This is a genomic window from Cytophaga sp. FL35, from assembly GCF_014349235.1.
GTDB lineage: Bacteria > Bacteroidota > Bacteroidia > Flavobacteriales > Flavobacteriaceae > Euzebyella.
In genome coordinates, this window is record NZ_JACSOH010000022.1 from 1 (window position 1) to 57,671 (window position 57,671).

General features: G+C 39.7%; 58 protein-coding genes and 1 pseudogene (1 of these 59 running past the window's edge). 33 read left to right on the plus strand and 26 right to left on the minus strand.

Translation table 11 applies throughout. The features are described from left to right. Positions 1-270: 270 nt before the first annotated feature. The 5 genes and pseudogenes from guaA to BIZ36_RS21405 all read left to right on the plus strand — a co-directional run. A complete protein-coding gene (gene guaA / locus BIZ36_RS15675; protein ID WP_187458841.1) occupies positions 271-1,803 on the plus strand; it encodes a glutamine-hydrolyzing GMP synthase in 1,533 nt (510 codons plus the stop codon). A 1-nt stretch (position 1,804) separates the two neighbouring features. After that, the gene (locus tag BIZ36_RS15680; protein ID WP_187458842.1) at positions 1,805-3,964 is read left to right on the plus strand and encodes a PBP1 and LysM peptidoglycan-binding domain-containing protein; all 2,160 of its coding nucleotides are present in this window, start codon (positions 1,805-1,807) and stop codon (positions 3,962-3,964) included. Positions 3,965-4,007: 43 nt separating this feature from the next. Further along, positions 4,008-4,412, plus strand: a complete 405-nt coding sequence (locus BIZ36_RS15685) for an OsmC family protein (RefSeq protein WP_187458843.1) — start codon at positions 4,008-4,010, stop codon at positions 4,410-4,412. A 55-nt stretch (positions 4,413-4,467) separates the two neighbouring features. Further along, entirely contained in the window at positions 4,468-4,761 is a 294-nt protein-coding gene (locus BIZ36_RS20935; protein WP_222937427.1) for a hypothetical protein, read from the plus strand. Between the two features lie 12 nt (positions 4,762-4,773). Then, positions 4,774-5,004, plus strand: a pseudogene (locus tag BIZ36_RS21405) (hypothetical protein); the annotation flags it as partial. Between the two features lie 42 nt (positions 5,005-5,046). Here the strand turns inward: BIZ36_RS21405 and BIZ36_RS15695 are convergent. The 3 genes from BIZ36_RS15695 to BIZ36_RS15705 form a co-directional block, all read right to left on the minus strand. Then, on the minus strand, positions 5,047-5,571 hold the full coding sequence (locus BIZ36_RS15695; protein WP_187458844.1) for a hypothetical protein: 525 nt from the start codon (positions 5,569-5,571) through the stop codon (positions 5,047-5,049). An 88-nt stretch (positions 5,572-5,659) separates the two neighbouring features. Continuing rightward, complete coding sequence (locus BIZ36_RS15700; protein ID WP_187458845.1) at positions 5,660-6,352, minus strand: hypothetical protein; 693 nt, start codon at positions 6,350-6,352, stop codon at positions 5,660-5,662. Positions 6,353-6,386: 34 nt separating this feature from the next. After that, complete coding sequence (locus BIZ36_RS15705) at positions 6,387-6,656, minus strand: hypothetical protein (protein ID WP_187458846.1); 270 nt, start codon at positions 6,654-6,656, stop codon at positions 6,387-6,389. A gap of 349 nt (positions 6,657-7,005) precedes the next feature. Here BIZ36_RS15705 and BIZ36_RS15710 point away from each other — a divergent pair, with 349 nt between their 5' ends. Continuing rightward, a complete protein-coding gene (locus BIZ36_RS15710) occupies positions 7,006-9,087 on the plus strand; it encodes a tetratricopeptide repeat protein (protein WP_187458847.1) in 2,082 nt (693 codons plus the stop codon). Positions 9,088-9,089: 2 nt separating this feature from the next. Beyond that, complete coding sequence (locus BIZ36_RS15715; protein WP_187458848.1) at positions 9,090-9,836, plus strand: LytR/AlgR family response regulator transcription factor; 747 nt, start codon at positions 9,090-9,092, stop codon at positions 9,834-9,836. Between the two features lie 19 nt (positions 9,837-9,855). Here the strand turns inward: BIZ36_RS15715 and BIZ36_RS15720 are convergent, their stop codons facing one another. Continuing rightward, complete coding sequence (locus BIZ36_RS15720; RefSeq protein WP_187458849.1) at positions 9,856-10,728, minus strand: TIM barrel protein; 873 nt, start codon at positions 10,726-10,728, stop codon at positions 9,856-9,858. Positions 10,729-10,819: 91 nt separating this feature from the next. On the opposite strand from BIZ36_RS15720, the gene BIZ36_RS15725 reads away from it, so the two are divergent. The 7 genes from BIZ36_RS15725 to BIZ36_RS15755 all read left to right on the plus strand — a co-directional run bounded on the left by BIZ36_RS15725 (position 10,820) and on the right by BIZ36_RS15755 (position 17,894). Beyond that, positions 10,820-11,818 carry a hypothetical protein gene (locus BIZ36_RS15725; RefSeq protein WP_187458850.1) on the plus strand — a complete coding sequence of 333 codons (999 nt, stop codon included), beginning with the start codon at positions 10,820-10,822 and terminating at the stop codon, positions 11,816-11,818. Between the two features lie 101 nt (positions 11,819-11,919). Then, complete coding sequence (locus BIZ36_RS15730; protein WP_187458851.1) at positions 11,920-12,162, plus strand: DUF3820 family protein; 243 nt, start codon at positions 11,920-11,922, stop codon at positions 12,160-12,162. Positions 12,163-12,247: 85 nt separating this feature from the next. Continuing rightward, complete coding sequence (locus BIZ36_RS15735; protein ID WP_187458852.1) at positions 12,248-13,459, plus strand: hypothetical protein; 1,212 nt, start codon at positions 12,248-12,250, stop codon at positions 13,457-13,459. Between the two features lie 56 nt (positions 13,460-13,515). Continuing rightward, the gene (locus BIZ36_RS15740; protein WP_187458853.1) at positions 13,516-13,671 is read left to right on the plus strand and encodes a putative quorum-sensing-regulated virulence factor; all 156 of its coding nucleotides are present in this window, start codon (positions 13,516-13,518) and stop codon (positions 13,669-13,671) included. Between the two features lie 49 nt (positions 13,672-13,720). Next, on the plus strand, positions 13,721-15,364 hold the full coding sequence (gene pyrG, locus BIZ36_RS15745) for a CTP synthase (protein ID WP_187458854.1): 1,644 nt from the start codon (positions 13,721-13,723) through the stop codon (positions 15,362-15,364). An 88-nt stretch (positions 15,365-15,452) separates the two neighbouring features. Further along, on the plus strand, positions 15,453-17,297 hold the full coding sequence (yidC, locus tag BIZ36_RS15750) for a membrane protein insertase YidC (protein WP_187458855.1): 1,845 nt from the start codon (positions 15,453-15,455) through the stop codon (positions 17,295-17,297). A gap of 51 nt (positions 17,298-17,348) precedes the next feature. Continuing rightward, positions 17,349-17,894, plus strand: coding sequence for a hypothetical protein (locus BIZ36_RS15755; protein ID WP_187458856.1), 546 nt, complete (start codon positions 17,349-17,351; stop codon positions 17,892-17,894). Between the two features lie 480 nt (positions 17,895-18,374). Here BIZ36_RS15755 and BIZ36_RS15760 read toward each other — a convergent pair whose 3' ends face one another. Continuing rightward, positions 18,375-19,784, minus strand: coding sequence for a fasciclin domain-containing protein (locus tag BIZ36_RS15760; protein WP_187458857.1), 1,410 nt, complete (start codon positions 19,782-19,784; stop codon positions 18,375-18,377). Positions 19,785-20,192: 408 nt separating this feature from the next. Here BIZ36_RS15760 and BIZ36_RS15765 point away from each other — a divergent pair, with 408 nt between their 5' ends. The 10 genes from BIZ36_RS15765 to BIZ36_RS15810 all read left to right on the plus strand — a co-directional run bounded on the left by BIZ36_RS15765 (position 20,193) and on the right by BIZ36_RS15810 (position 30,366). Then, positions 20,193-21,146, plus strand: a complete 954-nt coding sequence (locus BIZ36_RS15765; RefSeq protein WP_187458858.1) for an MBL fold metallo-hydrolase — start codon at positions 20,193-20,195, stop codon at positions 21,144-21,146. Positions 21,147-21,250: 104 nt separating this feature from the next. After that, positions 21,251-22,087, plus strand: a complete 837-nt coding sequence (locus tag BIZ36_RS15770) for a CPBP family glutamic-type intramembrane protease (RefSeq protein ID WP_187458859.1) — start codon at positions 21,251-21,253, stop codon at positions 22,085-22,087. A 126-nt stretch (positions 22,088-22,213) separates the two neighbouring features. Further along, positions 22,214-22,753: an NUDIX hydrolase gene (locus tag BIZ36_RS15775; protein ID WP_187458860.1), complete on the plus strand. Its 540-nt coding sequence runs from the start codon at positions 22,214-22,216 to the stop codon at positions 22,751-22,753. Positions 22,754-23,000: 247 nt separating this feature from the next. Then, positions 23,001-23,492, plus strand: a complete 492-nt coding sequence (locus tag BIZ36_RS15780; RefSeq protein ID WP_187458861.1) for a Cif family virulence factor — start codon at positions 23,001-23,003, stop codon at positions 23,490-23,492. A gap of 540 nt (positions 23,493-24,032) precedes the next feature. Continuing rightward, the gene (locus BIZ36_RS15785; protein WP_187458862.1) at positions 24,033-24,599 is read left to right on the plus strand and encodes a nuclear transport factor 2 family protein; all 567 of its coding nucleotides are present in this window, start codon (positions 24,033-24,035) and stop codon (positions 24,597-24,599) included. A gap of 393 nt (positions 24,600-24,992) precedes the next feature. Beyond that, positions 24,993-25,763 carry a hypothetical protein gene (locus tag BIZ36_RS15790; protein WP_187458863.1) on the plus strand — a complete coding sequence of 257 codons (771 nt, stop codon included), beginning with the start codon at positions 24,993-24,995 and terminating at the stop codon, positions 25,761-25,763. Between the two features lie 353 nt (positions 25,764-26,116). Continuing rightward, positions 26,117-26,923 (plus strand): TIR domain-containing protein, encoded by an 807-nt coding sequence (locus BIZ36_RS15795; RefSeq protein ID WP_187458864.1) that lies wholly within the window; start codon positions 26,117-26,119, stop codon positions 26,921-26,923. Positions 26,924-27,093: 170 nt separating this feature from the next. After that, positions 27,094-27,837, plus strand: coding sequence for an HNH endonuclease (locus tag BIZ36_RS15800; protein WP_222937428.1), 744 nt, complete (start codon positions 27,094-27,096; stop codon positions 27,835-27,837). Between the two features lie 101 nt (positions 27,838-27,938). Next, entirely contained in the window at positions 27,939-29,129 is a 1,191-nt protein-coding gene (gene mnmA / locus BIZ36_RS15805; protein ID WP_187458865.1) for a tRNA 2-thiouridine(34) synthase MnmA, read from the plus strand. A gap of 295 nt (positions 29,130-29,424) precedes the next feature. Continuing rightward, on the plus strand, positions 29,425-30,366 hold the full coding sequence (locus BIZ36_RS15810; protein ID WP_187458866.1) for an NAD(P)H-dependent flavin oxidoreductase: 942 nt from the start codon (positions 29,425-29,427) through the stop codon (positions 30,364-30,366). Here BIZ36_RS15810 and BIZ36_RS15815 read toward each other — a convergent pair. The 13 genes from BIZ36_RS15815 to BIZ36_RS15875 all read right to left on the minus strand — a co-directional run bounded on the left by BIZ36_RS15815 (position 30,361) and on the right by BIZ36_RS15875 (position 45,117). Then, positions 30,361-33,780: a DUF7133 domain-containing protein gene (locus BIZ36_RS15815; protein WP_187458867.1), complete on the minus strand. Its 3,420-nt coding sequence runs from the start codon at positions 33,778-33,780 to the stop codon at positions 30,361-30,363. The two genes, BIZ36_RS15810 and BIZ36_RS15815, sit on opposite strands and share 6 nt — an antisense overlap. A gap of 83 nt (positions 33,781-33,863) precedes the next feature. Next, a complete protein-coding gene (locus BIZ36_RS15820; protein WP_222937429.1) occupies positions 33,864-34,097 on the minus strand; it encodes a putative signal transducing protein in 234 nt (77 codons plus the stop codon). Positions 34,098-34,174: 77 nt separating this feature from the next. Then, a complete protein-coding gene (locus BIZ36_RS15825) occupies positions 34,175-34,888 on the minus strand; it encodes a helix-turn-helix transcriptional regulator (protein ID WP_187458868.1) in 714 nt (237 codons plus the stop codon). A 77-nt stretch (positions 34,889-34,965) separates the two neighbouring features. Beyond that, complete coding sequence (locus tag BIZ36_RS15830; protein WP_187458869.1) at positions 34,966-35,337, minus strand: VOC family protein; 372 nt, start codon at positions 35,335-35,337, stop codon at positions 34,966-34,968. Positions 35,338-35,439: 102 nt separating this feature from the next. After that, the gene (locus BIZ36_RS15835; RefSeq protein WP_187458870.1) at positions 35,440-36,864 is read right to left on the minus strand and encodes a carboxylesterase family protein; all 1,425 of its coding nucleotides are present in this window, start codon (positions 36,862-36,864) and stop codon (positions 35,440-35,442) included. Between the two features lie 84 nt (positions 36,865-36,948). Next, a complete protein-coding gene (locus BIZ36_RS15840; protein ID WP_187458871.1) occupies positions 36,949-37,965 on the minus strand; it encodes a DUF3500 domain-containing protein in 1,017 nt (338 codons plus the stop codon). Positions 37,966-38,082: 117 nt separating this feature from the next. Further along, a complete protein-coding gene (locus tag BIZ36_RS15845; protein ID WP_187458872.1) occupies positions 38,083-38,631 on the minus strand; it encodes a hypothetical protein in 549 nt (182 codons plus the stop codon). A 313-nt stretch (positions 38,632-38,944) separates the two neighbouring features. Beyond that, positions 38,945-40,276 carry a DUF58 domain-containing protein gene (locus BIZ36_RS15850; protein ID WP_187458873.1) on the minus strand — a complete coding sequence of 444 codons (1,332 nt, stop codon included), beginning with the start codon at positions 40,274-40,276 and terminating at the stop codon, positions 38,945-38,947. A 3-nt stretch (positions 40,277-40,279) separates the two neighbouring features. After that, positions 40,280-41,278: an AAA family ATPase gene (locus BIZ36_RS15855; protein WP_187458874.1), complete on the minus strand. Its 999-nt coding sequence runs from the start codon at positions 41,276-41,278 to the stop codon at positions 40,280-40,282. Next, the gene (locus BIZ36_RS15860; protein WP_187458875.1) at positions 41,265-42,491 is read right to left on the minus strand and encodes a DUF4350 domain-containing protein; all 1,227 of its coding nucleotides are present in this window, start codon (positions 42,489-42,491) and stop codon (positions 41,265-41,267) included. The genes BIZ36_RS15855 and BIZ36_RS15860 overlap by 14 nt, the downstream gene beginning before the upstream one ends. Next, the gene (locus tag BIZ36_RS15865) at positions 42,484-43,212 is read right to left on the minus strand and encodes a DUF4129 domain-containing protein (RefSeq protein WP_187458876.1); all 729 of its coding nucleotides are present in this window, start codon (positions 43,210-43,212) and stop codon (positions 42,484-42,486) included. Before BIZ36_RS15865 ends, BIZ36_RS15860 begins: the two co-directional genes overlap by 8 nt. Positions 43,213-43,216: 4 nt before the next feature. After that, positions 43,217-44,083: a hypothetical protein gene (locus tag BIZ36_RS15870; protein ID WP_187458877.1), complete on the minus strand. Its 867-nt coding sequence runs from the start codon at positions 44,081-44,083 to the stop codon at positions 43,217-43,219. A gap of 35 nt (positions 44,084-44,118) precedes the next feature. Next, complete coding sequence (locus BIZ36_RS15875) at positions 44,119-45,117, minus strand: stage II sporulation protein M (RefSeq protein WP_187458878.1); 999 nt, start codon at positions 45,115-45,117, stop codon at positions 44,119-44,121. Between the two features lie 34 nt (positions 45,118-45,151). Here BIZ36_RS15875 and BIZ36_RS15880 point away from each other — a divergent pair, with 34 nt between their 5' ends. Beyond that, positions 45,152-45,868, plus strand: a complete 717-nt coding sequence (locus BIZ36_RS15880; RefSeq protein ID WP_187458879.1) for an RDD family protein — start codon at positions 45,152-45,154, stop codon at positions 45,866-45,868. 93 nt (positions 45,869-45,961) lie between these two features. Then, on the plus strand, positions 45,962-46,585 hold the full coding sequence (locus BIZ36_RS15885) for a trimeric intracellular cation channel family protein (protein ID WP_187458880.1): 624 nt from the start codon (positions 45,962-45,964) through the stop codon (positions 46,583-46,585). A gap of 9 nt (positions 46,586-46,594) precedes the next feature. Here the strand turns inward: BIZ36_RS15885 and BIZ36_RS15890 are convergent, their stop codons facing one another. Then, the gene (locus BIZ36_RS15890) at positions 46,595-47,311 is read right to left on the minus strand and encodes a peptidylprolyl isomerase (RefSeq protein WP_187458881.1); all 717 of its coding nucleotides are present in this window, start codon (positions 47,309-47,311) and stop codon (positions 46,595-46,597) included. Here BIZ36_RS15890 and BIZ36_RS15895 point away from each other — a divergent pair. After that, positions 47,310-47,954 (plus strand): NUDIX hydrolase, encoded by a 645-nt coding sequence (locus BIZ36_RS15895; RefSeq protein WP_187458882.1) that lies wholly within the window; start codon positions 47,310-47,312, stop codon positions 47,952-47,954. The two genes, BIZ36_RS15890 and BIZ36_RS15895, sit on opposite strands and share 2 nt — an antisense overlap. Before the next feature lie 26 nt (positions 47,955-47,980). Continuing rightward, on the plus strand, positions 47,981-48,796 hold the full coding sequence (locus BIZ36_RS15900; RefSeq protein ID WP_187458883.1) for a lysophospholipid acyltransferase family protein: 816 nt from the start codon (positions 47,981-47,983) through the stop codon (positions 48,794-48,796). Here BIZ36_RS15900 and BIZ36_RS15905 read toward each other — a convergent pair. Beyond that, the gene (locus BIZ36_RS15905; RefSeq protein ID WP_187458884.1) at positions 48,793-49,434 is read right to left on the minus strand and encodes a DUF8845 family protein; all 642 of its coding nucleotides are present in this window, start codon (positions 49,432-49,434) and stop codon (positions 48,793-48,795) included. The genes BIZ36_RS15900 and BIZ36_RS15905 overlap by 4 nt on opposite strands. Positions 49,435-49,441: 7 nt before the next feature. Next, positions 49,442-49,936 carry an RNA polymerase sigma factor gene (locus tag BIZ36_RS15910; protein ID WP_187458885.1) on the minus strand — a complete coding sequence of 165 codons (495 nt, stop codon included), beginning with the start codon at positions 49,934-49,936 and terminating at the stop codon, positions 49,442-49,444. 165 nt (positions 49,937-50,101) lie between these two features. On the opposite strand from BIZ36_RS15910, the gene BIZ36_RS15915 reads away from it, so the two are divergent. Beyond that, entirely contained in the window at positions 50,102-51,412 is a 1,311-nt protein-coding gene (locus BIZ36_RS15915; protein WP_222937430.1) for an NAD(P)/FAD-dependent oxidoreductase, read from the plus strand. A gap of 93 nt (positions 51,413-51,505) precedes the next feature. Further along, positions 51,506-52,042 carry a hypothetical protein gene (locus tag BIZ36_RS15920; protein WP_187458886.1) on the plus strand — a complete coding sequence of 179 codons (537 nt, stop codon included), beginning with the start codon at positions 51,506-51,508 and terminating at the stop codon, positions 52,040-52,042. Here BIZ36_RS15920 and xerD read toward each other — a convergent pair. Beyond that, positions 52,039-52,935, minus strand: coding sequence for a site-specific tyrosine recombinase XerD (xerD, locus tag BIZ36_RS15925; RefSeq protein ID WP_187458887.1), 897 nt, complete (start codon positions 52,933-52,935; stop codon positions 52,039-52,041). The genes BIZ36_RS15920 and xerD overlap by 4 nt on opposite strands. Positions 52,936-53,065: 130 nt before the next feature. Here xerD and BIZ36_RS15930 point away from each other — a divergent pair, with 130 nt between their 5' ends. The 3 genes from BIZ36_RS15930 (at position 53,066) to BIZ36_RS15940 (ending at position 54,798) form a co-directional block, all read left to right on the plus strand. Then, positions 53,066-53,653 (plus strand): porin family protein, encoded by a 588-nt coding sequence (locus BIZ36_RS15930; RefSeq protein WP_187458888.1) that lies wholly within the window; start codon positions 53,066-53,068, stop codon positions 53,651-53,653. Positions 53,654-53,727: 74 nt separating this feature from the next. Next, a complete protein-coding gene (aroQ, locus tag BIZ36_RS15935) occupies positions 53,728-54,150 on the plus strand; it encodes a type II 3-dehydroquinate dehydratase (protein WP_187458889.1) in 423 nt (140 codons plus the stop codon). Positions 54,151-54,279: 129 nt separating this feature from the next. Continuing rightward, the gene (locus BIZ36_RS15940; protein ID WP_222937431.1) at positions 54,280-54,798 is read left to right on the plus strand and encodes an outer membrane beta-barrel protein; all 519 of its coding nucleotides are present in this window, start codon (positions 54,280-54,282) and stop codon (positions 54,796-54,798) included. 3 nt (positions 54,799-54,801) lie between these two features. Here BIZ36_RS15940 and BIZ36_RS15945 read toward each other — a convergent pair whose 3' ends face one another. The 4 genes from BIZ36_RS15945 to msrB form a co-directional block, all read right to left on the minus strand. Then, positions 54,802-55,086: a DUF3817 domain-containing protein gene (locus tag BIZ36_RS15945; RefSeq protein WP_187458890.1), complete on the minus strand. Its 285-nt coding sequence runs from the start codon at positions 55,084-55,086 to the stop codon at positions 54,802-54,804. A gap of 51 nt (positions 55,087-55,137) precedes the next feature. Continuing rightward, a complete protein-coding gene (lpdA, locus tag BIZ36_RS15950; protein ID WP_187458891.1) occupies positions 55,138-56,529 on the minus strand; it encodes a dihydrolipoyl dehydrogenase in 1,392 nt (463 codons plus the stop codon). Positions 56,530-56,724: 195 nt separating this feature from the next. Continuing rightward, on the minus strand, positions 56,725-57,252 hold the full coding sequence (locus BIZ36_RS15955; RefSeq protein ID WP_187458892.1) for a DUF1572 family protein: 528 nt from the start codon (positions 57,250-57,252) through the stop codon (positions 56,725-56,727). A 9-nt stretch (positions 57,253-57,261) separates the two neighbouring features. Beyond that, positions 57,262-57,671, minus strand: partial view of a peptide-methionine (R)-S-oxide reductase MsrB gene (gene msrB / locus BIZ36_RS15960; RefSeq protein ID WP_222937432.1) — the 3' portion only. 91 nt of this gene lie beyond the right edge of the window; the window shows 410 of its 501 coding nt (coding positions 92-501); its start codon lies beyond the right edge, outside the window — the gene reads right to left on this strand; it ends in the stop codon at positions 57,262-57,264.

Genomic DNA, 57,671 nt, shown 5'->3' on the forward strand with positions numbered 1-57,671 from the left:
ATATTACCTGTATTTTTAATTTACATTTGTACTGAAATTGTCCTAGTTGTCAAATTTTCAAATATCATTCTTTGAAATCGATTTTTTAATGTTCTGGGCCATTGCCAAATCAAGATTTGTTTCAGACTTTATTTTAGAAAATCCCTAGTGCTTTTTGATAATATTGCGATTCTTTTTATTAAGTATTGCTATAACCTTGTAGTTGAAAAAACCTGAGATAAATATGTCCTTAGAGGCTTTTTGAGAAATGGGAATTTCCTATTTTTGGCCATGCAAAACAACGTACTTATCCTAGACTTTGGTTCCCAGTACACACAACTCATAGCAAGAAGGGTTAGGGAACTCAATATTTTCTGTGAAATTAAACCTTATAACAATCTGCCTGAGGACTTGGAAAAGTACAAGGCTGTAATACTTTCGGGCTCTCCCTTTTCTGTTAGGGCAGAGGATGCTCCCCATCCAGATTTGTCTCAGATAAAGGGCAAGAAACCATTATTGGCCGTTTGTTACGGGGCGCAATATTTGGCGCACTTTGGTGGAGGGGCAGTGGCACCATCCAATACCAGGGAGTACGGTAGGGCCAATCTTTCGTACATTAAAGATGGTGAGACCTTTTTTGAATCCATTTCAGAGGGAAGTCAGGTTTGGATGAGCCATAGTGATACCATCAAGGATTTGCCAAAAGGTGCTACTGTTTTGGCAAGCACCCATGATGTGGAAAATGCAGCTTATAAATTGGAAAATGAAGAAACCTATGCTATCCAGTTCCATCCGGAAGTTTACCATTCTACGGACGGAAAGCAGCTCTTGGAAAACTTTTTGGTGAAAATAGCCGGATTGGAGCAAACATGGACCCCTGATGCCTTTGTGGATATCACGGTTGCGGAACTTAAAAAGAAAATTGGGCAAGAAAAGGTAATCCTTGGTTTGTCCGGTGGGGTAGACTCAACCGTTGCTGCCGTTTTGCTTCACAAGGCCATTGGTAAAAATTTACATTGCATTTTTGTAAATAACGGCTTGCTTCGTAAAAATGAGTTTGAAGAAGTATTGGAGCAGTACCAGGGAATGGGCCTAAATGTTAAGGGAGTGGATGCTTCGGCACGTTTTTTGGATGCCCTCAAGGGCGAAAGTGACCCTGAAAAGAAAAGAAAGACCATTGGAAGGGTATTTATTGAAGTCTTTGATGATGAGGCCCATTTGGTAGAAGATGCCAAGTGGTTGGCCCAAGGAACCATATATCCAGATGTAATCGAATCCGTTTCGGCAACAGGTGGCCCATCAGCAACCATAAAAAGTCATCATAATGTAGGCGGTTTGCCGGACTTTATGAAGTTAAAGGTGGTAGAGCCCCTAAAAATGCTGTTTAAGGATGAGGTGAGAAGGGTTGGAAAAAGTATGGCCATTGGTGACGAGCGTTTAGGGAGACATCCCTTTCCGGGCCCGGGCCTAGCTATTAGAATTTTAGGAGATATTACGGCAGAGAAAGTATCTATATTACAGGAAGTTGACCATATTTTTATCAAAGGATTGAGAGATTGGGGACTTTATGATAAGGTTTGGCAGGCCGGAGCCATGCTTTTGCCCGTAAATAGTGTAGGGGTAATGGGAGATGAGCGCACGTATGAAAAATGTGTAGCTTTGAGAGCGGTAGAAAGTACGGATGGTATGACCGCGGATTGGGTGAATCTACCCTACGAGTTTTTGCAAAAAACATCAAACGATATTATAAATAAAGTGCCAGGTGTAAATAGAGTTGTCTATGATATTAGCTCCAAGCCACCGGCAACTATAGAATGGGAATAAAATGAATCACTTCATAAAAAGATTATTACTGCTCATATTTTTTGCCGTATCGGTTTCTGGTTGTAAGGCCCAGAAGTTTACGACGCATTCCGTGGAGAAAGGGGAAACGTTGGAGAGTGTAGCCAAGAAATACAATGTTACGCAGTACTCTATTCTTCAGCTAAACAAGGAAATAAAGCAGGGAGATGATTTAAGGCCCAATACCATCTTGGTAATTCCAAAAAGTACAGGTGTCGCCTCAAATGGTGGTGGGGAAATCAAGAAATCAACTCAGGAGGAACCTATCAGTTTTACTTCCCATAAGGTCCGTAAAAAAGAGACCCTTTATGGCATCTCAAGGCGCTTTAATATCACGGAGGAAGATATTAAAAAGTACAACCCTGAACTTTATTCGAGTCAGCTAGATAAAAGAATGACCTTGAAAATACCCCAGTTCAGAAGAACCAATGAAACTTCGGGGGGCAATGAGGGGGATTTTGAGATGTATACGGTGGCACCCAAGGAAACCCGGTGGAGCATTGCGCATAAATTCGGGATAACCATTGATAGCATGTTGGTGCTTAATCCAGAACTTAGCAAGGCCAATAATTATTTAGCTGCGGGACAGGAACTTAAAATGCCAAAATTGCCGGGCAGTACGGTTGAAAATCAAGAGACCCAATTGTACCTGTCCTATACCGTTCCTCCAAAGATGAACTTTTTTCAGTTGAAACAAAAGTACGGTGTGGAACCGGATGAGATTGTACGCCTAAATCCTGAGATAACCGAAAAAGGAGGTTTGAAAGAGGGAATGGTCATCAGAATTCCACAAAAAAAATTGGATGCTGGCGAGGTGAATACGGACAATTTCAATTTTTATGAGGTTAAGCCGAAGCAAACAGAATTTTCCCTAACCCGCAAATTTGGGATTTCCTATGAGGAATTGTTGCAACTTAATCCGGATTTAAAAGAAGGATTAAAAGCAGGAATGGTCCTTAAGCTGCCGAAAGAACAAGAAGGTGATTTTGAGGTAAGAAATTCATTGGTGTTGGATAAAATCAATCTTATAGACAGCATTGATGTCGCCAACAGACCGGAAATAATGTTCCTTTTACCATTTAGGTTAGACCGTTTAGACCTTTCCGATAAATCTGAAGTGGCCAATACCATAGATAAAAGAAATAGCTTAAAATACAGTCTTGGACTTTATTCCGGTGCTCTAGTGGCATTGGATTCCATTGCGGACCTAGGAGTGTCCGTAAATGTCAAGACATTTGACAATCAACTTCAGCTGGCCAAAACCAAGGAAATACTTCAAAAAGAAAATTTATCCAAAACTACGGCCATTGTTGGGCCCTTGGATTTAGCTTCCTTAAAAGAGACGGCGGTTAGGGCCAGTGCCAAGCAGGTACCGGTATTAGCCCCAATTCCGGCGGAAAGTGATCTAAGTTTGTCCAATGTATTCTATTCGTATACTTCTCCAGAAGTTCTTAGAGATCATATGTTGGATTATATGACGGAAAAGCATGAGGATCAAAATATCATTATCATTGCGGATTCCGCCAGCTCCAAGATTAAGAATTTCATTCTTCAAAAATTTCCGGATGCAAAGACGGCAAAGGTTATTGAGGAAGAAAAAAATATTGGTGTGAATATCGAGCGACTGAGACAGCTGCTAAGTGATGAAAAAGAGAATTGGGTATTCTTGGAAACTGAAAACTTTAAGCTGGTTTCCAGTGTAACTTCAATATTGAACTCCTTTCAGAGCGCATTGAAGAACCCGGAGAACACCAAGCGCGAAAGAATTCAATTGAGGTTGTTTACTACCAACAAAAATTCGGCTTTTGAAAACGAGGTGATTTCAAACACTCATTTGTCCAATATTAAATTTACTTATCCTTCGGTTTACAAATTACCAGAGAACAATTCCTTCTCCAAAAGATACGAGCGTAAGTTTGGTAGCGTACCGGATAGATATGCCGTTCGCGGATTTGATTTGACATTTGACCTATTATTAAAACTTGCTTTTAAAAACAATCTGATCGAGGCAAGTAAGTTTGTGGGAGAAACAGCATATTCCGGTAATAAATTCGATTACGAAAGAAAGGGCGCTTCGGGCTATTTTAATCAATCCTCTTACATCATGACCATTGAAGACCTTAGAATAAAGGAATTGAAATAAGAAGAAGGGAAAGTAAAGAAAGACCATTTTAATTTAATCCACTATGACATCAAAAATCACCTATACGGGAGAATTAAGAACCACCTGTGAGCATATTAGGTCTGGAAATACATTCATAACCGATGCTCCCGTGGATAATAATGGTCTTGGCCAAGCTTTTTCACCTACCGATACCGTTGCAACTGGATTTGGAAGTTGTATGATTACAGTAATGGGAATCAAGGCAAGGGGGTTGGAAGTAGACTTGAGGAATTCTGTGGTGGAGATTACCAAGCACATGGAAAGTAATCCGCGTAGGATTTCAAAGATTGAAGCGAGGCTTATGCTTCCCAAAGATGTGTCTGAAAAGAACAGGAAGATTTTGGAGCATACGGCCAATACCTGTCCAGTGCATTTTAGCTTGCACCCAGATATTGAAAGGGTCGTGACCTATCACTGGGAGCTTTAACCTAAACGGTGCGTTTTCTGTTGGGGTTTATAGTTTTTAATCCAATTCTTTACCTATGGCAAGAATCTTGTTATTTTATCTGCTTTTGATATGCTCGGTAACTGGTTATGGGCAGGAGGAAGTAATTCCATGGAGCGCGGATAGAAAATTGGAATGGAGCGATTTTAAAGGTAAATTTCTAAAGACCGAATGGGCTGCGGCAACTACCGCTAGCAGTATTAGCTATCGGTTTTCTACACATGAGAAAAACGGCCAATGGTTTGTTGATTTTGAAGTTGGTTGTGAGTTTTATCCACAAAAGTCTTGGTACCGGCCCGATATGGTCGATTCCCTTATTTTAAGCCATTAACAGTTACATTTTGATATCTCCGAACTGTATGCCAGAAAACTTAGGAAAAGGCTGGCAGAAGGGCAATTTACCGCAAACATTAAGGAAGAAGTTAAGGATATATATCAAAAGTTGCTTAAGGAACTCTATTTATATCAAAATAAGTATGACAGGGAGACCAACTTTAGCCGAAACAGGGAAGAACAAATTTACTGGAACAAGATGATTGCCAATGCCCTAAAAGAAGAAAAGCCTTCCCGATAGTTTATCGAAAAGGCTTTTTATATTGTTTTGTATCTATAATTGTTAGAACCTAAAAGTGGCTCCCAAAGTTAGATAAGCAGAGCCATAACCAATTTCTGCAAAGGCGGCAATGTGCTCGTTAAAGTACCATCTACCCCCCGCATAAGCCGATGCTCCAGGTCTACTTCTGTAATCTTCATAATCATCTCCACCATAGACGCGATAGGAAAGCATTGCGCCTCCATATACGTCCAAATTGTCTATATTAAAACCTGTATAGTGGTAGGCACCTCTAAAGCCAACAGTGGTATAGGACCAATTATAGTCATCAAAATTTTCATTACGGCTAAACCTTTTGTGGCCTAAATAGCCGCCAAGGCTTACCACACCAGGACCGGGAACATCCCAAACACCACGCTCATAGCTTACGCTAAAAACCGGACTTTGGTCAGATACATTATATCCATAATAATAACCGCCAACACCTACACCCACATTAATGGCGTTGGTACCAACCTGAAATTCTTGTGCTTTTACCAACGAGGTAAAGCAAAACATGACGGAAAGAAACAACAGTGTCTTTTTCATTTTCAAAAGTTCTTATTTTTTAGTTAGGAAATTAGGTGTAAAAATAAAGAGATTTAATTTTTTCGGGGCAAATAGTTTAACCTAAGATTTAATCGGTCCATTCAACGGTACCTGACAAAGTTATCATATTGTTATTGTCCGTATTAACGACTGTCGTCTCTTTAAAAACGATTACCTTTTGCTCAAAATCAATTTCAAAATCATCACCGCAGTCTATAAAAGTACCTACCGAGGGTGAAGCGCAGGCGTATTTATAATCGGTTCCATCCACGGAAATATTTATGGAAAGGGCCCTGTCCGCTTGTTCCGTTGCTTGGTCGCCAAGGTCTAGACAAACAATTATGAAATTATTTTCCACATCCTCTGGTTCAGGTCCGTCTTCTCCAATAGGTGTAAGTATGTCACTCAAAATTACAGTTCTTTCATTACCGGTAACTTGGGTCAGTCCTACGGCTATATGCCCTACGATTAATTCGTTTCCTACTTTTGATGTTTCATCACCGCTTAATTCTATCCTATTTTCGGGGGCTTCGGCATTTCCATCCTCATCATTATCCGGATTTTCATTTGGTTCAGAGGTATCCTCCTCCTCGGTATCATTCTGAGAATCATCCTCGGTCTCATTTTGATTGTTTTCTTCTTCAGAATCCTCGTTATCTATCTCTTCTTCTTGACTTGGAGTAGGTAGGCTATCATCGCTCGGGGAACTTTCGGAGCAGGCAAGCAAAAAGCAAAACAACAGCAAACAAAGAAGGGGTCGAATGTAATTGACTTTGTACATAGGGAGTGATTGGATATTGGAATCAATACGCACCTTAATCATCACTGCAATTATCTTGATAAAACTTTAGTTGTGCCTTGTCTTCCTCGCTTAAAAATTCACTACAGGATTTTAGTATTTTGTCAATATCCGACTTTATCTCTGAGCAATCCGGATCATCATTGTCCCACTCTTCATCTATTCTAATAAGCAGGTTGGCGCATTCCAAGGTGTCAAAGGATTCTTTGATTTCTTCGGCTTGGTCGCAAGCGGAAAATAGGAGTACGGAGGCTAAAATGGTTAAGTAACGCAGTGGTTTTCTCATAAGTTGGTGGTTTATTGTTGATATTACGTTGTACTTTCTATACTAGGAAAAGTATAACTCTTATGGAGCTAAGGTTCAATAAGGATTTGGGCCAAACTCAAAGCAAGGAGCTCCATACCCGCAATGAAAATAAGAGTTATACCAGTGTTACACCATTTGTAATTATTGAGTGTAGAATATTATAAATGAACGTTGCTATTTTATAAGTAAACGTTTTACCTTACACAAACCACTAAACTTTGTGATTGGAGCAAATAATTGTCATTTTGCTTTGAAAAAAACTAGTTTACTCCTCTGTGTTTGGTTAAATTTACCTTCCCCCAATAAAACTTTATAGTTGGTATCATTAATGAGATATTATTGGGTTCCCCTCTTTTTAGTTTTTTCACAGCTTTTGCATTCCCAGCAAAGACAGATAGACTCCATACAATTGGAACTAGCTAAACATACCGATCAAGATACCCTCCGCTTAAATTTACTTACAGAACTTGCCTATCTCTATTATTCCATTGATCCCCAAAAGGGTATTGCATCTTCGGAAGAAGCCATTTCCCTTGCTCAAAAATTATCTGATTCCAACAAAATAGCAACGGCCTACGCCTATAAAGGACATAACTATAGTGCCTTGGGCAAAGATTCCCTTGCCTTAAAAATGTATGATGTTGCTTCTGAAATTAGAAAGAGAAAAAAGGATGAAAGTGGTATGGCACGGCTCATTTATAATAAGGGCCTGATATATTTTAACCGTTCGGATTATTTAAGGGCGAACGACTGTAACCTACAAGCGTACGAGGTTTTCAAAAAAGAGAAAGACAGCTTTTTAATGGCCAAGATGCTTAATAGCATCGGTATAAATTACATGTATCTTTCCCAATTTCCCCAATCGTTGGATGCCTATTTGGAAGCCAAGAGCATATATGAGGATTTAAAGCTTCAGGATAATTTGGAGTATGCCAATATCAATTCCAACATAGGATTGCTCTATGCCCGGTTGGAAAAATTGGAGTTGGCAGAAAAGTTTCAAAATATAGCTTTAGAACGTTTCCAAAAAATCGGTTTTGAGGAAGGTGAAGCTAATTCCCTGACCAATTTAGGAAGATTGAGTACTGAAAATGGCAATACCAAGAAAGCTGTGGTTTTGTATCAAGAGGCATTTTCTATTATGGAAAAAAACCAAAACCAAAGGGGAATGGCCAGTGCGCTTACCAATATTGGAATCGCACATGTAGAAAACAAAGCCTATGAAAAAGCGATTCCCTACTTTCTAAAGACCCAAAAAATCTATGAAGACCTTGATAATGAAAACAATCTATCCATAGTACAAAAGAATTTAGGGGACTGTTATTACCATCTTTTTAAGGCTAAGGGTACTGAATGGGATTTACAAACAGCTGAAGACTATTACCGGAAGTCCTTGAAAAATGCAGAAGAGGTAAATGTCATAAATCTCCAATTTGAGTCCAACAATGCTTTATCCAAAGTTTTTAAAGAACAGGGAAAGTATCGCAAAGCCCTAGAAAGTAAGGAAAACGCTATAGTTTTAAGGGATAGTTTTATGTCTACGGACAAGACGGAAGAGATTGCCCGCTTAGAGTCCAAATACGAATACGAAAAGGACAAGGCCCAATTGACCGCCAATTTTGAAAAGGAGCAAGCCGTTGCCAAAGCGGAGCTGAAAAAGCAACAAACCATCAACAGAATAGTGCTGGTTTCCGGTACGCTACTTTGTCTCATGGCAGCTGTGGGTTTTGTGCTCTATAAGAAAAGAAGGGATGCGATTTCGCAGAAAAAAATGGCGGTTTTTAATGCCCAGGTTGCCGAAACGGAACTCAAGGCTCTCCGATCACAAATGAACCCCCATTTTATATTCAATTCTTTTAACTCCATTAGGGATTATATGTCTAAAAACGACTTTGCCAATGCAGAACTGTACCTAATGAAGTTTGCAAAACTGACTAGGGCCATCCTGGAAAATTCTAACAAGAAATGGATTTCGTTAGAAGAAGACTTGGACCTTATGCGTATGTATATTGAAATTGAATCATTGCGATTAAAACATCCTGTGGAATATGTTTTGCAAGTGGAGGAGGATATTGATTTGGAAAACACCCTCGTTCCACCTATGATACTACAACCTTTTATTGAAAATAGTATTTGGCACGGTCTGTCCGCTAAAAATCATGGGGGTAAATTAAAAATCCATATACGGAGTGATGGTGAATTTCTTATCTGTCTGGTAGATGATAATGGTGTGGGAAGAAAGAAATCTATTGGTATGATTACCTCGGAAAAGTCCATGGGGTTGAAAATAACCAAAAGCCGAATTGAAATTATGAACCAATTAAAAAATAAAAACGGTAGTTTCACTATGAAGGATAAGGAGGAAGGTGTAAGTGTTGAAGTAAGATTGCCCTTAGAATTACAATTTTAGCGATGATGAAAGCAGTAATTGTAGATGACGAAAAACACTGTCAAGATGCGCTCATACAGCTCGTTTCGCAATATGGTTCAGGTATACAGTTGGTGGGAGTGGTAGCTAGTGTTACCGAGGCAAAAGCCGCCATTTATACCCATGAACCTGATGTAATTTTTTTAGATGTGCATCTGAATGGGGAAACGGGATTTGATCTTCTTAAAGAGTTGGCGCATATAGACTTCTATGTTGTTTTTACTACTGCCTTTGAGGAGTACGCGGTTAAGGCCTTTAAATTTTCAGCCTTTGATTACCTTTTAAAACCTATTGATCCTGATGAGTTTAAGGAAACGGTAGAGCGTTTAATGAACAAACAGAATAAGGATAGTCATGCCAAACGTTTGGAAGTTTTGGTACATAATTTTGAAAACAAGGTAGTGGGGGTGAAAAAAATAGCCATTCCTACCTTGAAGGATTATATTTTTTTGAACGTCCCCGAAATTATAAGATGTGAGTCAGATGGTAATTATACCAACATATTTTCGGTGCATGGAAAGCGATTGACCTCTAGTAAAACTTTAAAATACTTTGAAGGTTTTTTAAACGGAAACCATTTTTTCCGCATACATAAGTCCCATTTTGTGAACCTATCCCACGTAGAAAAATACATCAAGGGAAAGGGTGGGTATGTGGTTATGTCAGATGGGGCCAAAATTGAAGTGGCGGTAAGAAGAAAAGAGGAGTTTTTAAAGCATTTTAGCAGCTAAAAACCCCTCTAATATAGTTTTAGACATCGCAAATGGTAACACCTTCTTTAAGGGCGGCGATCTTGTCATCCCAGGTAGGGATAAATTCTTGTGCTACGTATCCTTTATAACCAGTTTCTAAAATGGCTTTCATTATGGCAGGATAAAACAATTCTTGCGTATCGTTAATTTCATTTCTTCCGGGGTTTCCACCCGTGTGGTAATGTCCAAAGTACTGATGGTAATCCTGAATGTTTCTAATAATATCCCCTTCCATAATCTGCATATGGTAGATATCATAGAGCAGTTTAAAGTTATCGGAACCAATGGCTTTACATAATTCTACACCCCAGGCACTGGTATCGCACATATAGTCCGCGTGATCTACCTTGGAATTTAAAAGTTCCATTTGCAGTACCACCCCATGTTTTTCGGCAAAGGACATGATTTGTTTAAGTCCGTCCGCACAATTTTTTAAGCCTTCGTCATCCGGCATTCCGTTTCTATTACCGCTAAAGCAGATAAGGTTGGTATAACCGGCTTCGGCTACCAACGGAATCACTCTTTTATAATCAGCGATCAATTCTTCGTGTAGTTTGGGGTCGTTCCAGCCTTCAAGAATCCCTTTTCCGGCACCCCAGCACATGGAGGCGTGAATACCATATTTTTTCATGATGGGCCAGTCTTCCGGACCGGTAAGGTCCATGGCCTTGATGCCCAATTCATTGAGACTTTTTAGAAAGTCCTCCATCGGAATTTTGCTGTAGCACCATCTACAAACACTGTGGTTGATATTATTTTTTAATTTATTTTCCGCTTCCATAGTTTCGTTTGGCATTGCGTTGGTACTTTTACAGGCCATAATACCCACTGATGCAGCGGCAGAAGTACTAATAAAATTTCTACGTTTCATGTTGTCGAGTGTTAAAGAGCTTTTAAAGATATATTTTTTAGGTTTATTTCCCCTTGTGTAATTTGCCTAAAAATAATAATACGCTGATAAGATGGTGAAAAGGGCACTTTATTTTACGATAATTTCTTCTTTGTTTATAATGCTCGGTTGTTCGCATTCTATGGATACCGATGAGGCACTGGACAGTGAAATCAAGCCCACAGCTATAGATTCATCTCGATCTGGCCAAGTACCTGCTTTAGAAACGGATACTATAAAAACAGATTTTTCTACTGGAATTACCTATGGTACATTTAATTTTTCGGGACAGATTCCTAACAGCACGTCGAAAATTCCAAATTGTACGAATGGGGTTCCAAAATTAGTGCAGTTTGATATGGTAGATTCTCTTGGAACAAGATGGTTGAGCGAAAAGCCGGTTGTAGAACAAAAGGGAGTTTTTATGTCCGAAGTCGATAGTATGCCTATAGGAAACTACACCATCAAGTACATACATTTATTGTCTGCTGAAAGAGATACCCTCTACGGTGTGCCTACGGAGGCGGATACGGATATTATTGATTATTTGGAAGGAGAAGTACCTGCATATGCCCAAACGCCTATGGCAGATTACATAAATACCGTTTTACCCTTAAGTATCACAATTTCAGAAGAAAATACAGTTGTAGAAGCTACTGCATTTTGCAATACCCTACTTGACTTGCCGGTACCGGATTCGTTGGGCAGTGGAATTAACACGGGTGAACTTATGACCATTCCCATATACATTACAGGCATGGAGGATAAGGGTGGTTTTACCAACGAAGAAGGAGTTTATGAACCTTATATGGACCTTTGTGCCGATTATTTCACGGTAACGATCGATGGTTACAGGGTTCCGGAAAGATACACATGGTCTCAGTTCAATCAATATCATATCACCGTTCCTACGGATTACGACTATATGAGTATACGTACGTATGATTTGGACGGTAGCCCAAATGGCATACAGGCAATTCAGTTTACTAGGGAAAATCCTTATAACCCTGAAGTACATGGGGCATTGGTTTTTGATCAATGCGATCCGCAGTCACAAGATCCCGTTAATTAAATTCAATTCTAAAAAGGATTGTATTAAGCGTTTTAAGTTCCATTTATCCAAATGTTGTACTTCCTTTGTAATTGGAAAGGTGATTTTAGAAGTATTGGTATATGGAAGTATTTCCAGATAAAAGAAAACTCATAGAATTGGCACATTACCGCATGCCATTTGGTAAGTTCAAAGACCGTTATTTGGTAGACTTGCCAGAGGCTTATCTGGTGTGGTTCAAGCAAAAAGGCTTTCCGGAGGGAAAATTGGGTCAGATGCTCCGGTCTACCCTGGAAATCAAAGAGAATGGTTTGGAGCCCTTGATTCGCAAAATTCAGAAAGAATTTCCTCCCCTTAAACTGTGATATCCTAATTGGTTAAATGGAGTTTTTGATATTGAAATATTCCAGATATTATCACGTTTGTAGTATTGAACATAAACCTTTAGTTATGATACTTCGAGTTCTTTTAGTAATTGTATTTTTACAATTGATTAGTTGTAGTAAAAAAGAAGAGGTAATTGTTCAAGTAACCGAACCAAAGGAAATTTCCAAACCTCCATTAGGGGTTTCACGTTTTGGTCGCTCTAAAATTAATGAACAAGGGATAGAAATCTTTAAAACATCAGAAGGTTATTTATCATTTGAATATTTCAATTTTTATAATGCACAATCTTACCCAACTGGTGATTTGGTTGTCAGAAGGGTTGATGAACAATTCGAGACCATTGATTCTATATTATATCAGGATAAGCCTTTTATTCTTATTGAAAATATTATAAGAATGGGAACCGAGTCTTATGTAGTTCTGGGTAATAGGAAAACATATCCCGATGAACCATATAACTTGCCTATAATTACGGTTTTCGATGATAAAGGTCATGAGATTAAATCTCTTGTAGTTTCGGATCTGCTCATGGAAGGAGGAACTAGTGCAGCCAGTATTAAAGAAGCAACTTTCATTGATAATAGACTTTATGTTGTTTTAAGTGAAAATAAAGGCTTAACTATAGTTGTATTAGATACTGATTTGAACCTAATATGGGAAAAATTTGAAGAACTAAAACACACAAATTATACAATTACTGTGGATGATAAATATCTCTATTTTTCTCGCTCAATAGATGAATCTGGTGTTTTTTTTAATACAAACTATATTCACAAATTAGATATTAAGACCGGGGAGGAAGTTGATAGGTGGTCTTTTATACATTCAGATTCGAATTATTCTGTTAAAACTTATCCCTTTAAGTTGCTAAATGATCATGAAAACATCTATCTAGTATATAAATTGCACTTTCCGAATGAAAGTAACATTGATCCCTATTACAAGCTTAAGAGGATAAACAAAAAAAATGGTGAAATAATAGATTTAGGAATTCCAGAATTTAATTTTCTAGATGAATTTGAATTGACTAAGGAAGGATTTATTTATTCCGGTTCACATAGAACTGATGGTAAGAATATAATAAATGCTGATAAATTTTTGAAAGATTTATGGGTATTTGAAGTTGTTGGTGGATCAAGAATAAAAGATATAAAACCTTTGGAAAATGGTGAGTTTGTATTTTCTGGTTTCTATGTAAAGGGTATTGAAGGGAATAATGATTTGTATGATGATGCCCTTATAGGGGGGTTAAAGGCGAATGGTACAATTAAATAATACGGATTTATATTTGGTGGCTGTATAGTTAGCTATTTAAATAATATATTCTACTTATGTGTATAGGGGCTTACCTGGTGTGGTTCAAGCAAAAAGGCTTTCCGGAGGGAAAATTGGGTCACATGCTCCGGTCTACCCTGGAAATCAAAGAGAATGGTTTGGAGCCCTTGATCCGCAAAATTCAGAAAGAATTTCCTCCCCTTAAACTGTGATATCTTAGGGCAATTTGTATCTTTGTGCCCCGTAACAAAGAAACCCAATATGTCTCAGACAAAGTATATTTTCGTTACGGGAGGTGTTACTTCTTCTCTAGGAAAAGGTATTATAGCCGCATCACTCGCCAAACTGCTACAAGCACGTGGTTATAAGACCACCATTCAAAAATTAGATCCTTATATCAACGTTGATCCGGGAACATTGAACCCTTACGAACATGGGGAATGCTATGTTACGGATGACGGTGCGGAAACCGATTTGGATCTGGGCCACTATGAACGTTTCTTGAACGTTAATACCTCACAGGCCAACAACGTGACTACAGGACGTATCTACCAAAGTGTAATTGATAAGGAGCGTAGGGGGGAATTTTTAGGTAAAACGGTGCAAGTAGTACCCCATATCACCAATGAAATTAAGGAGCGAATTCAAATATTGGGCAACGGTGGCGATTATGATATCGTCATTACCGAAATTGGGGGAACCGTAGGTGATATAGAGTCGCTACCCTACATTGAAGCGGTTAGGCAATTGCTTTGGGAGCTGGGCGAAAACAACGCTATTGTCATTCACTTGACCTTAGTGCCCTTTTTGGCAGCGGCAGGTGAATTAAAGACCAAGCCTACACAGCACTCTGTGAAGGCCTTGATGGAAAGTGGAATTAAAGCTGATGTTCTTGTCTGTAGGACCGAGCATCAGATATCAGATGAAATAAAGGATAAATTGGCGCTCTTCTGCAACGTAAAACGAGAGGCCGTTATCCAATCCATTGATGCCTCTACCATTTATGATGTACCCGTTTTAATGCAGGAAGAAGGCTTGGACAAGGTAGTTTTACAAAAATTGGCCCTTGCCAATATTATGGAGCCCAACCTCACACAATGGAGCCAGTTTTTGGAAAGACACAAGAATCCAAAGCACGAGGTTTCCATAGGTTTGATCGGTAAATATGTGGAACTTCAAGATTCCTATAAATCCATTTTAGAGTCGTTTATTCATGCAGGTGCTGCAAACGAGGTAAAGGTTAATATCCGTTCCATTCATTCAGAACACCTACCGGATGGCAATCTGGAAAAGAAATTAAAGGGCTTGGACGGTATTCTGGTAGCCCCGGGATTTGGCGAAAGAGGTATCGAAGGAAAAATAAATGCGGTAAAGTATGCTAGGGAAAACGGAATTCCCTTTTTAGGAATCTGTTTGGGTATGCAAATGGCGGTCATTGAATACGCCCGCAACGTGGTTGGACTGGCCGATGCCAATTCTACCGAGATGAACGGTAACTCTGAAAATCCTGTTATCAACCTCATGGAAGAGCAGAAGAATATTACCGATAAGGGAGGTACCATGAGACTTGGAGCCTGGGGATGTGAACTTTCTGAAGGCAGTTTGGTTCAGGAAGTTTATGAAGGAGCTTCTGAAATTTCTGAAAGGCACCGCCACAGATACGAGTTCAATAGTGAGTACAAGACCCAATTGGAAGAAGCTGGCTTAAGGGCCAGTGGCATCAACAAGGAAACCAACTTGGTTGAAATAGTGGAATTGGAGCCCAAGGTGCACCCATGGTTTATTGGGGTACAATACCACCCTGAATATAAGAGTACGGTGGCCAACCCCCATCCGTTGTTCGTTGGCTTTGTAAAGGCCGCTTTGGCATATAAAAAGAAACAATCGAGTGCCAGTATGGCATAGTATACGTATTTGGGCATATATTTGCAGATTGCAATTCTGACCAATACAGATATTGAACCACATCAAGGTTCCAAGTAATTATATTTCAATGGAAGAAAAGAAACTGGACGTTAACTCAATTATAGGGTTTGTACTCATTTTTGGGATTCTAATTTTTATGTTCTATCAAAACAGGCCTACACCTGAGGAACTGGAAGCTCAAAAAGCGGAACAGGAGCAAATGGCCGAAGAGGCCCAAAAAGTGGAGGAAGAGTCCAATACGGTTGCCCCAGCAATCAATTTTCAAGATTCATCGGCGGTAGCCAACTACAAAAGCAAGTTAGGTGCTTTTGGGTTCACAAATCCTAGCGACAAAATCACTAAACTGGAGAATAAGCTCGTTTCTCTTGAAATTAGCAATAAGGGTGGCCAAATTGTGGAAGCTCGAATGAAGCAATTCCATACCTATGATTCGGTACCCGTATACCTCGTAAAAGACGGAAACGCTTCATACGGACTTAATTTTACCACATCGGATAATCGGGTATTAAATACCAAAGATCTTTATTTTGAGCCTTCATTGAGCAAAAGTAATGGTAACCAAGTGCTTTCCATGAAAGCGAAAGCAGGACCAACCGCTTTTCTGGAGTACCGTTATGAAATGAAGGAAGATGATTATTTGGTAGACTTTACCGTACGTTCCCAAGGTTTAAACGGAATTATCGATGGTAGCAAGCCTATTGAACTTCAATGGGATTTAAAAAGCTTTAGGCTGGACCAAAGTGTGGAGTATGAAAATAGGTATGTAGAGCTTACCTATAATTACGAGGATGATAAGATCGACTACTTATCCGTTGGTGGTGATGATGAGGAAACGGAAGAGGATGTTAAATGGTTGTCCTATAAACAACACTTTTTCAGTTCCATTTTGGCTACTAATCAGAGCAATTTTAAAACAGTGGAACTTTCTTCTAAGAATCTGGTAGAGGAAGAAAGTAAGGATACCAAGTTTACCAAAGCCTTTAGTTCCGTGATTCCCTTGGAATTGGCCGGAGGTGAATTGGCGCAAAACATGCACTGGTATTACGGTCCTACGGATATTAAGGTGTTGGAACAGTATGAGGAATTGGGACTGGATGACTCCATATCTTTTGGATGGGGAATTTTTGGATGGTTGAACCGCTATGTGTTTACGCCTTTCTACACCTTCCTTAGTTCTTTTTTACCTTACGGATTGGCCATTGTGGTCATGACCATATTGGTGCGTTTGGCCATGTCTCCAGCTACCTACAAGTCGTACTTGTCCCAAGCGAAGATGAAGGTTTTAAGACCGGAAATCAATGAGCTGAATGAAAAGTACAAGGACAACGCCATGAAAAAGCAGCAAGAAACCATGAAGTTGTACGGCAAGGCCGGTGTAAGCCCCATGAGTGGTTGTGTACCCGCTTTACTACAAATGCCTATTTTCTATGCATTGTTCATGTTTTTCCCAACATCGTTCGCTTTAAGACAGAAGTCTTTTTTATGGGCAGATGACCTTTCTTCTTACGATACCATTGCAGAGCTTCCATTTAACATTCCTTTCTATGGGGATCACATAAGTTTGTTTCCCATTTTGGCATCGGTAGCTATCTTCTTTTATATGACGATGACAACCGGGCAGAATATGCCACAACAACCGGGTATGCCAAACATGAAATTTATCATGTATTTGATGCCGGTGATGATGTTGTTCTTCTTTAACAACTATGCGAGCGGACTTAGTTTGTACTATTTTGTATCCAACCTAATTACCATCGGTATTATGTTGGTGATTAAGAACTTTATTTTGGACAATGATAAAATTCATGCCAGGATACAAGAGAACAAGAAAAAGCCTAAAAAGGAAAATAAGTTCCAGAAAAAAATGAGGGAAATGATGGAGGAGGCAGAACGTCAGCAAAAAAACAAGTAAGCCCCTTGTTGGCAATAAATTAAATAACACTAATTGAAAGGATAAAAACAATTGAATTACTTCACAGCATTATGGATTTTCATAATTCTCTTGCTTAATTCTTGTGTAGAAGAACAATACGATAAAACAAAGGCACTTGAACAAGCTCGTACCTCGCTAAATATTGGATATGAAACTTATTTGGCCTCCGAAAATATTAATTCACTATTGTATAAAGTCCGCGACAACAATTTTGAAATGGAGGACATTAAGGGTATTCATAGCTTATCGCAACAGTTGGTGAAGAAAACTGAAAAAAATATCGATTTACTATCGGTTGAAAAAAAAGACCATAGTGTGACATCATTATTTGAATCAACTATTACTTATCTAGAATCCGTTAAATTATTGGAAGAAAATATTCCTGTTTTCGTTGAAAGTATTTTTGACTCAACGCTAGTTTATAAACCGGAATTGAATCAAAGGATTGGAGAGTTAGCTATGGATGTTCAGAAAAAAGGACAGGATTGGCAAAATTCTAAAACTGAATTTTACACCACTCAAAATATTGGTCAAAAAGCAATTGACTCGATTGAAAAATTGATAACCAAAAAGTAAAAACTATTGTCAACAATACCTATAGCAAATAAGGTGTAAAGTGCTATGTTTAATGGCTTGGGTTTGTTTATTAAGTCCGCCAAATCTTTTGGAATTGACAATTTGAAAAGAAAAGATAATTACAAAACAAAAAGCTCTGGTTAGCGGACCAGACGGAAACGAAAAGTTTCCTAGCCTGCCCTACTTGCCATAGTCGAACCGATATCTTAAACAAAAAATGCAAAAACCCTGACGGAAACCGTCAGGGTTTTTTAGCATTAGTTAGGCTGGTTTGGTAAGATTTGGGATTGTGAAGATGCAACATAATCACTGTTGAAAAAAAATAGAGTTGTAAAGCGGTCAAAACTGTATGCTAACTAGTTAGAAGTAGTGGTCTTGTCCACAAATTGATTTAGCTATTGCCGAAAAGAGAAATGTTTGTAAATTAAAAGAACCGCTATTTCTAGCGGCTCTTTTTTGAATTCGGGGGAAAAATTTATTTTAGTCTTCGGTATTGGGAATCAATACCATATCAATCGCATGAATAACACCGTTCATTGCCTGAACGTCAGCCTTCACAATTCCAACTCCCATGTTTCCGGCGCCGTCGGTAATGGTGAAAGAACCATCCGCCTCTGTGAAGGTTACGGAATCACCTTCAAGAGTAGCAGGGGACACAAGACCGTCACTTAAATCTTCAGACCTAACATTAGCCTTTGCAATAACATGATGATTTAGAACAGCCGTTAGCGTTTCACCGGAAGGCACTTCTTCCAAGGCTTCAAATGCACTGTTGATAGGGGCAAATACCGTAAAAGGAGTGTTTTCTGTGGTAGAACTTAATACCGAAACAAAATCGGGCTGGTCATCGGCGGTCAATGCGCCAACCAAGCTTGAAAAGTTTTCGCTATCGGCAACTGCAAAAGTAACTACGGTAGGTAGGTCAATAACGGTATCAACCGCATGGATAATTCCATTGGTGGTTACAACATCGCTCACAACTACCATACTTTGTCCGTTTAGCATCACACCGTCATCCACGTTTACGTAGATGCTCAAATTATCACCATCCTCATTAGTGGCGGCGGTACTGGCATACATATTGGATAAGTCGGCAGCGGCCAAAGAAGCACCCGCAATCACGTGATTGGACAGAATAGCATTTAAGTCATTTCCATTAGGGTTTTCAAAAGCCGTAAAAGCTTCGTTTACGGGTGCAAAAACGGTAAACATCTGTTCTCCATCACTCAATAAATCGGTAAAAGTAGTATTACCATCCATGGTCAAAGCGCCAACCAATTCAGAGAAACTGGCATTGTACAGCGCGTGATCAACTACATTTGGCAAACCAATTACTTGGTCAACGATGTGAACCACTCCATTGGAAGCCTCAACATCTGCAGTAGCCACAGTGGATCCGTTGATTTTTACACCGTCTGCTGTATCTACGTACAGGCTAATATTCTTTTCACCAACTCCGGCAGTAGATAGAGAACTTACATAGGTAGTTGATAAATCACCGGACATCAAATCACCGGAGACTACATGGTTCAAAAGCACTTGCTCCAAAACATCTTCAGGAATATCATCTAGCGAAGCAAAGTTGTTATCTGCCAAGAATGCTTCAAAAGCAGCGTTGGTAGGGGCAAAAACGGTAAAAGGACCATCTCCTTGTAATGTTTCTACCAATTCAGCTTCGGTAAGTGCTTCCACCAAAATACTTAGGTCGGCCGTGGCCACTGCTAAATCAACAATTGTTGTGGTCTCTTCTTCTTGCTCTTCCTCTTCTTCCATTTCCTCTTCCATTTCAGGGTCTGGAGGGGTTACCCCATTGTCATCGTCGCTACAGGATACTGCAAAAAACAGCATTAGGACCATGGGTACGAGTAATTTAATGTTGTTAAGTCTCATAATTCATAAATTAAATAGTTAATAATTTTCTTGGAAGCACTTCTTTGGATAATGCTTTACACTTAATAATGGCAGCAAGGTATTTTTATAAACCACATTTGTTTAACTTATTTGAAAAAAAGTTGAACGTTTTTAGTTTTGGTAAGGCTCAATTGGATTTATAGGGAAGTACTACATCAACTAGGGGTGGTTTAGCTAGGCTATTTTTTAGGATTATTGGTACCGTAGGTTTTGAACCTACATTTTAGGTAATGGCAGGATGAGAATTTATATATAACCCTCATGTTAAATCTTCAAGTAATAACCTAGTAAAACTTTTTTGAAATCTGTAAAGGTGTAAATTTCTGATATTCTTATATTTACACTCCTCCCGGTCGTTAAATCATTCAACCTTAACATTTCTTGGCCATGAAAAGAAGACATTTCATTGCACGTAACTGTGGTCTTTTAGCTTCAATTCCACTCATTGACCTACAACCCTTACTACTTGATTTTATGAATACTGAGATCCATAAATGTAACATTGGCGAGTTTCAATGCACCATCTTTAAAGACCTAATGTTCACTTATAAGGCGAAGGATTATTTTATCAATGCCCCAGAACAGGAATTGAAGCAAGCCTTGGACTCCTCTAAAATTGATCCCGAAAATATTGCTTCTCCTTACATAGCCATGCTACTTCAAAAGGGAAACCAGAAAATCCTTATTGATTCGGGTATAGGATTTTCCCAAGAACCCATAGAATTTAAAGGAAATAGTTTTGTGCTAAAAGGAAGATTGCAACAGTTGTTGGATAAGGAGCACATAGCTACAAATGATATTACAGATGTAATCATTACCCACTTTCATCCGGACCATATTGGGGGGGTGTTTTCTTCTGATGGAAACTTACTTTTTAAAAATGCCACCTTTCATATGCATCAAAAAGAATGGGATTTTTGGCATTCCTCAAAATCGGATTCCCAGCCGCCATTGTTCAAATTCTTTGTTGAGAAAAATATCACACCCTTAAAAAAAGAGAATGTACAATTGATCGCCCAAGACTATCATGAAATCTGTGAGGGGGTAGTGGCGGTAAATGCTGAAGGACATACGGCAGGTCAGATAGCACTTATTATTGGGGATAAAGATGAAAGGCTCCTCTATATATCAGATGCCTTCTTACACCCATTACATATGGAGAAGTTGAATTGGCAGACCAGTTTTGATTTTAATCATGAAAAGGCAAAAAAAACGCGAAATAAATTGTTGCATTTGGCACATACGGAGCGCATGAAGATCAACGCTTTTCATTTTAACTTTCCTGGTCTTGGTTTTGCGGAGAAAAACGGTGCAAACTGGAAATGGGTTTACCATGCGTAAATTATTAGGATGGATATGGGAGAATTATAAAACAGGGAGAAGAGCTCTATTGGATAAAAGGTATCGTGATCAATTCTATAAACGTAGTAGCCAACCATAATAGGATGAAATCATTTTTCAAAGCTATTTTATTCTTACTGCTGCTCACCGCTCTCGATTTTTTGCTTCGTAAGGGCTTGCTTGCTTTTTACCTGCCCTTTCGACTGCCGCAGAATACCAACATATTGCTTCTTTTTACGCTGTTTGCCCTATCTGCTTGGCAGTTGACCCGCTGGTTTGGGAAATCGGATAAGATGACGCTCCGAGATTTGGGAATTACCTTAAGCACTCAAAACCGTCGTGAGTTTTATTATGGTTTTGTAATCGGAGTCGTTTTATGGGCGGTCGTTTCATTGTTGCAATCCTTCAACGCAGGTTTTTCTTGGGAACTAAGACCCGATGTTTCGTTGTACCACGTAGTCTATGGTCTCCTTTTCATTTTTATAGCCGATTTGGGTACCGAACTCTTTACAAGAGGCTACCCATTACGATCATTTGAGAAAAGTGTCGGGTCCAACTCAGCAATCTTGTTGATGATGGTTTTCGTGGGGTTCAAAAGTTATTCCTCTCAAGTGGCAGGCAAACTCCTTTTCTATACCATACTAATTCCGGTGCTGCACACCCTATTTTTTAGTATCATCTATTTTAAGACCCGTAGGTTGGGCGCTGCCCTGGGCATTCATACCGGTGCTAATTTTGTCACGATCAGTATATTTGACCTGAGGCCTGCAAATGAAAGTCAATCCATACCATCGGGGGTTTTTCAGTCAAATGTCGATTTGGAGACCTTATCCCTAACCGCCTTACAACTCCCATGGATTTTTATGGCCATTGTTTTTAGCGGAATTGTTTTTTGGTGGTGGAAAAAAGGAACAAATGGGCATAACCAAAAATTCATTTAAAAAGATAGGTGGGGCGAGAGCAATATTTTATTTATATTCGTCTTAAATCCAGTGGATTAAACATCTTCCCCTAAAAAAGAACCGTTACAACTTCCCCCATGGTTTGGGATAATAGGAGCTGAAATCATGAAGAAAGTAATTAAAATACTTTTTATCATTGTATGTCATTCGGTGAATGCACAAGTGGATAATAATATACCTATATTTCATAGGTTACTCTTGCTAAACGCTCAAAATGAATTGATGGTCGTTAAAATTGAGAATACAGATTTTTGGGTAACTCCCGGGCTATACCAATCGAAAGAGCAAACCATTAAAAATGGATTGGATAGTATCGCTTCAACATATGGTCTCAAATTAAAAGAAATTCATTTAAAAGGAACCTTTATGCTTAAAAGGGAACTAAACGGAGCAAGTTCTACCTCTTTACGAAACGTTTATACGGCCAAAGTTCAGAAAGGTATGGCCAAAAAGCATGAGGGTATATCGGAAATTAAATGGCTTTCTGTTGATGAAGTGATGAAAACAATAACCTTTCCGCATATCAATCTTATGGTCAAGCAAATCATGAGTAAACCTAATGACATTTGGGGTGGTACCTTACTCCAGTTCAAAGAAAACGATTTGTGGCGTGCAAAAGTGTTGGAAGAATTTTATAGACTTTAAATCATAGTTTGGGTGGTAAATTCAGTTAACCTAAAACCATCGTTACCAATAGCCTCCATCCATAAGATTTGTTCATGTCAGTCCCTACCAGCCCGACAAAGCCATTCTGGCGGGTATGCAATCTGCTGTACTCCCTTGTATTTTTCTTTTTTACGTACCTTTCGGTTGGACAGTCAAAAATCCAAACGCGAGACTACACATAGCCCTGCGTTGCAATAATTTGGAATAATCATAAATCCGATATCAAATGAAATATACATTATTTATTCTGCTGGCTTTGTTTTTGATTTCCTGTCACGAAACAAACAAAGAAAATGATTTAAAAACGTCAAATTCAAAGGGAATAGACCTAGAAGCAGAATTAAACTCAATCGAAGAATTAAGAAGTGGTTTCGAACTTGCAATTAAAGAAAAAAGATATGGAGATCTTAAAATGTACGGAACGAAAGATATTATTTCGTTAACACCTGTTTGTGGGGAATGGGAGCAATATAAAACCCAAAGGGCGAACCCCAATGAATTATTTAGTTACGACAGTTTGGTTATGAGACCTAAAGAGACAATTATAGTAAGCGATAGCGTCGCTTATGATTTTGGAACGAGCTCTGTTTACTATACTAATACAGAGGGTCAAGCAGTAGAAATTACTGACACCTTTTTAGCTATTTTAAAAAAAGACAAAAATAATGGTAGATGGAAATTACACAGAGAAGTTGCTACAACTAATATGATGGAATAAACTATTGCAATTTTATATAACCCCAATTTTGGGGTACCCATGCCTATCGGTACAATCACGCCTAAATCCGCTTGAAATTGCTAAAGCAAGTACAAAACCGAAAATTAATGCATATTGAGACGTAACTATGGTTAAACGGGCCTATGTTGAAGAATGATTCATAACACTTTTATTGTTTTCAAAGGCATTCATTGGTCGCTTCGCTTCGTCACCTAAAGATGAACCCAAAGCACCCTTTTTTAACCCCACCCCCAGTTACCCCAAAACCTAAGTTGTTGGTAAAGTGTTGTTTTTTAAGTAAATACGGATAATCAAACATACTTGGTAGTAAGATTTTAGCTATATTTAGACTGTAATCATTTTTGATTAAATCCTCCCCCAAAACATATCAAATAAACAAGTGTGGTATTGCATGATGTTATTTGATATACAATAAATCAGCTTTATACCTGTAAAGGGTTAGTCTATAGATGTATATAGTTGCGAAGTTTGAAATATCTATATGTAAGCGGAAATAACAACCAACCAAAGTAAATAATTATGAATCACTCCAAACATTTCTTTTCGACTAGTCATAGAACAATAGGACTTCTATTTATTGTAGTTACGTGCTTTCTAATTCAAGCTTGTAAAAACGATAAAAATGAAACCAATCCAGAAACTAAAATTGAGAATGAATCGAACGAAATTGCACTCAAGAGTGAAGCTATTGAAGAGATTTTAGCACAAGAAAATGCTTGGGCCGCTGCTCTAGTCGCTAATGATATGAGCACGGTAGCCTCTTTAATGCATAGAGATTTTCGGCTAATTAGAGCATATGGCGATGCACCACCTATTAGTAAAGATATGTATCTTGGAATGGAAGGAATGAGCGCCTTATCGGCAGATGTTACATCATTAAATATTTCTGAAGAATTGGATTCAATAGTTGTAGCAAGAATTACGATGACGTTGGATTGGGAACAGGAAGGTGTAGGCAAATTACCACCTCATTTTGATATGATTGACATATGGAAAAAAAGTGATGGTGGTATGTGGCAAATTCTTTCAAGAATAAGTCAAATTGCCAAAGAACCATATGCTGACAAAAAGAGTACTGATGAATAAAATACTGCCGCTAAAGACGCATATAGCTTATAGTGGGTGAACGGCAACTGCAAGTTTTTTGCGTTGTAGCCAAGTTTGATTCGGACAAAAGGAAAGTGCTTCGAAATGCCCTACGTTTCAAAACCATAATCGATGATGCTCAATGAGTCATAAAACACTTTGTTTTTTTAAAGGCATTCAGTGGTTGTTTCGCTTGGTCACCTAAAGGGACCATCGATCATAACCGTACATATCAACCGCTACCAAACCGACCAAGCCAGTTCTGGCGGGTAAGCCATCTGCTGTGCTCCCTTTTATTTTTCTTTTTTCTGTACCTTGTCGGTACAACAAACAAAAAATCCAAATGCACGACTACATATAGCCCTGCGTTGTGTGTAATTAAACCAAAAATTTGTGAAGAAAAAACTATCATTATTGTTCGTAGTTATATGCTTTTCAAATCTTCACTCCCAGGATTTCGAACTAAGAATAACCCCATTCATTAAAAGTAAAATTGTATTCAAGGACGGGAGTTCAAAAGACGGATTTTTAAGATTGGCTAGTTCCGTCTTCAAACTTAGGTTTAAAGAAAAGGAAGGCGACAAAGAAAGTAAAATTGACTATGAGTTAGTCGAAAAAATTATTACCAATCCGAATACAGAAAACGAACGGACTTTTCAATACCTAAATCACAACTACAGTAAGTTTAAAATTTTCACCGAATTAATCTACCAGGACTTTTTAAGCATCTACATCTCCTTATCTGATGCCGATGAACTTTTTTACTCGGATTTTGACAGACAAAGCATACCTGAAATGATGGCTCAAGCAAGATTTGACAATCGCACTGGACATTTTAATAGACTCAAAAGTTCTGATACTTTAGAATTGCCAAATGGTAAGAAAATAGCATTGCCAATAAGGTACTCATACTATTACAATCTGAGTTACCGAAGTGCCTCTGGAATTAGCCCAACATTAAGCTACTATCTTTTAAAACAAGGAGATTCGATACTTTATAAAAGCGAAAAGAACAAACGTTTTTTAAAGAAAGCTAGGCCTATAATTGAAAACTGTCCTGATATTCAACTGGACTTGGAGGAAGACAAATTAACTCTGCGGAATTTACCTAGGTTTATAGAATATTACAAAATGACCTGTGGAGTTGAGAAAAAAGATGAATAATTTACTAAGCACAACAAAAGCATCCCTTACACAACTCCTTGATGACCCCCCTTCAAACCCCACCCGCAGTTACCCCCAAACGTAAGGTGCTGTAAAACCTCATTTTTAATAAAAAGGGGATAAGTGAACTTACTTATAAGAAAGGTTTTACCTATATTTAGACTTTAATCGTTAAGATTAAATCTCTCCCCCAAAACATATCAAATAAGCAAGTGTATAATGCTATGCTGCTTATTTTGATATACAAAACACCAAATTTTAGACTTATAAATTATTAATATACAGATATATAGGTGTTTTTAAGTTTAAAATATCTATGTGTTGGTTGTAAAGTTAAAAACGAAATAAAATTTATGAAAATATTTTTAAGTTGGTCAGGAAACAAAAGTAAGTTGATTGCTGAATCGCTTCGAGAATGGCTAGAACAAGTAATACAATCAACTGAACCTTGGATTTCTACTTCAATTGAAAAAGGAAAAAAATGGTCAAAAGAAATTTCCGATAAACTTGAGGAATCAAAAGTTGGAATTATATGCTTAACAAGAGAAAACTTAAACGCACCTTGGATATTATTTGAAGCTGGAGCGATTTCAAAATCATCAGATTCCTACGTCTGTACTTTTTTAACCGATATTTCCTCACCAACAGAAATTACTGGACCATTATCTTCTTTTCAACATACTAAATTTCAAAAAGAGGAATTACTTAAACTACTCAGAACCATCAATTCTAGAATTAAAGAAAGCAAAGGTGGTAAATCTTTAAACGAGAAATCTCTTGAAGATGTATTTGAAATTTTTTATCCAAAATTAGAAACAAGAATCACAGAAATTTTAGAGGTCACACCTGAACAAGTTGCAGAAAACAACATACGGTCTGACCGAGAGTTGTTAGAGGAAATTGTAGAAAGTCAAAGAAGTCTAAAAGAAAGAATAAATGACTTGTGGACAAATAAGGACATTGACAGTATTGTTGACCATTACGTTAGTAATTATGTAAATAGCAAAGGACTTGGGAGTGAATATGATATTGTTGATGAACCACATTTAAGTGATTTCTCTGAAAAACTAGGTAAAAATCCTTTAATCCGAAAGTTATTTGCAAACAGTAATGACTTTAAAGATTTTGTAAAAGAGAAATATCTTGATTTGCCATTTTGATAACTAAAAAAACTACAACCAACATTGGCTATAAGTAATTGCTTGTTCTCGCCTACTTCTGAATATACTCTCGGATTTTCAGTTTAGTGTGTACTTGCAAAGTTAAGTGCTAAACCACGCAACAAATCACATCAATAACCCTTCTTCACATTTTTAACGAAATACTTATCATGAGAAATCCAAGATGGCATAGAGATGAATTGATTTTGACATTAAATGTATACTTCGAGAATGACTCTAGCACCTTCATAAGTTCGAACAAAAATATTATTGAATTGTCGGGCATCTTAAATAAACTTCCGATTCATTCTTTACAATTGAGAAAGAGTGACTTCAGAAATGTAAACGGAGTTGCAATGAAATTAGGGAATTTCACAGCAATCGACCCATCTAACGACAGTAAGGGCTTAACAAGTTTTTCAAAAAATGATGAAAAAATTTTCTTTGAATTTGTTGATAATAAAACTGAATTAAAGAGAATATCAGATTTAATTATTGAGTCTATAAAGCAAAAAGAGACTATCGAAAAACTATATGAGATTGAAGAAGAAACAGACAATTTGGTAAAAGAAGGTTTTGAAGGCGAAGTTCTTTACAAGTTGCATAAAGTAAGAGAGAGGAATATTAAACTTAACGAATCGAAGAAAAATCAAACTTTGAAGGAAACTGGAAAACTTGAGTGCGAAGTTTGTGGATTTGACTTTTTCCATACCTATGGTGAGTTGGGAAAAGGGTTTATTGAATGTCACCACACAAGGCCGTTATCCACGTATCAATCTGAACAAATTACCAAAATCAAGGACTTGTCATTAGTTTGCTCCAATTGTCATAGAATGCTACATAGGAGTCGACCTAATATGTCAATTGAAACATTAAAGAGTAAATTAAGAGCCAATAGGCAGCTAAATACCTAATGAAGGTTTAATTAATATTCTCGCATTCGTAATTATTCACATTTCCCTCCCCACCCAAAATTCCCCAAGAATCACTAATTTTGTACGCTAAATAAAACGCAATGAAAAAGGTAGTGGTAGGGCTTTCCGGCGGGGTAGATTCCAGCGTAACGGCCTATCTATTAAAAGAGCAGGGCTATGAGGTCATTGGCCTGTTTATGAAGAACTGGCACGATGATTCCGTCACCATTTCTGAAGAATGCCCGTGGTTAGAAGATAGCAACGACGCATTGATCGTGGCCGAGAAGTTGGGCATTCCTTTTCAAACCGTAGATCTAAGCGAGCAGTACAAAGAGCGTATTGTCGATTATATGTTCGCCGAGTATGAAAAGGGCAGAACCCCCAACCCCGATGTGCTCTGTAACCGCGAAATAAAATTTGATGTCTTTTTAAAGATAGCCTTGCAATTGGGTGCCGATTATGTGGCTACGGGTCACTACTGCCGCAAGGCCACTTCCGTTGATGCCAACGGAAAGGAAATATACAGCCTATTGGCGGGCGTAGACGGCAACAAAGACCAGTCCTACTTTCTTTGTCAACTGTCGCAAGAGCAACTGTCGAAAACCTTGTTCCCGATTGGGGAGCTGACCAAACCGGAGGTACGTAAAATTGCCGCCGAAAACAATCTGATCACGGCAGATAAAAAAGATTCCCAAGGTTTGTGCTTTATCGGAAAAGTACGCCTTCCGGAGTTTTTGCAACAAAAACTAAAACCCAAAAAAGGGGTGATTGTTGAGGTACCTTCCGATGTGTCGCAATACAGTAGGGAGATTCCCCCATTTGCGTCCAAAGAGGCCGAATTGGCCTTCAACGCCACCAAACCGGTCTATCATGTAGAAGACGGCCAGGTGGTGGGCGAGCATCAAGGCGCGCACTATTTTACCAAAGGCCAGCGCAAAGGTTTGGATGTAGGCGGTACTAAAGAACCACTTTTTGTGATCGAGACCGATGTGGAAGAAAACGTCATCTATACGGGGCAGGGCAAGGCCCACCCAGGTCTGTACCGAAAAACGCTGTTCGTTTCCGACGACGAGCTGCATTGGGTGCGTACCGATTTGGCCTTACAACCCGATGAGCAAATGGAAGTAATGGCCCGCATTCGGTACCGTCAGCCTTTGCAAAAAGCGACCTTGTACAAAATTGAGGGCGGACTCTACGTTGATTTTGAGGAAAAGCAATCCGCCATCACCGAAGGGCAGTTTGTGGCCTGGTACCAAGGCGATGAGCTTTTGGGTTCGGGTGTGATAGCGTAAGGTTCAGTGGTGTCTCCTCGAGCGCAGTCGAGAGGTGTTTTTTGTTTTATAAATAGAGAGAGGTCTCGACTCCGCTCGACCTGACAATTCACGGCACCGCCTGACCTGACCATTTTTGGACATTAGGACTATTTAGTTATTTTGTAATTTCCCTGAACAGATTGATGTCGCCTCGAGCGCAGTCGAGAGGTGTTTTGAAGTTGTGAGTTTGAATGAGGTCTCGACTCCGCTCGACCTGACAATTCACGACTCTCCTCGATCTGACAAGTATTTTCACGTAAATAAAATTTTACCCATGCCGAATAAAATCACCCAACTATTTAATATCCAATACCCCATCATACAGGCCGGAATGGTTTGGGCCAGCGGTTGGCGATTGGCCTCAGCCGTTTCCAATGCCGGTGGCTTGGGCGTTCTGGGTGCCGGAAGCATGTATCCTGAGGTGCTAAGGGAGCATATTCAAAAATGTAAAAAAGCGACTGATAAGCCTTTTGGGGTGAACGTGCCCATGCTCTATCCGGATATCGACCAATTGATGGATATCATCATTGACAACGGAATCAAAATAGTGTTTACCTCTGCCGGAAATCCCAAAACATGGACGGCCCAGCTGCGGGAAAAGGGCATTACCGTAGTGCATGTGGTGAGCAGTGTAAAATTTGCCCTTAAGGCCCAAGAAGCCGGGGTAGATGCCATCGTAGCCGAAGGTTTTGAGGCCGGAGGCCATAACGGAAGGGACGAGACCACCACGCTGGCCTTGATTCCCGCCGTAAAGGAAAAAATAGACATTCCCCTAATTGCTGCCGGAGGCATCGCTACAGGTCGCGCCATGTTGGCCACCATGATTTTAGGGGCCGATGGGGTACAGGTAGGTACCCGCTTTGTGGCCAGTGAGGAAGCTTCTTCCCATGCTTCTTTTAAACAAAAAGTAGTGGAGGCCGGGGAAGGGGCCACCCATTTAACTTTGAAGGAGCTGGCGCCCGTACGTTTGATCAAGAACAAGTTTTATGAGGAAGTACAGGCCGCTTATGCCAAAGGGGCTTCGGTAGAAGAGTTAAAAAACTTGTTAGGTCGCGGGCGTGCCAAATTGGGCATGTTTGAAGGCAATATGGACGATGGGGAATTGGAAATAGGTCAGGTATCGGCCTTGATTCATGACATCAAACCGGCTGCAACCATTGTAACCGATCTGATGTCTGAATTCAATTTGGCCAAGCAAGAAGCAAGCACTTTATGAAGTAGGCTCTTGTTTTAATCCTGCTAGGAATTCTATAAGATCTCGTAACTCTCGTTTGGTAATCAGTTTGCCCATGGCCGGCATGGCAGAAGGCATATTTTGTCGTTTCGCAATTCTGGAAACAGGAACTTCAAGTGGTTCCGCCTGATTGGTTCTCAAAATCAGCTCGTGCTCATTTTCCGCTTCCAAGATTCCGTTGACTTCCTGTCCGTCCTTTAATGTCAACGATACGCTTCCATAGCCAGGCGCCAAACGGGCGGAAGGTTCGATAAGCGATTCCAAAATTTGTTCCCTCGTAAGGATGTTTCCTATATTTTCCAACGGTGGGCCTACCGTACCACCGGCACCGCCAATAGCATGGCAACGGGTACATTGGGCGGTAGGGTTGTTGTTGAAAACCCGGTAACCGTCCCTGCGGTTTCCTCCCACCAAGGTTTCCTTGTAAGCCTCTACGGAATTGCCATCGCCCTTAATCTCTTCCAACTGGGCGATCAAAGGTTCAGATTCGGTAGCTTCCACAGCTTCCACCAAGTCCAAAATAACACTTTCGTTCAGTTTTTTGTTTTTTGCATCGGCAATCAATCCTGCTAGCACATCCCCGCTTTTTTCCGTTGGAAGTTCCCCAAGAACCCCTAGCATTCGCTGTTGTTCACGTACGGAACCACTTCTAAAAATGGGGTTGACAACATTGGGCAACTGCTCTTTGGAAATTTCCAATTGCGGAATTAGACCCAAAGCGGTGGTACGTACGGATGCTTCCTTGTCTTTCATGCCCAATTGCATGGCACCGGCAATATCCGTGTACTTAAGATCACCCAAGGCCTTTAAAATGGTAGCACGTACCTCGGCGGAGTTGTGCCTTTTCATGATTTGATACAGTCGGTCATTCTGACTGTCGATACCCAAATTGGCCAAGGTCTTGCTGATACCGTTCAAGATTTCAGGATCTCTATCCTCTATAAACGCGGGAATTTCTTTTTCCACCTTGGTTTTTACACCCTCTAGGTCGCGCTTCACTTCGCCACGATAACGGCCATCTACACGGTCCAACACCGATGGTTCCGCCCAAGTACCGATAGCTGCCAAAGCCTCGCCCCGCAACACATTGGGAACATCCTGTCTTTTGGCAAAGGCCAGCAGGTTTTCCAATTCTTGGTCACCACCCACACGCAAAGCAGCGTTGATGGCCCTTCGCTGTAAGGGTTCCGATACAAATTTTTCAGAGGTCAACATATTGGCCAAGGCCGGCAATGCCGCTTCAATGGACCAGTCGTCATTGATGGCGCGGGCAGCTTCCGTTACTACAAATTCGTCCTCATCGTTCAAAAATTCCTGTACCTGCGCATCCTGTAATCTTCGCAAGACCAACACGGCCGCAATGCGTAAGCTACGGTCTTCATGTCCTGCCAAAGCAACCATGGGGGCCGCTTTGCCAATTCGGGTCAATGCCAATACCCCGGCATGCCTAATGTAAACGTCCTCGTCGTCATTTTCCGCAATCATATCCAATAATGGCTGAATAGCGGCTTCATGCTGTATTCTTCCCAAAGCCTGGGCGGCAAAAAATTGTACCCGAGGATTATCGTACTTTAAAAGGGAAATGTACGTGCTGGCTGCTTCGGTATCTTTTAAATCACCCAATACCTTCAGGGATTGTGCAATGATTTCCGGATCGCTATCCCCCAAAAGTTCGCGAAGAACTGCGGCCTTTCCAGTATCCTCTGCTGCCAATTGGCCAATTCCCCAAATCGCATGGATCCTGGCAAATTGATTTGTACCGTTCTGCGCTGTTTCCTCTAAGGTTTTGAAGCCCTTATTCCCATTTTTTACCAATTGAAATTGGGCGCGTCTACGAATGCGCATATCCTCATAGGAAAGTAATTTTTGTAGTTCCGCTTCGGATTGTTCGGCATAGTCCAAGGTCATCAAGCGTTCCGTTTCCTTGCGTTGCGCCTCCAAATCGTCTTTTTCATCGGTGACGTCCAATTTCCAAACACGGCCGTAGTTTTTGGTACCCCAGCCCGTAATCCAATCGGCCAAGTATAGGGCTCCGTCAGGCCCAAACTGTATTCCGGTAGGTAATACACCGCTCAGGATGCTTTCATCGCTTTTTAGCTCAAAAGACGCTCCTTTTGGTTGCAGGTCAAACGCCCAGATATGGGAACGGTCCGGATTGCCCACAAATTCTACCAAGAAAAATTTGTCCTGCCAGTTTTTGCCCAAGGCCGTACCCGGGTTGTACAACATTCCCGTAGGTCCGTTGTGGAAATTTTGGATAGGAGGAATGATATGCGCCGCTTGGTCCTCCCATCGAGGGACATACAGTTTTTCATCCATCCAAACATTGTACCCATTGTTTTTGTCATCGGTATACTTGCCGTACTGCCAATTGGCCCTCCAACCGGCATCGGAACCTTCTACAATGTGTACCAAACGCTCGCTTTCACCGGCATGGTCCCCATCGTTGTCCGCAGAAATGATATTTCCGTAGGCATCAAAAACAAATTCATGGGTGTTTCTTAGTCCCCTTGCAAACACTTCAAAATTACTTCCGTCAGGGTTGGACCGTACAATGACCCCTTGGTTGGGATATTTGTGCTTTTCACCATCTACCGTAGTAATATTGGCGCCAATATCGCCAATACCCCAGTAAATTTTCCCGTCCGGACCTTCCACCGCTCCGGACATACCGTGGCCACCAAAACCAATATGCACGGCAAAACCGTTGGCAATGGAGGTCTTTTCATCCAGCACCAAATCGTCATTGGTATCGGTCAATCGCCACATATCAGGCCCGATTCCGACAAAAACATCTTCGTCACGTACCAAAAGGGCTCCGGCAACATCGGTAATCTCATCGTGAAAGTCTTCCAGAATTCGGGTCGCTTTATCGGCCACCCCATTCTTGTTACTATCTTCCAGCATCCAGACTTCGTCCTTTTCCACGGCCAAATCTTTCCAGTCATGGCTGCCATCCCCGTTCAAATCCTTCAACCATTCATTTTCCTCGCTTTTTTCGGGAGCAAAGGTTTCATGCAAGAATGCTCTACGGTCTTCCGGAGTTTCCCAAGAAATGGAGGGCGTCATCCAATCGCGGTAGCCTCTAATGTCAAATTCCGAATTTTTTTGACGGTTGGTACGTGTAAGGTACACCCTTCCGTATTTGTCCATTTGCATGGCGATGGGATCTGGCGCCAAAGAATCGGATGCCCAAAGGCTCAGTTCCAATCCGTCCGCAATCGTTGGAGTAATTCCTTCCCTAATTTCCTTGGCCCGAGAAACCTCGGTAAGTGAATCCTCCCTAATGACCAAAGGGGTTTCCTTGGGTTTTTGTGGTTCGTTGTCGCACGAGACAACGCTGATTAAAAGCAGGGAAAGGGGTAAAAAATAGTTGAGTCGAGAATTGAATTTCATTATAAAAGTTTGGTTTTAATACTGCTAGCCGATAAAAATAGGGATTTCTATATTGACAATTCAATATTTTAACCAAGATAATGTCATTCTTCTTGCTGGGCTTTAATGGCCCTTACCACCATCATGGCCTGTTCAAATTGGTCTTCGTGAACATGTACTTCCAGTTCTCCACCTACATTGGCGGCGAAACCGGCAAGTCTGGCAGATTCGGATTCATCCTTTAAAATGGCCTTAATCCCTATTTCTTCCAGTTTCTCTTCGATACGCTGAACGGTAAAACGGTTTCCGGAGTAAATTTTTCTATAATTCGATTCCATAATATTAAGGTTTTAAACATCAGAAAGTTAACCATTAAAAAGAGATGGATTGGCTTTATTTTTGACCTGAAAAGAAATTAGGAATCACCATGATTGTGTTTTTTGTATTCATAGGCCTGGGCGGCAAAATAGTCTTGGATGTTGAATTTACGGTCTACGAATTTTTCGGGAAGTATCTTGAAGTGTTGAATACGATCTACCCTAAAGGCCCTGTATTCATTTCTTAAATGGCACCAGGCGAGCAATATCCATTTGTTCTCGGTAGAGAAAAAGACATAAGGTTCTATTTTTCTAAAGGAAATATGCGTGTCATTGGCCTTGCGATAATTGATTTCTACGTAGTTGAGGTTGGTAATGGCCAGTTGCAGTTCTGAAAGGGAATTGGAGGCCAGATTTTCTTGTTGTGGGCCAAAAACATGGATTTTGGAATGGAGTATTTCACTTTTCTCCAATACCGAAGAACGAAAAACCGATTTGATTTTGATAAGGGCCTCTTCAAAATCCTTGACAAAGGAAGCATCCTTACTTTTGTTGACCAAGTGGTGGGCCGTTATCAAGGCGTTGGCCTGTTTTTCCGTAAACTGAACCGGAGCCACGGTATAACCGTCCATAAGCGTATAGCCTTTGCCCTCCAACGTAACCACGGGAACACCCGACGCGATCAGTTTTTGAATATCCCTATAAATGGTTCTAATGCTAACATCATACCGTTGGGACAATTCTGTGGCGGTGAGCACCCTACGCGATTTTAAAAGGGTGAGAATATTGATGAGGCGACTTAACTGAGACATGCTTGGTAAAGGTAACAAACTGGCGTAAAGAGAAGGTCATTTGAACGGGGGGGGATTCAAATGACCTATTCCTAAGGTTAATTCCAAGAGTGCAGGGCTACTTTATTGCCTTCTGTATCCATAAAATGGGCGATGTAGCCGTTTTCGCCTATGTCCGTTTTAGGAATCATAATTTTACCACCCGCTTTCTCTACCTTGGAAAGAGGAAGGGCCAGATCATGGCCGCCATCTAAGTAAACGGTAACCCCGTTGATAGAGGGTTCTGCGCCCTCCATTTGCATTAGGGCACCACCCGTTTTGTTATTGTCCGAGTCATAGGGAAAAACCCCATATTTCATCTGCGGCATGGGTACTTCCTTGATCTCAATATCCAAAATGGAGCAGTAAAAATCTTTGGCCCTTTCGAATTTTTTTACTGGAATTTCAAACCAGTTGATTGCATTGGTCATGATGTTGAATGTTTTAGGATTATCAATGCACCAAAAGTAGCGAGGGCATATGTCAAACTATGTCAGGGGTATTTTTCAAGAATGAAAATAGATGGAAAAAGATTAGTTTGCCAGTGATTGGTCAAAAATCCATTCCAATTTTCCGGGTGTATTTTCCACGTGGTTCCAGACGTTATGCCCTACATTTTTATACTCAGTGTATTTGGGTTCTCCGCCTTTTTTACGAATGGCATTGACCATATCTTGCGATAGTTGTACAGGAACATTTTGGTCTTCTGCACCGTGAAATGCCCAAATAGGAGTTTGTAGCATATTTTCAGCTTTAGCGGGGTCGCCACCTCCACAAACGGGCATGGCGGCGGCAAACTGTTGAGGATGGTTGCCTATCAACGTCCACGTACCAAAACCACCCAGGCTCATTCCCATGACATAGCGCCTATTGGTGTCTACCGAGTAGGTTGCTTCAATTTCTTCGATAGCTTCCATTACAAGGCCGCTGATATCCTCATATTCAGGAATACCCCCAAAACAGGAACCCGGTGGTGCCTGTGGTACAAACAGTATGGCAGGAAACTTTTGCTGATTTTCAGGTTCAGATAAGGTTCTGGCAAACATGGAGGCTTCTACCTGGCGAACATTATCGGTACCGTTTCCTCCCCCGTGATGTAAACATATGGCCAAGGGATAGTTGTTATTTGGTTGATAATCTGATGGCAATAGCAGCCGATAAGGCAATTTTTGTCCCTTGGTGTTGGTATAGGTAAAGGCTTTAAATGCGGAGGCAATTTCCCGTTGTTTGGTTGTGGGAGTTGGTTGTCGCAACGTATTTAAAAGAACATCTCTAAAAAGAAATATGGAAAGAACTAAGGCTAAGGAGACCAGTAGGCCCACAACTCCTTTAAAGGACCGTGAAAAGGCACTTTCTTCGGTTGTTCTTAGTGTTTTTAATTCCTTTTTAAAATTTAAGATAAACGGAATAGCCACCAAACTACTTAGCAATGACGTGATGTGGAGCGCTTTGGTCAATTCTAATTGAAGTTCAAAACTCGAGGTGAAGTTCTTCGCATAAAAAAGGGTTAGGTACGTAATCCCAATTAGTAGCAGGGACCAACCTGCTATTTTTAACCATTTCTTTTTTCTGGTTACCGATAGGATTAAAACGAGTCCGTACAATAGGATGGAAAGTAGCATCAGGTTTTGAATACTCAGGTGAAAACGTTCTAATTGTTGGGAAGTAACCATAAAATAGGTAACGATAAACAGCGCCAAACAGGAAATTTGGTAACTGGCGCAGGCTATTGCGGCCCAAGATTGTTTATTGGAAAGGTAGTAACATATTTGAATCAACTGCGATGCGGTAAAAATGAATCCATAGCCAATTAGCCAATAGGAATAGGTGTTGAAGTAGGATGTTTTGGCTTGGAAGATAAGAAAGAGTATTCCTTTAAAGGCACTTAAAAACAGTACTAGGGACCAAAGACAAATTCCAATACTATAGAATTTTCGATGCCGTACCCATTGCTCCATGTTAGCGTGTTACTAGATTCTTTTTCTAAAGCTAACGGATTTAATTGTAAATACTAAAAGTGAAATCAAGTAAAAGTACCAGTTTTAGTGGTCATGATCGTAGTGGTCCTGTAAAAGGTCATCCCCAAAATCATTTTCCAAGTCACGTACTACGGTATGCACATGGTTGTTATTGTTTTGGGTATTGTCATATTCAATCAAAAGGGTCTTCCCTTGAATACTGTAATAATGGCCTTCTCCACGTTCCAAACTACCGGCCCAAGCAAAATAAAGTTCATTCCGGCCTTCTTTTTCTATTTTTTCCTTCGCTTTTTTCGAAAATTTCTTTTCGTAGTTATCTAGGTACAACTGTAAAAGGCGATCAAAAAGCTTTTTTTGGTCGCCGGTCAAATCGGCATATTGTATACCGGTATGTGCCAATCGTTCCGCTTTGGAGTGGTTGCTGGTAAACATATCTACGGGGGCCGTTTCCGAAAATCTAGCCACTTCCAGTTGTTGTGGAGTCAATGAGTTCACCATAGCGTAGCCGTAGTCCGTTTCCAGTTTTAAAACTTCATGTCCCTTTTGTTCGCCTTCCAAGACCCTACCGGGGTTGGTGCCCAGGAAGAACGGTGTACTGGAGACCAAACTACCTTCGGATGCCACAAAATTCAGGGAAATGTGGTGACCTTCAAAACGCCAACCCCAATAATGGTCCTTTTCTGGATTACCAAAAATCCAAAAATGGTAATTTAAGGGGTCGCGTTTAGCGCTGCCATCCGGCATTTTAGGATTGTTTTCCAATACGATCAGGATTTTCTCCAAATCCATGATCTCCTTTGTCTTTTCAAAGGCATTTTCGCTTATGGAGGCTTTTAACAATGCCAGTGCAGCCGCGGTCTGTTCTTTATTATAGTCGTTGAAAGTGGTTCCTTTTCGGTATACTGGAGTGTAAAAGAAACTTTTTCGTTCTTCTGAACTAAGTTCAAAAACTGTTTTTTCCCTAAGTTCTTTGGATAGCGAAGCCAAAAAGTCTTGGGCCAAATGGTGCAAATCTTGTGCGTTTACACCTTGAAAAGTAAAAAGGAGCAGGGCAAAGGAAAAGTATACTTTTAATTTCATGGTTGGATGGTACTTTGGTAAATGGTCCCAAAAGATAGTACAATTTTCGCTATATCAAATATATAGCCTATTTGAAACGGCCAAAAGTTTCCACAATCATAAAATTGCAACAGATTGTTATAGATCTAGTGCCCGTTTGTATTGCAATAAATTAAGACGGGGTTTTTCAACCAGTTTTAAGTTGGTGTCAAAACCAAACTTTTTTAGGTTCCTTAAGATTTTAGAGTGTCTATTGCCACTTGTAATCAAGGTTAAATGATATTCCTCACATTTGATAAGAATCCTTGTTTCCGCAATTTTATATTCAGAAGGATATACTTGCAGGTGCCTAGAAACTCTGTTGGGAACACCTAATTTGGACATGATGTACATGGGGGACATATAAAAGGTGTCAATCACTTCTTTGCCTCTAATTAGGGTAAGGGATTCAATTTCATCTTTAAGGACGGGAATGATGGTTTCCTTATCCTGAAAATTACCGGTGATCATGATGCCTTGTGGCAAAATTTCCAAATTACATTTGGTATCGCTTAAAAGAAAGTCTTTTTTATCTTGCTTGTTCTTATAGTCTATGAGCCTAAACCTATATTTTGACTTTTTGGCTGTCCATTTGGACAAAAGGTTGAATTCCCCAGAAGTTGAGTTTGGCGAGTTAGTGACTCCCATGGCAATTTAGAGTTTGTACGAGTTAGTTTAAAAAATGACACCGAAGTATCTAAATGGGGGAAGGCTAATTTATGTATTTAAATGTAATTTTCGGCTTGGAAATGGTGGAGCTGATTGCAAAACGGCCTTGTTAACAGCTTGCATTTAATCGATGAAATAGTGAAATTCTCAGACCTCCCCGTTTTTAGGAATATTTAAACAAAAGTTATTAACAAAATATAGTTTTGAGAATAATTTATAAAATCCCTTGATATATTATAAAAATATCAATGATTTTGATGAATAATGTAGGACGGGATACGATGGTCTATACTTAAATTAGTCCTCTGGCCTTGATTTCCAAATATTTGTTGATGGTATTGATGGTGAGTTTTTCGGGAGGGGTGAGAATGGTCTGTATACCATACTTTTGAAGCTCCTTTTGCATCAACCGTTTTTCCAATGAATACTTTTCTGCCACGGTTTTATGGTAAATGTCCTGTAAATTTTGGGTATCATTTTCTATAAGGTCCTTGAGTTCCGTATTTTCAAAAAAGATGACCACCAGCACATGTTTTTTGGCTATGGCCAATAGATAGGGCAGTTGTCTTTTGAGGGCCGAAATATGCTCAAAATTGGTGTAAAGCATTATAAGGCTTCTATGGCTCACCTTCCTTTTTATTTGTCCGTAAAGAAGGCCAAAATCAGAATCTGTAAATTCCGTAGAAATATTATAGAGTTTTTCAAGGATGTGGTTGAGATGGGTTAGCTTTTGAACGGCAGGGACAAAGTATTCAATGTTTTTGGAGAAAGTAAGCATCCCCGTTTTGTCATGTCGCTTTAAAGCAATATTTGAAAAAGCCAAAGTTGAATTTATGGCATAATCCAATAATTTAAGTCCGTTAAAGGGCATTTTCATTACCCGTCCCGTATCTATGATGGAATACACAGGTTGTGAGCGCTCGTCTTGATATTGATTGACCATAAGCATGTTCTGTTTGGCTGTGGCCTTCCAGTTAATGGTTCTAAAATCATCTCCTGGTACGTATTCCTTAATCTGCTCAAATTCTTGGGTATGGCCAATTCGTCTCAATTTTTTTAGACCGAATTCCGTTAGATGGTTACTGATGGAAAGAAAATCATACTGCTGCATCTGAATGATGCTGGGATAAACAGGAACCATTTGTCCGCTTTGAAAGGTGAACCTTCTTTTTACAATACGCAAGGGCGACGAGGCAAATACCATCAAATTCCCAAAAACGTATTCGCCGCGCTCTACAGGTCTTACCGCATATTCATATACCTTCTTTTCCGCTTTGGTAAGAAAGGCTATATGCTCAAAATCCCTTTTTTGGAATTGTACGGGCAATTCATCAATAATTTGTAGCTGCACCTTAAAAGCATAGCGGGAACCGTACTTTATGGTTATGGTATTATAATCACTGTTGGACAATTTTTGAGGTGCAAACCTTTCTGCTTTTACAGCCTCTGGTTGGGCGTATAAAAGATAGATATCAAACAAGAAAAGGGCCAGTAAAAGCAGTGTAGCCAACCAGGCTAACGGATAAAGGAAGGGTAGCCAAAAAGACAGTACAAAGCAGCCTGAAAGCACTGCCAAATATCTAAAAAACGCAGGGTGTATGTAAAACGATTTTAGAAATCCCATGGGTTATCTAGGTATCTCAACAGATTCCGTAATCATTTCGATGACACTTTCTGTGGTCATACCTTCCATTTCCCGTTCCGGGGTAAGGATAACCCTGTGGTTAAGGACTGGTTTTAAGGCCATTTTTACATCTTGGGGTACCACAAAATCCCTTCCGTTGATAGCAGCAAAAGCCTTTGCGGCATTTAAAGTAGCAATGGATGCCCTTGGCGATCCCCCTAAGTACAAATGGGGGTGGTTGCGAGTTTTGGTGATGATCTGGGCAATGTAGTTGATAATTTTTTCCTCTACCAGCACCTCCTGAATCTTAGTTTTAAACTCTAACAACTGAGCAGGTGTCAAAACGCCCATAATACGTTCTTGAGGCTGGGTTCCCTTTCTTTGATGATGGGTTTCTATGATACGTATTTCCTCTTCCACAGAGGGGTAGCCCACTTTTATTTTAAAAAGAAAACGATCTAATTGCGCTTCGGGTAGGGCGTAGGTTCCTTCCTGCTCCACCGGATTTTGGGTGGCAAGCACCATAAAAGGCCGGTCCATGGGGTAAGTGGTACCATCCATGGTTATTTGGCGTTCTTCCATGGTTTCAAACAATGCAGCTTGGGTTTTTGCCGGTGCCCGGTTAATCTCATCAATAAGAACGATATTAGAAAAAATAGGTCCTTTTTTGTATTCAAACTCAGAAGTCTTTGCACTAAAAATAGAAGTGCCTAAAATATCACTGGGCATTAAGTCTGGCGTAAATTGAATTCGGCTAAATTCGGTTTTTAGGGTTTTTGCGAAAAGTTTGGCCGTAATGGTCTTTGCTACCCCCGGAACACCCTCAATAAGAACATGGCCATCTACCAAAAGGGAGACAATCAAGAGTTCCATAAAGTTCTCTTGGCCCACAATGACCTTTTTGAGTTCTTGCTTTATTTGATTAACCGAAGTTTTTAAGCCTTCAAGGTCAATTCTATTATCAAAATTCATGGCTTGATCGGTGCTGTCATTCGTTTCCATGGGCTTTCTTCTTAAATTTTTCTATGAGCGAATTTAATTTTTGGAGCTCTGTATCGGTTATTGTTTCCTTAGATTCTAGTTGACTTAGATATTTGAATAGGTGTTCTACTTCTTCCACTTCATGAGCACTTCTACTGGCTAAATTCTGATAAAAATCCTCATGGCTTTCAATACTTTGAAAATAGAAGTGGTTGCGAACGTAGTCTAAAAAATAGTCAATCTTGTGCTTTGCGATGGCTTTGGTTTCTCCAGATTCATAATACATATCCGCAATGGTCCTTGTAAAGGCTAAGGTTTGGTTCTTTAATGGTTCTATTACCGGAATGGCCCTTTGCTTTCTCTTGCCTTCAAATACTACATATAGTACAACCCCCAAAAGGGCAAGGTAATAGGCCCACTTAAACTCGCGAATATTCAAGAAAATATACATAGGAGAGGTGTAAATGGATTTTCCGGCTTTGTAATGGTTATCCAAGTACAAAGTTCTGGATTCATCCCAGTAGGATAGCAAACCAGCTGTATACGCCTTATTAGGGTCCTTTAAAATAAAGTAATTGGTAAATGCCTTGGGAAAGGTGCTTAAGATGATTTCACCTTCCCCATATTTTTTTCGGATTACATTATAGTTTTTGGATTGACCTTTTGCGGAAAGGGAGTCATTTTTTGCGCTTACCGTACCCAGAACAGTTATGGGGCCAGGAATGGAATCTAGGGAAAAATAGGTGGTGTAGGAGTCCTTTTCAAAAGTGAATTCTTCATTGTTACCAAGTTGAGGGTTTACCAACCGATGTTCATAAGCCCTGCCGTTTTCAAAACTGTTGTAGAGATTGTTGGTTTGGAGCTTCAGTGTATCCAATAATTGCTGCTCAAAGGAGGAGGATGCTATAAAGAGGGAGTTACCTTTGGAAGTCCAGTCCAATACTCTATGTAATTCAGCCTCACCAAAATTTACCTCGTTATTGATAAAAACATACGTACCTTTTACGGAATCTTGATCGGCCAAAAATTCAAAAGGAGGGACGTATATCTGTTTTACCTGTTTAAATTCTTCCTGCAGAAACTCATTAAATACTTTGGTACCGTAGGGAATTTTGTGGTCGTTTACAAAAGAAGGAAACCAATTGATTTCCTTGGGTTTGCTATACTGAACAAGCAATAGGGCACCAACGGTGATAACAATGAGGACCATATATTTGATCAGCCTTTTACCCATACCCTAAAATCATTTTTTCAAGGTTTTTAAAAGAGGGTTCCGCACGTAAGAACCGTTGCTCATCTATAAAAAAATCACCATACCAGATGTAATCGTATAGCTTAGTTATATGGGCAAACTGTTGTTTTAAGTCTTCTTTTGTGATTTCGGAAACATAATCGCTGTTGGTTTTTTGTAGTTGCCAATCTATGAATTCCCTTTCGTTCAATTGTTTTAAGGATTGCAGATAGTAGTATCTAACGGCCAAGCGAAAATTTTTCTCGGCTAGTGCTTTTTCAATAAGCTCGCCAATATCCTCGGTTTTTATAATTCTTTCTTCTTCGGACAAAAGTACATCGCCTTGTTTGCCTTTTGTATTGATGGTATGGGCATTTAATCGTAAGATGAACTTTATCAGAATAAAAATCAAAAGACCCAAAAGGATATACGGAATGATTTCCAAGAAAATGGACAAGATACCAGAGGCCCTTTCCATTCCAAAAATGGCTTCGAAAATTCTTAGCATGACATTGCCCAACCATGTCTTAAAATCATCCCACCAAGTAGGATTTTGCTCTACGACTTCATAATTAAAGGCCTTATCATTTCTATACTTTTCTAGAAAGCTTTCGGTAATTTCTTTTTTTACGATATGGGAACTATCAAGAACTACGGTAGAATCCTGTTGCCCAAAAAGGCTACAAAATGTACATATCGCAGTTAGAAATAGCCATTTATGCATACCGTTATTCTGTTTCTCCCAAACTTTGGATACGTTCGTAGGTTCCGGTAAAGTTTTTCTTTTCGTTGAGGTCAAAATAAATTAATACTCCGGCAACTACGGATATGATATTCAAAAGAAACTGGGCCAAGGTGCTTATGCTTCCAAGGAGTATGGAAATAGGATCTGCCACGGTAAAGTTTTCAGCATCTATTTCTCCTGAAAGAATTCCCAATTTAGCATAATTATAGATGGTAGATGGTATGGCAAAGGCATAACTGGCAACCGTAACAATAATGCCTACTACAAAAAGTGCGGCAAAGGTCATCCACCAGTGATCTTTTACCAAGGTAAAACTATAGCTAAATGCATCCGATACACTTTTTTGATTGAAAACCAGAATGCTAAAGGAAAGCACCAAGGGAACGTAGAGATATACTCCGGGAATAATACAGAACATAAATCCGACACCAACGCAGAGCGCTACTAAAATACCCAAACCTATAAATTGCCAAAAAGAGGCATACACCTCTTTTTTAACTTCCTCAAAAACTACAGTTCCCTTGTTGTTGGCATAGGATTTAATGTAGAATAAGGTTGTGGCTTGGGACAAGACATATGTGGCCACCATAGAAAGGACAAAGGCGCCGCCCACTACCAAAAGTAGGAGTACGCTACTTATGGAATCTGCGCTTTCCATACCAAAGGTGAAAAAATCCCCAAATTGGTACATATAAAAGCAATAACAAATGATCATGACCAGTAAATAAGGACCTATAATCTTAAAAAAGGTATTAAAAAACGGCTTAAATTCAGTTCGAAGGAAAGCGAAAGTATCCGAAAGAATTTCACCCAATTCACGTTGTTTTTTAAATTCAATGTATGGTTTCATAGATTTAAGATGGTATTGATCCAGGCATTTCAATTTTACGAAAGGGAGTGCCTAAGTTCTTTTAATTGTTGGTGGTTTTTCTGTTCTTTTTTGTGCAATTGAATTGGATATATAACGTAGTAAAACAGAATTAGTGCCAAGGAAGCCAAAATTATAAGGACGGCCATGGCATCTGGCATTTCCGTGTGCCGGGTAACAAAACCTTCCAAGAATCCGGCAATTATAAAGAAAGGTACGGTACTCAGCATAATCTTTAGTCCGTTTTTCACCCCTCGTTTAAAGGATTCCAATCGGGTGTAGGTGCCGGGAAAAAGCATCCCGTTTGCCAAAACCAGTCCTGCACAGCCGGCAATGATGATGACCGAAATTTCTATGGTACCATGTATCCATATCGTTCGTGCAGACTCCCATAGCAGACCTTTTTCATAAAAAAAGTACTGGAAGCTACCTAGCATAATGCCATTTCGTAACATAATGTACAAGGTACCCACGCCCAATAAAATTCCAAAGGAAAAAGCTAATAGGGCCACGCGAATATTGTTGATGGTAATTCCTAAAAACATATTGAATTCGCCCATTTGTTTATAGACCGCCATGGGGTCGCCTTTTTCTATATTTTCCAACGTCATGTTTACATAGCCATCTCCTAGAATAGAGCGGACGAACTCCCCTTCATTTGCAGAAGAAAAAGCGCCTACAAGAGCAAAAAAAACAAACACCAAAAAGGCAATGAGCAGTTCTCTTTGGTAGAAATAGAAAAGCAGGGGAAACTCTGTTTTCCAAAACTCAAGTACCCTGTTCTTGGGCTCTTTTTTTGTTTTGTAAATCTTTTGATGGGCTTGTGAGGCAAGCGAGTTTAAGTAGAGTTCCGTGTTGCTGCCCGTATAAAATGTTTTGGCATAACTAAGATGGTCCGTTATTTCAATATATAGATCGGACAATTTATCCGGTGGAAGCTTCGTTTTCTTAGCCAGGGCATTTTCAAAAGTTGCCCATTTGTCTTTATTTTGTTTTACGAAGGCGGCCTCTCGCATGCATAACGGGGTTATTACCCAAAGAAACGAAACTATGGAGCAATTTCAAATAGAAACCGCCCAAAATATAACCATTAGTCAAAACGCTGCCCACCTAGGAGACAGAATGGTGGCCTTTTTAATAGATACGTTTGTTGTTATCAGTTATATCATTTTATCCATAGTTCTTTTGCTCTCCCTAGACATTGAAATGAACGATGCCTGGGCCATTTATATGGTTCTTAACCTTCCTGCGCTTCTTTACTATTTACTTTTTGAGACCCTTATGAACGGGCAATCCATCGGTAAAAAATTAATGAAGATCAGGGTTGTGAAATTAGATGGTTCCAAACCTACTTTTTCCAGTTATATAATCAGATGGGTGCTCAGAATCCTGGATGTTACCTTATCCAGTGGAGGAGTGGCCGTTCTAACCATTTTAATAAGGGGTAATGGTCAGCGAGTAGGTGATATTGCAGCGGGCACCACGGTCATTAGTGAAAAGCAAAAGGTTTTTTTGCGTGATACGCTTCTTAGGGAATTGCCAGAAGATTATAAACCATCCTTTCCTCAGGTTACCGTTTTTAAGGACCGTGAAATGCAGACTATTAAAGAATTGTTTGATGTCTCTAAAAGAAAAGGAGATCACAACGTAATACTTTCCCTGAGCAATCAGATTAAAAAGGTGACCCACATTTCTACCGATTTAAAACCAGTGGATTTTGTGGATATGGTCATAAAGGATTACAATTACTACACGCAAAATATGTAGTCATAACTCCTTTATTTTCTTAAAAAAGGGCCAATCTTCTGGTGCTTTTAATCGTAAAGGATACTTTTGCCAATCCATTTTAAAGGTGAGGGGATGCTATATTTCATCATAGACATTTTAGGGATTATTGCTTTTGCCATATCAGGTGTTTTAGTGGCGATGGACAAGCGCTTGGACCTGTTCGGGATTTTTATCATCGCCTTTGTTACCTCGGTAGGAGGCGGTACCCTTAGGGATATTCTTATTGGCAATACTCCGGTTACTTGGATGCAAGAAGAAATCTACATGATCGTGATTGCGGTTACCGTTCTGTTCGCGATTTTATTCGCTAAACACCTGCATCACTTGCGTAAAACCCTTTTGTTGTTCGATTCCATTGGAATAGGGTTGTTTACATTACTTGGGATTGAAAAAGGGCTTACTGCCGATCTTTCCCCTATAATGTGTATTGCCTTGGGAACTATAACGGCATGTTTCGGGGGAGTTATCAGGGATATTTTGTGTAATGAAATTCCAGTGATTTTCAGGAGAAAGGAAATTTATGCTACCGCTTGTATATTGGGAGGAAGCAGTTATTTTTTACTTATTCTATTACCTTTTGATGGTGCCTATGCCTATATAACTTCTATTTTGATTGTCATTGTTGCTAGGCTTCTGGCGGTTCGTTTTCATCTAACCTTGCCCAATATTTACGGCACAAGGGAAAATGAGGCCTGAAATCAAGGTTTAGTTGACAATTTCCGCTTTTTCTATGTAAACATTTTGATGCGGCCAATCTCCATCGCCCACCTCTACGTGGTTAATTTCATCAACTACGTCCATACCGGAAATAACGCGCCCAAAGGGAGTAAAATCGCCATCTAAATGATAGGAGCCAGGATTCGTTACTACGATAAAAAACTCATATGGGCTTGCCAACATATGCGGATTGTCTATTTCACTGCTAGGCATACTAATGGTTCCTCGGTGGTGTTTATACCCTTTTCGGGTATCCGGTGGAAGAAGATACCTGCCAATTTCCCTTCGTTTTCTAGCGGTTTCCTTATCGTCTGAGCTACCTCCTTGAATGATGAAATTTTTTACGACCCGGTGAAACTGGGTTCCGTTAAAATAGCCCTTTTTGGTAAGGTAGATGAAATTGGCCTTGTGGTACGGTACATTATCATAAAGTTCAACCGTAAAACTGCCATAGCTAGTGGTAATTTTTACTTTATTTTCGGTAAGTCCTTTTTGGTAATCAAAAAAGAAATCAATGGCATTGTCTTCGGTAAGCACGAATTTTTCCTTTTCTTTCTTCTTTTTTTCTATGCTATCCCGCTCAACAGAATCTTTTTGAGTAATGGTTTCTTCAGCCGTATTTTGCTTTTTCTTAGGAGTCTCGCCGCAGGACACCATTAAAAATAGTAGTAATATTGTAAAGGAATAGAATCTTTGTATCTGCATGAATTTTTCTGAGTTTTCCGTAAGGATTCCAAAAATAAAAAATCTAGATTTACCAGGGGAAGCGTCCCATTTAAAAATGGCGCCCGAGTTTAGGGTAGAGGAGCTCCGAAAGGCCCGTTTAAAGAGTAAAAACCCCAAGAAGGCCGGGGTAATGGCCTTGTTCTATCCAGATGCCAGTGGGCAGACCCGTTTCCTACTTATATTGCGAAAAAGCCATCCTAAGGATGTCCATAGCAATCAGGTAGGGTTTCCTGGTGGGAAATTGGAAAAACAGGACCGTGACTTACAAGAAACAGCGTTGAGGGAAACCCATGAAGAGGTAGGCGTACACCCGTCTAAAATTGAAATAATTAGACCTCTTAGTGAGCTGTATATTCCGCCTAGCAATTTTGAAGTATTCCCGTTTTTAGGGCTCTATCATAAAACAAAACCTTTTGTACCCCAAACTACGGAAGTGGCAGCGTTGGTGGAGGTAGAATTGGCCCAATTCATGAAGGATGAGGTGCTTTTTACACAAAATCTATCCACCTCCTATGCAGAAAATGTAGATGTACCTGCCTTTAAATTAAATGGTTACACCGTTTGGGGAGCCACTAGCATGATGCTCAGTGAGATAAGGATGCTGCTTCACGAGGTTTTATAGGACCTTATTTCGTAAATTTGCCCCCTATGGGCGTATTTAAAAAAAATCCTTTTGGCCATATTCTATTCCTTAAAAAGTGGTTGATTCGCATTTTAGGGTTAATGACCCACAATAGGTATAAACAGTTTAATAAGTTGGAAGTAGACGGTTCTGAGATCATTCGTCAGCTACCGGACAGGAATGTACTTTTTGTGAGTAACCACCAGACCTATTTTGCAGATGTCGTGGCCATGTTCCATGTTTTTAATGCCAGTTTAAGCGGTAGGGTGGATAATATCAAGAATATTGGTTACATCTGGAATCCTAAATTGAACATGTACTACGTGGCAGCAGCGGAGACCATGAAAAAAAGCTTGCTCACTAAAATTTTTGCCTATGCCGGCTCCATTAGTGTTGAGCGTACTTGGCGCTCAGAAGGAAAAGATGTAAAAAGACAGGTAAAGATGAGCGATATCTCCAATATCGGAAAAGCGTTGGACGATGGTTGGGTCATTACGTTTCCACAAGGTACCACCACACCTTGGAAACCGCTTAGAAAAGGAACTGCACACATTATAAAAAAGTACAAGCCTATTGTTGTGCCCGTGGTAATTGATGGTTTTAGACGGTCTTTTGATAAAAAGGGATTGAGGGTCAAGAAAAAGGGAATTCTTCAATCTATGGTCATTAAAGAACCTTTGGATATTGATTATGAGAATGAATCATTTGATTCCATCATTGAAAAACTGGAATATGCCATTGAGCAGCATCCTTCTTTCCTTAAGGTAATTCCTAAGGAGGAGTTATTGGCCTACGAGGAGGAAAATGAACTAAGAAGGTATCGCAACAGGACTAAATTCTAAACTTCCAGTTGTTTTAATTCTTTATAGTTCTTGGTAAGTTTCCTAAGGAGAAATCCGTAAAGCAAAAAGTAAATACCTCCCATTATAGCTATAAATACGACACTAAAAATGCTCATGGCCCAAAGCATAACGCTTTTGAATTTTTCTTCGGAAATACTGGAATCATCCGTGGGAAACACCTCCAAAATATGGTCGTTTAGATAAATGGCCACAATGAACATTAGGCAGGTAAGGAACAAAAAGCTAAGTCCAAAGATAATATAGTACTTCACCGTTTTTCGGGTGCGTATGATTTTCTCCATGAGGTTCTTGGCATTGTCCAAGGTTGAAATTTCCCTATACCTTTTATAAAAAAGGAAAATAAAATAAAAGGTAATACCATAGCCTACTATCCAAAGGCAGGTAGAAAGGTTTTTGATCCCCAATTTATCATAGACATCCAAATTGTCTTGCATGCCGGGTAAAAAATATAGTAGATGTGGAACGGAAAATTCCAGGATACTGATAATAAGTATCCATTTCACTATGGAAGATGATTTTTTCCAGATCATCTTTTCAATGTCTTGGTAAGACAGTTTAGGAAGGTCATTTCCTTTTTTCTGCCAGTCTTTTTTGAGTAGCTCCAGTTCGTCCATCATATACCCATCAAGGATTCAATATAGTCCTTAGTTTTTTCTTAATTCGGTTCATTTTTACACGTGCGTTCACTTCTGTGATACCAAGGGTTTCACTTATTTCGCTATAATTTTTGTCCTCTAGGTAGAGAAAGACCAAGGCCTTCTCGATATCCCCCAATTGTTTTACCGCTTGGTACATCAACTTTAATTGTTCTTCTTCCGTGGCATCGTATTCGTCGGCCTTAATTTTAAAAATTACAGAATCGTAATCCTGGGTTCTAATGCTTCTTTTGGATTTTCTGTACAATGTAATGGCCGTGTTCAAGGCAACTCTATACATCCATGTGCTAAATTTGGACTCGCCCCTAAATTTTGGATAGGCCTTCCATAACTGAATGGTAATTTCTTGAAACAGGTCATTATGGGCATCACGGTTATTCGTATAAAGTGTACAAACCTTATGAACAATGTTTTGGTTGTTCTCAAGTTCTGTCACAAATTGATGTTCCAGCTCTTTTGTCACGTGTTGTTGGTAGTTGTTATCTTGTTAGTATGACAATCATGCCCAATGTTACAAACGAACATAAGAAATTTATCGTTGTACAATTTATTGAATGTTCATTTAAGTAGTATCATATGTACGTTCTTAGGTTGTAATGTTTAATTTTGGTGCTATAGACTGAATTTTATGAGCGATACCGATGCTTTGAATATCCCTAGAAGTAGTTTTCCAAGAGTTGTAATTGTAGGGGGCGGTTTTGCGGGCGTTGCTTTGGCAAAAAAGCTGAGCGGTAAAGAAGTACAGGTGGTACTTCTGGATAAAAACAACTACCATACTTTTCAACCTTTGTTATATCAAGTATCTACAGGAGGGCTGGAGCCTGACAGTATTGCGTACCCCATAAGAAAGATTCTGCAGGACTATCCCAATTTTTTCTTTCGGATGGCCGAAATGCAGCAGGTTCAAACGGGTAATCAAAAAATTGTTACCAACATTGGAAGTCTTTCCTATGACCATTTGGTAATTGCTGCAGGCTCAGAAACTAATTTTTTTGGTAATACCGAAATTGAAAAAAACGGTATGGCCATGAAATCCATTCCTCAATCCTTAAATCTAAGGAGTATGATTTTGGAGAATTTTGAGCAAGCCCTACTTACGGATAATCTTCACGAACGTGATGCCCTAATGAATTTTGTGATAGTGGGTGGAGGGCCTACAGGCGTGGAATTGGCAGGAGCTTTGGCCGAAATTAAAAAAGGAATCTTGCCCAAGGATTATCCGGACTTGGATACACGTAGGGCGCAAATAAACCTTATCCAGTCCGGGGATAGGATTTTAAAGGAAATGAGTGAGAACGCTTCTAAAAAGGCAGAGGATTTTTTAGAAAGCCTAGGCGTACAAATATGGAAAAACACTCGGGTTACTAGTTATGATGGCAAAAAGGTAACCACAAAAACAGATTTGGAATTTGAGGCCGCTACCTTGGTTTGGGCCGCAGGAGTAAAAGCTGTTTCCATAAAAGGTCTGGATGCCCAAGAAATTCTTAAGCCAGGCAATCGTTTGCAGGTTAACGAGTACAACCAAGTACAAGGTTTTGAAAATATATATGCCATTGGTGATATTGCCTGTATGGAGAAAGAAGATACACCTAGAGGTCACCCTATGATGGCGCAACCGGCCATTCAACAGGGGAGGCACTTGGGCGATAACTTAGTCCGACTTTTAGAGGGGAAGAAAATGGAGCCCTTTATTTATAAAGATAAAGGGAGTATGGCAACCGTAGGTAGGAACAAAGCCGTAGTGGACCTTAAGAATTACAAATTTCAGGGTGTTTTTGCCTGGTTTGTTTGGATGTTTGTACACTTATTCTTTCTCATCGGTTTTAGAAATAGAATGATCGTTTTCGTGAACTGGGTGTATAATTATGTTCGTTTTGATCGCGAGGCTAGGTTGATTATAAGGCCTTACCAACGCGATTATTCCTGGTTTAAAGAGTAATACATTAGATCTTTTTTATCGTTAAATAAAGGCCAAAGCCATTTTTTCGCCACGATTTCTACTTATCTTTAAAAGTGGTAAGAAATTTCATTTATGAAAGTAGGTAGCTTGGTTTTGTTCTTGATTTTGTTTGTGATGCCTATGAAGAAGTTGTATGGGCAAAACAAGGACATTCTCTTAACAGATCGTTTGTATTTAGATGGTCACGCTTATCCTGATTTTTTATTCAACGAAAGGCATTCCTGGTTGCGAGTGGGCTATCTGATTTCCAACTCTACGGCTATTGAGGTACAAGGCCACCATGATAGGTATGTGGGTCAGGAACGATTTAGATTGCCTCTATTGGTAAAGCAATATTTTGATACGAATTGGTACCTTTTTTCGGGTGTAGAATATGATTTTAAAATAGGCAATACTCGAGACCCTCAAGATCAAGATTTTCTGTTGGACAAGGCATACAAACCCCGGTTGGACTATTTAGGGGGAATGGGATATGAGACCAAGGAAGGTTTCATGATCGAAGTGAAGACCAACCAACAATTAAACAACTCCAAACTTCCTTATTTTGGACAAAGGACCAATAATGGCAAAAACAGTTTACTTTCCCTGGGTGGCCGTTTAAACTTTTAACTTCGTGGATGAAATTTATGCAGTACCGCGGTAAGATATGTACGATCTACATGTACATAAACTTCCGTGGTTGTTATGCTTTCATGCCCTAACATTTGTTGTATGGCCCTAAGATCGGCTCCATTTTCCAATAAATGTGTCGCAAAGGAATGTCTAAACGTATGCGGACTGATTTTCTTTTTTAATCCTATTTTAATGGAGAGGTCTTTGATAATCGTGAAAATCATTGCCCGGGTCAATTGTTTACCTCTGCGGTTAAGAAAAAGTATGTCATCAAATCCTTTTTGCACCTTCTGGTGCACTCGCACTTCATTTAGGTAAATAGAAATATATTTTTGATTGTATTCGCTAATGGGAACAAAACGTTCTTTATCTCCCTTACCGGTAACTTTAATGAAATCCTCTTCAAAAAAAAGGTCCGAAATCCTGAGGTTTACCAGTTCGGTTACCCGTAGACCGCAGCCATAAAGAGTTTCTAACATGGCTCTATTTCGTTCACCTTCAGCTTTGGACAAATCTATGGCGCCAATGATTTCGTTAATTTCTTCCTCCGAAAGGGTGTCTGGCAGTTTTCTTCCTATTTTGGGAGACTCTATTAGGTCTAGGGGGTTGTCTTCCCTGTAATCCTCAAAAACAAGGTAATTAAAAAAACTTTTTAATCCAGAAATGATCCGTGCTTGGGACCTAGGGTTCATGGTTTTGGCTATTTCGTAGACAAATTGTTGAATAACCTCTTTTTTGATACCAACAGGGGTATCCGTTATTTCATTCTTCTCTAAAAACCCAACCAACTTTTCTATATCCCATAGGTAATTTTTTATGGAATTATGGGATAAGCCCCGTTCTATCTTCAAATAGTGCTTAAAGTCCAAAAGCGCTTGTTGCCATTTCATCAAGTAAAGGTAAAAAACATGATTTTAATTTTAGGAGAGCTTACTACTACCTTTTCAAGAACCTCATTTTATGGTTGCTACATTCCAAAGTTTTCTATATTTGAGTTAGATAACCATTAACACATTACTTATGAGAGTAAATTGCTCCCCCTGTATTTTAGTTTTTCTGTTTTTTTCAATCGCTATCAACGCCCAAACCGTTTTTCAGGGAACAGGACCCTCTGGAAGTAGTTTTGGTGATGTGAAAATTGGAGGAAAGGCGGGGTTACATGTGGCTACATGGATGGGTGAGGACGTAAGTGGTGTTTCTCAAAGACTTGGATTTTATGCAGGCGGAATTGCAGAGATTCCTATGTTTATGGATGACCTGTACTTGCAGCCAGAATTGTTGATTTCTTTGGTTGGGGCGGATATTGGCCCTTCTAATGTCAACCTTACCTATCTCACGCTGCCTTTAATGGGTAAGTTTCATATAATTGAAGAGGTAGCTGTTGAATTTGGTCCTCAGGTAGGCTTTTTGTTATCAGACAACTGGGAAGAGGACTTACAGGGCCAGGACACTAAAAAAATGGATATAGGACTTAACTTTGGAGGAGGATACCGCATGAACGAGAACATTTATTTCCAAATGCGGTTTGGATTTGGATTGGGCAAGGTGCTGGATATTACCAAGGTTAGAAACGGGGTGTTTTCAATTGGTGGCAGTTACTTTTTTTAAACCCTGTAAAGTCCGTTCCACTTTATTACGTTACTTTTGAACCTATCCTTACTCGTAGGGTAAAATCCGCATACATGAAACTGATTATTATAAATGGTCCCAATCTCAATCTGCTTGGTAAAAGGGAGCCAGAAGTTTACGGAAATAAAACATTTGAAGACTTCTTTGCAGATCTTCAGTTTAAATTCAAGACGGTTCAACTAGAATATTTCCAGTCCAATATTGAAGGGGAACTTATTGGAAAAATACAAGAAACCGGTTTTTCGTACGATGGTATTATTTTAAATGCGGCGGCTTATACGCATACTTCGGTAGGTATGGGTGATGCCGTAAAGGCCGTATCCACGCCCGTAGTGGAGGTACACATCAGTAATACGCATAAACGAGAAGAATACAGACATGTCTCCTATATATCTCCCGGAGCAAAAGGCGTTATTTTGGGCTTTGGACTTCAAAGCTATGAACTGGCCATTAAGAGTTTTTTGGAGAATGAATAGTACATCCTTGTAAGTTATTTCAATATAAAACGATTTGAAAAGCTAGGTTTTCCATCGAATTTTGCCCGTTTTGTATACTTCATTCATTATTTAAACGTTTTTCATTTCCTACTTTAAAAGAAATGTTAAATGTTAAAGCGATTTTTATTTTTGCTGATGGGCGTAACTGCCATTCATTCAGCTTCGGCACAAGAAGGATTTAAACTAGGGTTACAGGCGGGACTCCCAACAGGCGATTTCAATGAGCGAATTGGAGTGGTAGTTGGTGGTGATTTAGGCTATATGTGGGCCCCGAACAAAACCTTCGATCTTGGTATCAAAACAGGTATTATCCATGGTTTTGCCGAAGAATATAGGAAAGGAACTATTTTGGAAGATTTGCCTAGTTATCAATTTGCACCTTTGGCTGCTTCCGTTAGAATATGGCCGGGCAAAAAATTCTCTTTTGGAGGAGATGTGGGTCAGGCTTTTGGACTAAATGAAGGAAATGATGGCGGACTTTATATTAGACCTCAAGTAGGGTTTCAGGTAGGTCCCCAGTCCGAAGTTAATTTCTCCTATACTTCCATTGATGTAAATGAAGAAAAATGGTCTACCATTACGTTGGCCTACGTTTATACCTTTCTATCTGCCAGACATTTTAGGTAAACCTTAAGCTTCAGAAGTTTTTAAATAGCGACTATCCACATAAAAAGTGGCAAAAGGTAGGAGAGAGGCTACCAAAAGTATGAAGCCTTTTTTAATACTCCATTTTTTTTCGAACCAGAAAACAACGGCTAGAATTATATAGGCAATAAACAAAACACCATGGGCGTAACCAACGTATTTGTTGGGCATAGGTAAATCTGCCATGTATTTTAAGGGCATGGTTACCGCAAAAAGGGCGAGATAAGAAATACCTTCCAATATGGCCGTAAGCCTAAATAATTTGAACATAGGAAAAAAATAAAAGCCCCGAGCAAAGAATATTCGCTCGGGGCATATGTTTTATAAGTGAATTACTTCGTCATAAGCGGCAGCCACAGCCTCCATAACGGCTTCACTCATGGTAGGGTGAGGGTGTACCGCCTTTAAGATTTCGTGGCCGGTAGTTTCCAATTTTCTTGCGACTACGGCTTCAGCAATCATATCGGTAACACCGTTACCAATCATATGGCAACCTAACCATTCGCCATATTTGGCATCAAAAATAACTTTTACGAAACCATCTGCATTACCAGAAGCTTTTGCTTTGCCACTGGCCGAGAACGGAAATTTCCCAACTTTGATATCCAGGCCTTTTTCCTTGGCCTGTTTTTCTGTAAGTCCAACAGAGGCAACCTCTGGCATACAATAGGTACAGCCGGGGATATTTCCGTAATCCAACGGCTCCACATGCATACCCGCTAATTTTTCTACACAAAGGATACCTTCGGCGGAGGCAACGTGTGCCAATGCTTGGCCGGGAGTTACATCCCCAATGGCATAATAACCCGGAATATTGGTCTGGTAGTAATCATTGACCAAAATTTTATCGCGGTCAGTAGAAATACCCACATCTTCCAAACCAATATTTTCAATATTGGACTTAATTCCAACGGCAGAAAGAACAATATCCGCTTCCAATACTTCTTCTCCTTTTGCAGTTTTAACAGTAGCCTTTACACCATCTCCGGAGGTGTCAACAGAAGTAACTTCTGCAGAAGTTTTTATTTTAACTCCCGCTTTCTTAAAGCTACGCTCCAATTGCTTGGAAACTTCCTCGTCCTCTACAGGAACGATATTGGGCAAGTATTCCACTACGGTAACCTCAGTACCCATACTGTTGTAGAAATAGGCAAATTCAATACCAATGGCACCACTACCTACCACAATCATACTTTTAGGTTGTTCTTTTAGGCTCATGGCCTCACGGTAACCGATTATTTTTTTTCCATCTTGAGGAAGACTTGGAAGTTCACGGCTTCTAGCCCCGGTAGCAATGATAATATGTTCTGCGCTGTATTCGGTTTCTTTACCGGACTCGTCCTTAACCGAAACTTTTTTCTTTGGTTTAAGGGTTCCGTAACCGTTGATCACTTCAATCTTGTTTTTCTTCATCAAGAATTGAACACCTTTGCTCATGCCATCGGCAACGCCTCGGCTTCTTTTTATAACGGAATCAAAATCTTTGTCAACACCTTCCGCTTTCAGTCCGTAATCCTCCGCATGCTGTAAATACTGAAAAACCTGAGCAGATTTTAATAAGGCTTTAGTTGGTATACATCCCCAATTAAGACAAACACCCCCTAAATTTTCTTTCTCGATTATGGCTGTTTTAAAACCTAATTGGGAAGCTCTAATGGCGGTTACATATCCTCCGGGTCCACTGCCCAAAACAATTACATCGAAATTGCTCATATTTTTTTCGTTTTTGCTTTTCTAAAATTTGAAGTTCGTCCTAGTAGTAAGGAGGTGCAAAAGTAAGTAATTCTCAACAATTAAATCGGGGAGATGGACCGAGTCCGTAGAGATATAACAGAAAATTTAAACTGCTATTGGTGTTACCTATTATTTTAGGCAACAATGCGAAATAATGACCTTGTTTAGACGGGCCTAGAAACCAAATGTCTTTTTGTTGAATTCTTCTGATTTTCCCTTGGCAATGGAGGGGGAGACCCAATCCTTACCTTTTAGCATTTTACCCAAATAAATAATCTGGCCCACATGATTTGCATAATGGGCCAATTGTCTATGGATAGCTTCGATAATGGTGTGTTGTTCTGATCTTATGAAAACGGGATCCTCAAAATTTTCTCCATTTACGGAATCCAAGGCATTAAATAGACAATTCCAACCTTCTTCCCAAGCTAATAGCAATTCCTTTCTGTTCTCGTAAGGAGCTTGAAATTCATTTTCTCTATGTCGCCAGCTTTTTTCGCCGTCTTCCTTTAAAAAGTTGGTCCACCTGCTTAACATATTCCCCACCATATGTTTTACAATAAGGGCTATGCTATTGTCATGAACGCTAGGTTGCCAGCGTATTTGCTCAAACGTTAGTTGCCCCAAACTCTTTTCCCCCAATGTTTTGTAACGTTGAAATTCAAGTTTGGAACTCTTTAGAAAATTGGTTGTAAAATCCAACAGTGTTTATTATTTACTTTCAGGTACAAAATCTAAAGCAATACCATTTATACAGTGTCTTAAGCCGGTTGGCTTGGGCCCGTCCTCAAAAACATGTCCTAAATGACCACCACAGGTGGCACAATGTTCTTCGGTTCTTTTGTAGCCAATTTTATAGTCAACGTCATAGGCTACGTTGCCTTCAATTTCTTGATAAAAACTTGGCCATCCCGTACCTGATCTAAACTTTGTTTCACTTTTGAACAAAGGGGTGCCACAGCCCGCACAGACATAAGTACCTTTTTCCTTGTTTTCTAACAACTCACTTGTAAACGGATTTTCTGTGGCAGCTTTGCGCAAAACGTAAAATTCCTCCTCAGTAAGTTCCTTGCGCCATTCTTCTTCCGTTTTATTGACAGTGAATTCCTTTTTGGGGGCGT

Coding starts and splice junctions, on each gene's coding strand:
- guaA (WP_187458841.1), top strand. CDS start 271: ATGCAAAACAACGTACTTATCCTAGACTTTGGTTCCCAGTACACACAA.
- BIZ36_RS15680 (WP_187458842.1), top strand. CDS start 1,805: ATGAATCACTTCATAAAAAGATTATTACTGCTCATATTTTTTGCCGTA.
- BIZ36_RS15685 (WP_187458843.1), top strand. CDS start 4,008: ATGACATCAAAAATCACCTATACGGGAGAATTAAGAACCACCTGTGAG.
- BIZ36_RS20935 (WP_222937427.1), top strand. CDS start 4,468: ATGGCAAGAATCTTGTTATTTTATCTGCTTTTGATATGCTCGGTAACT.
- BIZ36_RS15695 (WP_187458844.1), bottom strand. CDS start 5,571: ATGAAAAAGACACTGTTGTTTCTTTCCGTCATGTTTTGCTTTACCTCG.
- BIZ36_RS15700 (WP_187458845.1), bottom strand. CDS start 6,352: ATGTACAAAGTCAATTACATTCGACCCCTTCTTTGTTTGCTGTTGTTT.
- BIZ36_RS15705 (WP_187458846.1), bottom strand. CDS start 6,656: ATGAGAAAACCACTGCGTTACTTAACCATTTTAGCCTCCGTACTCCTA.
- BIZ36_RS15710 (WP_187458847.1), top strand. CDS start 7,006: ATGAGATATTATTGGGTTCCCCTCTTTTTAGTTTTTTCACAGCTTTTG.
- BIZ36_RS15715 (WP_187458848.1), top strand. CDS start 9,090: ATGATGAAAGCAGTAATTGTAGATGACGAAAAACACTGTCAAGATGCG.
- BIZ36_RS15720 (WP_187458849.1), bottom strand. CDS start 10,728: ATGAAACGTAGAAATTTTATTAGTACTTCTGCCGCTGCATCAGTGGGT.
- BIZ36_RS15725 (WP_187458850.1), top strand. CDS start 10,820: ATGGTGAAAAGGGCACTTTATTTTACGATAATTTCTTCTTTGTTTATA.
- BIZ36_RS15730 (WP_187458851.1), top strand. CDS start 11,920: ATGGAAGTATTTCCAGATAAAAGAAAACTCATAGAATTGGCACATTAC.
- BIZ36_RS15735 (WP_187458852.1), top strand. CDS start 12,248: ATGATACTTCGAGTTCTTTTAGTAATTGTATTTTTACAATTGATTAGT.
- BIZ36_RS15740 (WP_187458853.1), top strand. CDS start 13,516: ATGTGTATAGGGGCTTACCTGGTGTGGTTCAAGCAAAAAGGCTTTCCG.
- pyrG (WP_187458854.1), top strand. CDS start 13,721: ATGTCTCAGACAAAGTATATTTTCGTTACGGGAGGTGTTACTTCTTCT.
- yidC (WP_187458855.1), top strand. CDS start 15,453: ATGGAAGAAAAGAAACTGGACGTTAACTCAATTATAGGGTTTGTACTC.
- BIZ36_RS15760 (WP_187458857.1), bottom strand. CDS start 19,784: ATGAGACTTAACAACATTAAATTACTCGTACCCATGGTCCTAATGCTG.
- BIZ36_RS15765 (WP_187458858.1), top strand. CDS start 20,193: ATGAAAAGAAGACATTTCATTGCACGTAACTGTGGTCTTTTAGCTTCA.
- BIZ36_RS15770 (WP_187458859.1), top strand. CDS start 21,251: ATGAAATCATTTTTCAAAGCTATTTTATTCTTACTGCTGCTCACCGCT.
- BIZ36_RS15775 (WP_187458860.1), top strand. CDS start 22,214: ATGAAGAAAGTAATTAAAATACTTTTTATCATTGTATGTCATTCGGTG.
- BIZ36_RS15780 (WP_187458861.1), top strand. CDS start 23,001: ATGAAATATACATTATTTATTCTGCTGGCTTTGTTTTTGATTTCCTGT.
- BIZ36_RS15785 (WP_187458862.1), top strand. CDS start 24,033: ATGAATCACTCCAAACATTTCTTTTCGACTAGTCATAGAACAATAGGA.
- BIZ36_RS15795 (WP_187458864.1), top strand. CDS start 26,117: ATGAAAATATTTTTAAGTTGGTCAGGAAACAAAAGTAAGTTGATTGCT.
- BIZ36_RS15800 (WP_222937428.1), top strand. CDS start 27,094: ATGAGAAATCCAAGATGGCATAGAGATGAATTGATTTTGACATTAAAT.
- mnmA (WP_187458865.1), top strand. CDS start 27,939: ATGAAAAAGGTAGTGGTAGGGCTTTCCGGCGGGGTAGATTCCAGCGTA.
- BIZ36_RS15810 (WP_187458866.1), top strand. CDS start 29,425: ATGCCGAATAAAATCACCCAACTATTTAATATCCAATACCCCATCATA.
- BIZ36_RS15815 (WP_187458867.1), bottom strand. CDS start 33,780: ATGAAATTCAATTCTCGACTCAACTATTTTTTACCCCTTTCCCTGCTT.
- BIZ36_RS15820 (WP_222937429.1), bottom strand. CDS start 34,097: ATGGAATCGAATTATAGAAAAATTTACTCCGGAAACCGTTTTACCGTT.
- BIZ36_RS15825 (WP_187458868.1), bottom strand. CDS start 34,888: ATGTCTCAGTTAAGTCGCCTCATCAATATTCTCACCCTTTTAAAATCG.
- BIZ36_RS15830 (WP_187458869.1), bottom strand. CDS start 35,337: ATGACCAATGCAATCAACTGGTTTGAAATTCCAGTAAAAAAATTCGAA.
- BIZ36_RS15835 (WP_187458870.1), bottom strand. CDS start 36,864: ATGGAGCAATGGGTACGGCATCGAAAATTCTATAGTATTGGAATTTGT.
- BIZ36_RS15840 (WP_187458871.1), bottom strand. CDS start 37,965: ATGAAATTAAAAGTATACTTTTCCTTTGCCCTGCTCCTTTTTACTTTT.
- BIZ36_RS15845 (WP_187458872.1), bottom strand. CDS start 38,631: ATGGGAGTCACTAACTCGCCAAACTCAACTTCTGGGGAATTCAACCTT.
- BIZ36_RS15850 (WP_187458873.1), bottom strand. CDS start 40,276: ATGGGATTTCTAAAATCGTTTTACATACACCCTGCGTTTTTTAGATAT.
- BIZ36_RS15855 (WP_187458874.1), bottom strand. CDS start 41,278: ATGGAAACGAATGACAGCACCGATCAAGCCATGAATTTTGATAATAGA.
- BIZ36_RS15860 (WP_187458875.1), bottom strand. CDS start 42,491: ATGGGTAAAAGGCTGATCAAATATATGGTCCTCATTGTTATCACCGTT.
- BIZ36_RS15865 (WP_187458876.1), bottom strand. CDS start 43,212: ATGCATAAATGGCTATTTCTAACTGCGATATGTACATTTTGTAGCCTT.
- BIZ36_RS15870 (WP_187458877.1), bottom strand. CDS start 44,083: ATGAAACCATACATTGAATTTAAAAAACAACGTGAATTGGGTGAAATT.
- BIZ36_RS15875 (WP_187458878.1), bottom strand. CDS start 45,117: ATGCGAGAGGCCGCCTTCGTAAAACAAAATAAAGACAAATGGGCAACT.
- BIZ36_RS15880 (WP_187458879.1), top strand. CDS start 45,152: ATGGAGCAATTTCAAATAGAAACCGCCCAAAATATAACCATTAGTCAA.
- BIZ36_RS15885 (WP_187458880.1), top strand. CDS start 45,962: ATGCTATATTTCATCATAGACATTTTAGGGATTATTGCTTTTGCCATA.
- BIZ36_RS15895 (WP_187458882.1), top strand. CDS start 47,310: ATGAATTTTTCTGAGTTTTCCGTAAGGATTCCAAAAATAAAAAATCTA.
- BIZ36_RS15890 (WP_187458881.1), bottom strand. CDS start 47,311: ATGCAGATACAAAGATTCTATTCCTTTACAATATTACTACTATTTTTA.
- BIZ36_RS15900 (WP_187458883.1), top strand. CDS start 47,981: ATGGGCGTATTTAAAAAAAATCCTTTTGGCCATATTCTATTCCTTAAA.
- BIZ36_RS15905 (WP_187458884.1), bottom strand. CDS start 49,434: ATGATGGACGAACTGGAGCTACTCAAAAAAGACTGGCAGAAAAAAGGA.
- BIZ36_RS15915 (WP_222937430.1), top strand. CDS start 50,102: ATGAGCGATACCGATGCTTTGAATATCCCTAGAAGTAGTTTTCCAAGA.
- BIZ36_RS15920 (WP_187458886.1), top strand. CDS start 51,506: ATGAAAGTAGGTAGCTTGGTTTTGTTCTTGATTTTGTTTGTGATGCCT.
- xerD (WP_187458887.1), bottom strand. CDS start 52,935: ATGAAATGGCAACAAGCGCTTTTGGACTTTAAGCACTATTTGAAGATA.
- BIZ36_RS15930 (WP_187458888.1), top strand. CDS start 53,066: ATGAGAGTAAATTGCTCCCCCTGTATTTTAGTTTTTCTGTTTTTTTCA.
- aroQ (WP_187458889.1), top strand. CDS start 53,728: ATGAAACTGATTATTATAAATGGTCCCAATCTCAATCTGCTTGGTAAA.
- BIZ36_RS15940 (WP_222937431.1), top strand. CDS start 54,280: ATGTTAAAGCGATTTTTATTTTTGCTGATGGGCGTAACTGCCATTCAT.
- BIZ36_RS15945 (WP_187458890.1), bottom strand. CDS start 55,086: ATGTTCAAATTATTTAGGCTTACGGCCATATTGGAAGGTATTTCTTAT.
- lpdA (WP_187458891.1), bottom strand. CDS start 56,529: ATGAGCAATTTCGATGTAATTGTTTTGGGCAGTGGACCCGGAGGATAT.